The organism is Pseudomonas sp. NY11955 (assembly GCF_048068035.1).
Lineage (GTDB): Bacteria > Pseudomonadota > Gammaproteobacteria > Pseudomonadales > Pseudomonadaceae > Aquipseudomonas.
On record NZ_JBLUPS010000001.1, the window covers coordinates 115,344 to 171,263 of the forward strand.

The following is a 55,920-nucleotide window of genomic DNA, read 5'->3' on the forward strand; positions in this document are numbered from 1 at the left end:
AGGTTTGCAGGCCACGCCCCGCCGAGTCGCGGTTGGCGAAGGTCTGGCGCATGGCATTGAGCACGCGCTGGTAGTGGCCGATTGGCTGGCCGAGCACCAGGCTGCGGGCGTCCTCCAGGGTCTGGCGAATCTTCTCGCCGCCGGGCACTTCGCCCAGGCCGGTGTTGCCGGCGCTGTCGCGCAGCACCACCACGTTGCGGGTGAAATACGGGCCATGGGCGCCGCTGAGGTTGAGCAGCATGCTGTCATGGCCGGCGACGGGGATCACGCGCAGGTCGGTGACCACCGGGGTGGTGGTGTGAACGGCGGGGTTGGTCTGCATGTTCATGATTATTGTCTCGCAGTCATCAGTGGATCTGGCCCAGGGCCGAAGGGGCCTTTAGGTCATCGGAAGGGGCGCCCTTGGGGCGAGTGCGTACGAAGAAGATGGCGATGGCCGCCAGCACCGAGGTCACCGCCAGGCCGTACAGCCCGCCCTGGATCGAGCCGGTCTGCTGTTCCAGCAGGCCGAAGGTGGTGGGGGCGACGAAGCCGCCGAGGTTGCCGACCGAGTTGATCAGCGCAATCACGGCCGCCGCGATACGGGCATCCAGGTAGCCCTGCGGGATTGGCCAGAACAGTGACGACGCCGACTTGAAGCCGATCGCGGCGAAGCACACCGCAACGAAGGCGAACACCGGCCCCCCGGTGGTGGACATGAACATGCCGATGGCGGCGACCAGCAGGGCACCCGCCACCCAGGCCTGCTGGAACTTCCAGCGTGCGGAACCGGCGGCGAAGGCGTACATGGCCAGGATCGAGATCAGCCACGGGATCGAGTTGAAGAACCCGACCTGCATGTCACTGAGGTCGCCCATGCGCTTGATGATGCTCGGCAGCCAGAAGGTAGCGGCGTAGATGGTCAGTTGGATGCAGAAGTAGATCAGGCAGAACAGCACGATCTGGCGGTCTTTGAGCAGGCTCCAGGCTGACGGCTTGACCGCGCCGATGGCCTCGCGCGCTTGCTGCTCGCGTTCGATGGTGGCGACCAACGCATCCTGCTCGGCCTGGCTCAGCCACTTGGCGTCCTGCGGCTTGGAGTCGAGCCAGAAGAACACGAAGAAGCACAGGGCTACCGAGGCCATGCCTTCGATGAACAGCATCCATTGCCAGCCGTGCATACCCAAGCCCTGGATCTGCATCAGCGCCCCGGCCAGCGGCCCGGAGATCAGCGAGGCCAGCGCCGAACCGCTGAGGAAGATGGCAATGGCCTTGCCGCGCTCGGCCGCCGGCAACCAGCGGGTGAAGTAGTAGATCACCCCGGGGAAGAACCCCGCTTCGGCAACACCCAGCAAAAAGCGCAGCACATAGAACTGGGTTTCGTTCTGCACGAAGGCCATGGCCGTGGCCACCAGCCCCCAGGTGAACATGATGCGGGTCAGCCACAGACGTGCCCCTACCTTCTGCAGCAGCATGTTGGAGGGTACTTCGAACAGCGCGTAGCCAATGAAGAACAAGCCGGCGCCAAAGCCGAAGGCCGCAGCGCTGATGCCCAGGTCACTTTCCAGGTGCGGGCGGACGAAGCCGATGTTGACGCGGTCGAGGTAGTTGACGATGAACATGATGACGAACAGCGGCAGTACGTGGCGCTTGACCTTGGCCACGGCACTGGCCAACGCGTCGCCTTCATGCCGGGCAGACGGAGCGAGGGTGTCGTTCACTTGCGGATCTCCCACTAATTGTTTTTGTGCGGGTCGAGGTTGTCTGACATGACAGTGGGGCTGAGCATATGCGCCACACAGTTGTACGACAAGATCGTCAACGTCGGGAAAATCGCAAAGTACAAGCTGTCACAATGGAATCTTGCTGAGATCATGCAAAAACAGCTCAGCTATGCGCTGACTTAACCACAAGAAAAACCGGCAAAAAATATTTCTATCGATTAACTTGTCGTACAAGCACGACAAGAAGCGGATCGCACATGGAACCCGAACACGCCCGCAAACGCGGCCACAGCCGAGCCCATGACCTGGTGTCCAGCCTGACCCAGCACATTTTGCTGGGCACCTTCAAACCGGGCGACAAGCTGCCCTCGGAAAACACCTTGGTGCGTGAGCACGGGGTCAGCCGCACCGTGGTCCGCGAAGCCTTGTCGAAGTTGCAGGCCTCGGGGTTGGTGGAGCCGCGCCACGGTATCGGTACCTTCGTGATGGAGCGCCAGGCCCAGGCTGGGCTGCGCGTTGCGGCGGAAAACGCGGCGAATGTGCGCGATCTGCTGGAACTGCGTATTGGCCTGGAGGGCCAGGCCGCAGCGCTGGCCGCGCTACGTCGTGATGAAGGGCAACTGGCACGCATGCGCCAGGCGCTGGATGACTATCAGGACCTGGCCGCTGCTGGCGACAGTTGCATCGAAGCCGACCGGCGCTTTCACCTGCTGATTGCCGAGGCCACCGGCAACCTGTATTTCACCGAGATGCTGCTGCAGCTGGGCAACGGCTTGATCCCGCGTAACCGCATGGCCCTGGCCGAACGCTCCGGGGCCAAGCTGGCGCGGCAAGCCTACCTGGCCAACCTGGAGCACGAGGCGATCCTCAATGCCATCCGCCGGCAAGACCCGGATGCGGCACGGGCGGCGGTGTGCCTGCACCTGTCCAACAGCCGCGACCGGTTGTTACCAGACTAAGAGCGCGGTCGATTTCAAGGCAAACACAAGCCCTGTAGGAGCAGCCTTGTGCTGCGAAGAGGCCAGTAAGGCTAGCGATTAGCCTCGGCTGCAATGGCCTCTTCGCAGCACAAGGCTGCTCCTACAGAGTGATGCGGTAGCCTGAGTGATGATGCAAGACCGTTGCGCGTCGACGTGAAAGTCAAGCCAACGCCCGGTCCACCAGCACCTGCAGGCGCCCCTGCGAACAGCGCTCCACCCGCGCCTCCACGCCATACACTTCAGCCAACAGCCCCGGCTGCAGCACATCCCCCGGCGCCCCGCAGGCCACCACCCGGCCCTCACGCAACACCACCAGCCAATCTGCGTGGCTGGCCGCCAGGTTGATGTCATGCAGCACGGCCACCGCCAGCAATCGATGCGCCTGCACCCGCTCGCGCACGGCATCCATCACCCGCAACTGGTAATGCAGGTCCAGTGCGCTGGTCGGCTCGTCCAGCAACAGCACCTGCGGGTTGCGCGCCAGCAACTGGGCCAATGCCACCAGTTGCCGTTGCCCGCCTGACAAACTGTCCAGCGAGCGCTCGGCCAACCCCTCAATGCCCAACTGGCGCAACGCATCGAAGGCGCTGCCCAGCAGGTCGCTGCAAGCGCTTACGCGCAAGGCCGCCACAATGCTTTCCAGTACGCCCAGGGCGATTCCCGGCGGCAATTGCTGGGGCATGTAGGCCAGGCGACGCGAACGCTCGGCAAACCCCAGACGCGTCATGTCCTGCCCATCCAGGCTCAAACCACCGCGCATCCGCTCCAGCCCTGCCAGGGCGCGCAGCAACGTAGACTTGCCCGCGCCATTGGGCCCGACCAGCGCCACCAGGCTGCCGGTCGGCAACGCCGGCAGGCTCACCCCATGCAGGATCTGCCGCGCGCCGTAAGCCACCGAAACACCCTCGATCAACAGGCTCACAACCTCCTCCCCCGGCGAAACACCAGCACCACGAATACCGGCACGCCCACCAACGCAGTAACAATGCCCACCGGCACGATCACCCCCGGCAAAATCGCCTTGCTGACAAGCGACGACAGCGACAGCATCAAGGCCCCCACCAGCGCACTGGCAGGCAGCAGGAAGCGTTGGTCTTCACCGACCAGCAGCCGGGCGATGTGCGGCCCGACCAGGCCGACAAAACCGATGGTGCCGACGAACGCCACCGCCGTGGCCGACAACAGGCTGATGCGCAGCAGCGAGGCAAAACGCAGGCGCCGCATATCCACACCAAAACTGCGCGCACGGTCTTCGCCCATGCGCAACAAAGTCATGGCCGGTGCAGCTCGCAGCGAAAACGGCAACAGCAACGCCAACACCAGGGCCAAAATGCCAAGCTTCTGCCAATCGGCCCGGGCCAGGCTGCCCAGGGTCCAGAACACCAGTTGCTGCAGCACGTCCTCGGTGGCCAGCAACTGCAGCAACGAGACCAGCGCGTTGCAGCTGAACACCAGGGCGATGCCGAACAGCACCAGGCTCTGCACCCCGGCGCCACGCAAGCGCGACATAGCCTGCAACAGCACCACCGACAGGCAGGCGAAGAGGAACGCCATCGCCGTCACCTGGGCGCTCGGCGCCAGCCAGGCGATGCCCAGCGGGTAGGCGATCGCCAGCGAGGCACCGAGCGCCGCCGATGACGACACACCCAAGGTAAAGGGGCTGGCCAGCGGGTTGTCGAGGATCGCCTGCATTTCGGCACCGGCAAGCGCCAGGGCCGCCCCCACCAGTACCGCCATCAGCGAGTACGGAAGGCGCACGTTCCAGATGATCACCCGCTCGGTGGCGCTCAACGTCGCCGGGTCGAGCATGCCATGCAGCAATTGCCCAAGGCCCATGCCCGAGGCACCGCTGGCCAGGTCGCCGAGCACCGACAGCAGCAGCAACACTGCCAGCGCGGACACCAGCAAGGCCCGCCGCCACAGCAGGCGGCGGTAGTGCCAGGCCGCGAGCGCCGCACCGTCGTGAGCCAGCGCGGTCACTGGGCGTCGACCCAGTACTGGCCGTCCAGGCCGACCCTGAGCAAGCGGTTGATTTCACCCATGGTGGCCTGCGGGTCGATGTCCTTGAAGCGCTCCGGGTGCACCCAACGGGCCATGGCCTCGACCGCGAGAATATTGAACGGTGAGTTGTAGAAGTCATGCCACAAGCCATGCGCCTGGCCGGCCCGGATCGGCCGCAGCGGCGCGAACTCGGGGCGTTCGGTGATCTTCGCCAGGCTTTGCCGTGCCGTATCCACGGATACACCGGCCCCCAGCAGCACGCCCGGCGCACGATTGCCGGTAGCGATGTACACGTCCGGGTCAGCCTGCAGCACATACTCCACGCTCACATCACCCAGCGCGCCCGGCACCACGTCGGCGCCGATGTTGTGCCCACCCACAGCCTCGACCACGCTGCCCAGACCGCTCTTGCCGGTGGTGTGCCCCGGTGCCTGCCACACGCCAGCCAACAGTTCGAGGAACACCTTGGGCCGCTCGCTTTCCTTGATCCCGGCTACGCCGTCGGTCACCCGTTTCAGGTGGCGGTCATACAGGCTCAGGTAGTCCCGCGCCTGCTGTTCACGCCCCAGCAAGGCACCCAGCGCCTCCATGCTGACCCGAGTATTGCGGATCGGGTGCACGCGGAAGTCGATGAACAACACCGGCACACCGGCCTTTTCCAGCAGGTCGGCCACCGGGCTGTGCTGCGTCGGGCCTTCGCCGGCGATACTGAAAATGGCCAGGTCGGGCTTGAGGGCAAGAATCTGTTCGGCGCTGACGCTCTGCTCGGAAGCCTGGCCGATCAGCGGCAGCTTGGCGACTTGAGGGTACTGCTGCGCATACACCTGATAGGTGTGAGGGTCGAGCAGGCGCATGTCGTTCTGCCAGCCGACCACGCGTTGGAACGGGTTGTCACGGTCGAGCAGCGCCAACGCGAAGAACAGCCGGCCTTCGCCGAGCACGATGCGCGTGGGGGCATGGTCGAGCTGCACCTTGCGCCCTAGCACATCGGTCACCTGCACGGCGCTGGCGGGTTGGATGAAGCCGAGGCAAGTCGCCAACAGCAACAAGGCAGGCAGCAAGCGCTGCCAGGAAAGGGGAAACTGGCACATCGAGGCATCCTCTTGAAGAGAATCAATCGCAACAGAGCGGGGCATTCTAGCCAGCCGCCCTGTGCTGCCGATGTGCGCGAATGTATTGGCTTGTAGGGTGGCCGTTACATCTGGCCGCCCTTACCTCACCAGGTCAGGCAGATCTTGCCGAAATGCCGGTTGCTCTCCTGGTAACGGAACGCCTCGACGATCTGCTCCAACTCGAAGTGCTTGTCCACCACCGGCCGCAAGCCGTTGGCATCGATCGCCCGGACCATGGCCTGCTGCTGCGCACGGCTGCCCACCAGCACCCCTTGCAGGCGAATCTGCCGCACCAGCGCCTGCACCAGCGGCAACTGCCCGGCCACCCCGGTGAGGATGCCGATCAGCGAAACATGCCCGCCAATGCGCGCGGCAATCATCGACTGCTCCAGCGTCGCCGGGCCGCCCACTTCGATCACATGATCGACGCCGCGGTTGCCGGTCAGCTCGCGCACTTGCTCACCCCAGGCCGGGGTGCTCTTGTAGTTGATCAGGTGGTCGGCGCCCAAAGCTTTCAGGCGCTCCAACTTGGCATCGCTGGACGAAGTTGCGATCACTGTGGCGCCGGCCAGCTTGGCGAACTGCAGGGCGAAGATCGACACACCGCCAGTGCCCTGCACCAGCACCGTGTCGCCGGGCTTGAGGTGGTCATCGCTCATCAACGCGCGCCAGGCGGTAAGGCCGGCAGTGGTCAGGGTGGCAGCCTCGGCATGGCTGAAGCCCTTGGGCGCCAGGGTGAAGGCCGTGGCGCGGGCGGTGACCTGTTCACGGGCGTAGCCATCGATGCCGTCACCGGGCACCCGGGCAAAGCCCTCGACATTGGCCTGGCCATCGAGCCAGTCGGGGAAGAAGGTGCTGACCACGTTGTCGCCGACCTGGAACTCGGTAACGCCCGCCCCAACCGCGACCACTTCACCGGCGCCATCGGCCATGGGGATGCGCCGCTCGCTCGGGCCCCACATACCGCTGACCACGGCGAAATCGTGGTAGTTGAGGGAACTGGCGTGCAGGCGTACGGTGATCTCGCCGGCCTGGGGCTCGGGCGCCTCGCTGGTGCCGACCTCGACCTTGTCGTAGCCGCCACCGGGTTGTACGTAGATGGCCTTGCTGGTCATGGGTGAGTCTCCGTATCAGGGGAAAGAGTGGGGTTGAGCATAGACAGGTCTGGCCTCTTCGCGGATACAGCGCTGCTCTTGAGTTGAGCGCTGGCCCTGTAGGAGCAGCCTTGTGCTGCGAAGAGGCCAATACAAGCAACAGATAGGCATGTTGGTAATGGCCCCTTCGCAGCACAAGGCTGCTCCTACAGGTTCGGTGCTGAACCCAGGCCAGCGCTAGAATCAGCCCAGCATCACCTTCAACGCCCGGCAATCGGCCGCATGCCAATCCACCAGTTCCGGCCAAGGGTTATCCGGCAGGTTCACCAGCACCGTGCGCGCCCCCGCCGCCCGCCCACAATCCAGGTCAAAGCGGTAATCCCCCACCATCACCAGCTCGCTGGGCGCCACACCCCAGGCACTGGCAATCTTCAGTAGCCCGTCCGGGCTCGGCTTGGGCGCAGCTTCGTCACGCCCGAGAATATGTTCCACCGCAAAACAGTCCGCCAGGCCGATGGCTTCCAGCGTCACATGCGCCAGCTCACGCGCATTGCGGGTAAGAATACCCAGCCGACAACCGCGCTCGGCCAACTCGCGCACCAGTTCCACCGCCCCGGTGGCCGCCGTGGAGGCAATCGCCAGGTCCCGCTCGTGCTCCAGCAACCAGGCATGCTTGGCCGCCGCCTCATCGGCCGGCAGCGCCGCCAGGTGGGTGAGAATGTCGTGTTCGGCCGGGATGTCCAGTGCCACGCGGATGGCGGCAAAGTCGTGCACGGCCACGGTCAGGGTGCCGTCCATATCGAACACCCAGTTGCGCACTTCGCCCAGGTTCATGCCCAATCCTTGCGATGGCGAATCAGGCCTTCTTGGCTCGACGATGCCACCAGTTGCCCGGCCTGGTTGAAGATGCTGCCACGGCAGAAACCACGGGAGTTACCGGCCCATGGGCTGTCGGTGGCGTACAGCAGCCATTCGTCGGCACGCAGGTTGCCGTGGAACCACAGCGAGTGATCGAGGCTGGCGATCTGCATGTCGCGCTGCCACACCGACTTGCCATGGGGCAGCAACGCGGTGGTCAACAGGCCGAAGTCCGAGGCGTAGGCCAGCATGTACTTGTGCAGGGCAGGCACGTCAGGCAGGTTGCCGTCGGCGCGGAACCAGGCGTACTTCACCGGGTCGCCGGGCTTGGGGTTGAACGGGTCACGCTCGGTGACCGGGCGAATCTCGATCGGTTTGGCACACAGCACTTTGTCGCGAATGCGTTCAGGCAACTGGTCGGCCATGGCCCGGGCCAGTTCGACTTCGGTGGGCAGGTTTTCCGGGCCGACCACCTCAGGCATCTGCGCCTGGTGCTCGAACCCTTCCTCGTCGTACTGGAACGACGCGCTGCAGGTGAAGATGGTCTGGCCTTTCTGGATCGCCGTCACCCGCCGAGTGCTGAAACTGCCGCCATCGCGCACGCGGTCCACCGAGTACACCACCGGCAGGCTGGCATCGCCCGGGCGCAGGAAGTAGCCGTGCAACGAATGCACATGGCGCGCGTCCTCGACCGTCTGGCTGGCTGCCGACAACGACTGCCCCAGCACTTGCCCACCGTACAGTTGGCGGAAGCCCAGGTCCTGGCTGCGCCCACGGAACAGGTTCTCCTCGATGGCTTCGAGGCTCAACAGGTCGACCAGGTCGTCCAACACATGACTCATCGGGGGTTCTCCGTAGGAGCGAGCTTGCTCGCGATGCGCCGCCCAAGCGGCGCTCGATCTCACAGGCGCTGAACGTGCAACAGGCAGCGCCTTCCAAGGTGGGCAAATAATACAGTGTTTGTCATTCGCGCCGGGCATGGCCGTGCATTCAGGCGCGCAGGGTGCGCTCCCAGTGGGCGCGGTCGATGCGGTACAGCACATGCGGGCGCAGCGGGTGGCCCTCAGGCAGGCGGGGGTGCTCGAAGCTGCCATCTGCGTCCTGCTGCATGCCGATGGCTTGCATCACCTTCTGCGACGGCAGGTTGCTCTGGCTAGTGAACGACACCACTTCCTCCAGGCGCAATTGGGCGAAAGCACAACGCAGACAGGTCCAAGCCGCCTCGCTGGCAAAGCCCAGGCCCCAGTGGCGGCGGGCCAGGCGCCAGCCAATCTCCACCGCGGGGGTGAAATCGGCGTCGAAGCCCACGTGCAGCAAACCGGTCATGCCGATGAACGCGCCGCTGTCCTTGCGCTCAAGGGCCCACAGACCAAAGCCATATTCATTGAAGTGCCCGCGTACCCGGCCGATCAACGCCGCGGCCTCAAGGCGCGTCAGTGGTGCCGGGAAGTAGCGCATCACCTGCGGGTCGGCGCACAGCGCGGCGAACTCGCGCAAATCGTCGTCGTGCCATTGGCGCAGCACCAGCCGTGCGCTTTCCAGTTCAAGGATGGGGGTCATCGGGCCTGCTCCGGTTTTGCCGTCTTGCAGTTTACAGCGTAGGCGCGGGCGCGGGTTTCACCCAATCGCTAGCCGCCGAATGCAATTTTCACACGCCCTTCACCGCCCCCCGACAGGCCCCTCAGCAAAATCCCGCCATCTCTGCCGTGCCAGACGCGGCCATGCCAACGGAGCCATGCATGCAATCGAGCAATACCCTGGGGCACTCTGCCATTCACGCCCGACGCAAGCGGCGCCTGACCCGCAAAGCCCTCGGTGCCACCCTTGGCCTGTGCATGGTCGTGGCGGCGTTGACCACCTGGCTGGCGACGAGGACGCATATCGTGGACCTTGGCAATGAGCAACAACTGAGTGACAGCGGTTTGCTGCAAGACTGGGCCGACGGGGCGGTGATCGTCATGATCCGCCACGCCGAACGCTGCGACAGCGCACCCGGCCCCTGCCTGGACGACCCCACCGGCATCACCGTGAGCGGTAGCCAGGCCGCTGCCCGTGTTGGCCAGGGGCTGGGCCAGCTGGGCCTGAACAATGCCGACCTGCTTACCAGCCCGAAACTGCGCACCCGGCAAACCGCGCATTTCATCCTCGGTCAGGCGGTGGCCAGCGAAGGCTGGCTGGAAACCTGCGACAGCCAGTTCGCCAGCGAGGCGCTGGCGCGCAAGCGTGCGGGGCATAACCTGGTGCTGGTGACCCACAACGGCTGCATCGACCATTTCGCTCGCCAGCAGAACGTTGCCGGCGGCGAGCGTCAAAGCAGCTACGCCAGTGCTCTGTTCGTGTCGGTAGATAGCACGGGCAAGGCGCGCATCCTCGGGCGCTTGAACGAGCCGGACTGGCAACGCGTATTGGCCAGCGCAGGACGATAACTGGCAAGATCAGCACTGGCCCCGATTGTGAACACCCCATGCCGCTGCCGCTGATCTACCACGAAGACTACAGCCCGGAGTTCCCCGCCGAACACCGCTTCCCGATGGACAAGTTCCGCCTGCTGCACGACCACCTGATCGACAGCGGGCTGACCACCGACCAGGCCCTGCTGCGCCCGGACATCTGCCCCAACGATATTCTCGCCCTGGCCCACGACCGCAGCTACATCGAGCGCTACATGAACGGCGAGCTGTCGCGCGAGGACCAGCGCCGCCTCGGCCTGCCCTGGAGCGAAGCCCTGGCCCGGCGCACGGTACGCGCAGTCGGTGGCTCGCTGCTGACGGCCGAGATGGCGCTGCAGCATGGCATTGCCTGCCACCTGGCCGGTGGCACCCACCATGCCCATTACGACCACCCGGCCGGCTTCTGTATCTTCAACGACCTGGCAGTGATCAGCCGCTACCTGCTGGCGGCTGGCCGGGTACACCGGGTACTGATTTTCGACTGCGACGTGCATCAGGGCGACGGCACCGCGCGCATCCTGCACGACACGCCAGAGGCCATCACCGTGTCGCTGCACTGCGAGCAGAACTTCCCGGCGCGCAAGGCACAAAGCGACTGGGACATTCCCCTGCCCCGAGGTATGGGCGACACCGCCTACCTGAAGGTGGTGGACGATGCCCTCAACTACCTGCTGCCGCTGTATCAGCCCGACCTGGTGCTGTATGACGCCGGTGTCGATGTGCACAAGGACGACGCCCTGGGCTACCTGCAGCTGACCGACGCTGGCGTTGCCGCCCGTGACGAAGCCGTGCTACGTCACTGCCTGGGCCGCGATATCCCGGTGGTGGGCGTGATCGGCGGCGGTTACAGCAAGGACCGCGCAGCCCTGGCCAAGCGCCACGGCATCCTTCACCACAGCGCGGCACGCGTCATCGGTTGTTCACAATGACTGTGGAACCGCTTGTGGATAACCTGCGGGAAAGGCGCTGCAGCCCTTAGCCAGTAAGGCCTGCAGAACACTGACTATTTTTTGACCAGTGCTTGCAGGGCCAGTGCTGCGCTAGAATGCGGCTCTTTTCCACAGTCTGCTGCCCACCATGCCCGATCTGAGCCCCACCTCCCCTCCCCTCGCTGTCGTCATCGGTGGCGGCCCTGCCGGCCTGATGGCCGCCGAAGCCATGGCCCAGGCGGGCCTGGCGGTCGAGGTGTTCGATGCCATGCCTTCGGTTGGGCGCAAGTTCCTGCTGGCGGGCGTCGGCGGCATGAACATCACCCATTCCGAGCCCTATCCGGCGTTCGTGGCCCGCTATGCCGAACGCCAGGGCCAGATCGATGGCCTGCTGCGCGACTTCGACGCCGACGCGTTGCGCCAGTGGATTCACGGGCTGGGCATCGAAACCTTCGTCGGCACCTCTGGCCGGGTGTTCCCTACCGACATGAAAGCCGCGCCGTTGCTACGTGCCTGGCTCAAGCGCCTGCGCGACAGCGGGGTAGTTATCCACACCCGCCATCGCTGGCTGGGTTGGCACACAGATGGCGCCTTGCGGATTGCTTATCCACAGGGCGAACGGCAGGTAAAAGCCGCCGTCGTGGTACTGGCGCTGGGGGGTGCCAGCTGGGCGCGATTGGGCTCCGACGGCAGCTGGCAAGCGCTGCTGGCCGAACGGTCTGTGGATATCTCGCCCTTGCAGCCGAGCAACTGCGGTTTTGAAGTGCAAGGCTGGAGCCCCTTGCTCAAGGACAAGTTCGCCGGTGCTCCGCTGAAGAACATTGCCCTCAGCATTCCGGGCAGCGCGCCGCGCAAGGGCGAGTTCATTCTCACCGCGCAAGGCGTGGAAGGCAGCCTGGTGTATGCCTGGTCAGCACCCGTGCGCGAGGCCATCAACCGTGAAGGGCGTGGGTTGTTGCTGCTCGACCTGCTGCCGGACAAGCCTGTGGACAAAATTGCCCAGGCACTGGCCAAGCCACGGGGCTCACGCTCGATGGCCAAGCACCTGCACAGCCAGCTGGGGATTGACGGGGTCAAGGCCGCGCTGCTGCGCGAGCTGACCGATCAGGCGACCTTTGCCGACCCACAGGCGCTGGCCCGGGCGATCAAGGCCTCGCCGATCACGCTGGTGCGTACGCGACCGCTGGATGAAGCGATCAGCAGCGCCGGTGGGGTGCGTTTCGAGGGGCTGGATGAGGGGTTGATGGTCAAGGGCATGCCGGGGGTGTTCTGTGCCGGCGAGATGCTGGACTGGGAGGCGCCGACCGGGGGGTATTTGCTGACAGCGTGCTTCGCCAGTGGATTGCGCGCCGGACGGGCGGCGGCGGCTTGGCTGAAATCCTGACGGCTATACGGTTCTCTGTGGAAGCGGGCTTGCCCGCGAACACGGGCGAAGCCCGTACCATGCACCGCGGCGTCTGCTTCGCGGGCAAGCCCGCTCCCACAGTGGTCAGCGTTTTCTCCAGCACTACGGCTTGCGCTTGCGCGGCCCACCATTGAAACTCGGCACCTTGCGCACCGCCTTCACCGTCGGCTCTGCACTGCCCGACTCGGTGCTGTCCATCCAGCGCCCCAGCCCGCGCTTGGCGCTGTTTTCTTTCGGCTTCTTGGGCTTCTTCGGCTTCTTGACAACCTGCCCACTGGCATCGGTCATCGGCACCCGGTGATCGGGGATGAAATCAGGTTCTTCATGCCGCGGCAGGGTCTGCCGGGTCAGCACCTCGATAGCCGCCAGCAGTTGCACCTCATCCGCGCACACCAACGAAATCGCCTCGCCCTTGTTGCCCGCCCGCCCGGTACGGCCGATGCGGTGCACGTAGTCCTCGGCCACAATCGGCAGGTCGAGGTTGACCACCAACGGCAGGTCGTCGATATCCAGGCCACGGGCCGCCACGTCGGTCGCCACCAGCACCTGGATCTCGCGGGCTTTGAAGCTGTCCAGCGCGCGCTGGCGGGTGGCCTGCGGGCGGTCGCCGTGGATGCCGTCGGCGTTCACACCTTCGGCCAGCAAGCGCTCCACCAATTGGTCGACACCGTTACGCGTCTTGGCGAACACCAGCACCTGCTTCCAGCGCTGTTTGCGCAGCAGGTGGCAGAACAGGTCGACCTTGCGCTTTTTATCCACAGGCACCAGCCATTGCTTGACGCTGGCGGCCGTGGCATTGCGTGGGCTGACTTCGATGCTTAGCGGATCATTCAGCGCCAGCCCCGCCAGCATGCGGATCTGATCGGAGAACGTCGCGGAGAACAGCAGCGTCTGCCGCTTGCGTGGCAGCGCCGCGTAAACCGATTGCAGCTCTTCGGCAAAACCCAGGTCGAGCATGCGGTCGGCTTCGTCCAGCACCAAGGTTTGCACCTGGTTGAACTTCACGGCGTTCTGCCGGAACAGGTCGAGCAAACGGCCCGGGGTGGCCACCAGCAGGTCGACACCCCGGCGCAGGCGCATCATCTGTGGGTTGATGCTGACGCCGCCATACACCGCGTAGGTGCTCAACGGCAGGTTCTCGGCGTATTCACGCACGTTGGCGTGCACCTGCTCGGCCAGCTCGCGGGTAGGTACCAGCACCAGTGCGCGGATCGAGTTGCTGGCCACCTTCTCGCCTTCCAGCGCCAGGCGCTGCAGCACGGGCAAGGCAAAACCTGCGGTCTTGCCGGTGCCGGTCTGGGCTGCGGCCATCAGGTCGCGGCCGGCCAGCACGGCGGGGATGGCCTTGGCCTGCACCGGGGTCGGGGTGGTGTAGTCCAGTTGCTGCAGGGTGCGCAGCAGCGGTTCGATCAGGCCGAGTTTGGCGAAATTCATGGCAATACCGTCAGGGGGTTCAGCGAAGGCGGCAAGTTTACCGCATCGCTCCTGGCTACTTGCAGATTTCGCCTTGCACCGGCTGCGCGGGCGCCTTGCGCCATTGCGGCAGGCCAATCAGCACCACCGCGCCGATGATCACCGCCATGGCCACGCACTCTTCGGCGCCAATCTGTTCACCGGCAAAGACGATGCCCAGCAGCACGGCCACTGCCGGGTTGACGTAGGCATAGCTGGTGGCGGCTGCCGGGCGCACATGCTTGAGCAGGTACATGTAGGCACTGAACGCCAGGATCGAGCCGAAGAACACCAGGTAGGCCAGCGCCCCCCAGCCTGCGGCGGTGGGCATCTGCGTCATGCGCTCGCCCGACAGCACGCTGCCCAGCAACAGCACCGCACCACCGACCAGCATTTCCGCAGCGCTGGCCATCGGCCCCTGGGGCAGCGGCAAGGTCTTGCTCCACACCGAGCCAAACGCCCAGGATGCCGCCGCGAAAATGATGAGCGCCGCGCCAATCGGGCTTGCCTGCAGGTTGGAGCCCAGGTTCAACAGGCCGATGCCCACCAACCCAAGTGCGATGCCTGCCCACTCCAGCTTCGAATTGCGGTGCCCGAACAACAGGCCGAACAGCAAGGTGAACAGTGGCACCGTTGCCACGGCCAGCGCCGCCACGCCCGACGCCACGCCAGCATGCTCGGCCACAGTTACGCCGCCGTTGCCACAGCTGAGCAGCAGAAAGCCGATCGCCCCTGCCGCCCGCCACTGCGGCCAGGTCGGCGCCGGCACACCGCGCCAGCGCAGAAAACCGTACAGCAGGCCACCGGCAATCAGAAAGCGCACCCCGGCCATGAGCATCGGTGGCCAGCTTTCCACGCCGATGCGAATGAACAGATACGTGGAGCCCCAGACCAAATACAGAGCCAGGAAGGCGCCAATCAGCAACAGCGGGAAACGACGGGAGGCAGGCATGGGGAAAACTCGAAATCCGTTTACGGGTGAGTCAGTTTAACGGGCTGCCTGGGTGCATATACGTTACAGAATGGGATCAAATGAGCGGCACAATTTTGGTGCGTCCGGTTTGGGTCATGGGTTGCCTGGGAGATCGAGCGCCGCCCGCGCGGCGCATCGCGAGCAAGCTCGCTCCTACATTTGTTTCGGGCCAATTATGCCTGTGGGATTTGCGCGCGAACGCCTTGGCGCATGGCGCGATATCGCGTCGTACGAACAGGGCGGTCGCGCGCGTTGGCGCAGGCGTTACTGGCCCGAAACAAATGTAGGAGCGAGCTTGCTCGCGATGCGCCGCGCGGGCGGCGCTCGATCTCACAGGCGACTCAATGTTTAAGCAACAGCGCACCCTCGATGGGCACATAGCGGCTGGCAGCTCGAATCAGTGACAGTGCGGTCAGCCCCGGCACGCCATACACCACGGCTTCGGTGCCATGGCGCTGGATCACCCGCTCCAGCAGCAGGTCGAAATCACCGTCGCCGGAGGCCAGCACCACCTGGTCGACCCGGCTGGCCGCGTCGATCACATCCAGGGTGATGCCCACATCCCAGTCACCTTTGGCCGAGCCATCGCTGCGCTGAATGAAGGGTTTCAGGCGCACATCGAAACCCAGGTTGCGCAGAATCTGCTGGAACTGCTGTTGCTTGGTGTCGCCACGGTCGATGGCATAAGCCACGGCTTCGACGATCTGGCCCTGCCGGCTGACGTCGGCCCACAAGGCGGTGTAGTTGAAATGGCAGCCGTGGGCCTGGCGCACGGTGTAATAGAGGTTCTGCACATCGGCGAACAGCGCGATCTTTTTCACCTGGCAACCTCATGTCTGGCTCGGAATGCTGTGGGAGCGGGCGTGCCCGCGAAGGGCTGCGCAGCAGCCCCCATGAATGCCAGCAGTATGCCAGACCTGTCAGACGTACGAATCGTCGTCCGAGAAGAACCCGCCGTCATCGCTGCCATAATCGTTGTCGGCGTAACCCCCCTGGTCACTGCCCCAACCCCCGTTGTCAGCCACTTGCTGCTGCCCGCCCTGGTCGTTCCAGCCGCCGCTGTCACTGGCCGGGGTTGGTTCTTCCTTGATCACCTCGACCACCTCTTGCGGCTGCGAGTTGTGGTTGAACAGGCTGCTGATACCCTGCGCCAGCAACACACCACCGGCTACCCCGGCGGCGGTCTGCATGGCGCCGCCGAGGAAACTGCTGGCACCACTGCGCGCCGGCGCGGCGCCGAAGCCGGGCTGCGGTGCCTGGGGCTGGGGCTGGGCAAAGCCCGGTGCCGACGGCTCGCGCCAGCCACCACCCGATGCCACCGGGGCAGCAGCGGGGCGCTGCGGCTGTACCGCCGGGGCCGCGTTACGCCCACCCGAGCCAAAGAGGCTGGACAGGAACCCTCCACCGCCATTGCTCGGCGCGCTGCTGGCGGCTTGTGCGGCCTGGGCCTGGGCACGGGCCTGCTGCAGCTCGGCTTCCAGCTGCTTGTTCTGTTCGTCGAGGCGCTTGATCGCGGCCTCCTGCACCAATATTGCCTGGGCCATGTAGTAAGGCGCCGCCGGCTGCTGACGCAGATGTTGCTCGATGCATGCCTGGGCCTGGGCGTCACGCGGCTGGCTCGGGTCTTCGGCTTGCTTGATGCGGCCGAACAGGCCGTCGATCAGGGTTTGTTCTTCAGTGTTCATGGGGCGACCTCATGGGGTAGCGGGACAACGGACAGCGTCAAAGATGGGGCGTACGGGTGCGGGATTCAATCACCGGCGCGGTGAAACTTTTTTCAGCAAGTGACAGCCCCAGGCCTGCTTTGGGCTAAAGTTAGGCCCCTGTTTTTACTGCCATGCGATGTTGACTGATGAATCCGCTGAGCGTTCTGCGCGACTCCCTGTACTTCTTCCGCCGCCACCTGCCGAACATTGTCCAGCTGTGCCTGCCGCTGGTGGTGCTGGAAGCCCTGCTCACTCAGTTGCTGTACCGGCAGATGGGCGACCAGGCATCACCGGCCTACGGCATGCTGGTCAGCCTGCTGTTCTACCCGCTGTACAGCGCCGCGCTGATTCTCTACCTCGATACCCGCAGCAAAGGCCAGGAAATCGCCAAGCGCGACCTGTTCGCCCGCGCCCTGCAACTGTGGCCACAACTGGCGTTGCTGATCCTGATCAGCTCACTGCTGATCATGGCTGGCCTTGCGCTGTTCATCTTCCCGGGCGTGTGGATCATGATCAACCTGGTGTTCGCCGAGTACCTGCTGGTACTGCGCGGCCGCCCGGTGATGCTGGCGATGCGCGAAAGCGCCAGCATGACCACCGGGCACTTCATGCGCATCATGATCTGCGTGGTCGCCGTATTGGCGCCGATCTGGCTGATCGACGGGCTGCTGCTGATGGCCTTTCCCGAGCCATCGCCGGGCATGGAACTGGCCATGGACAGCCTCAGCGGCTTCCTGCAGCTGTTCAGCACCGTGGTGCTGTACCGCCTGTTCATGCTGCTGGAAGGCGAAGCCGACGCCTGAGGCAACCAGGGAAAGCCTTCGATCTGCCTGGGCACCGCGCCTGGGCATTAGGGTGTAAAGCCTTCAATGCCTATCGAGGAAAGCACCATGGACGAATACATTCAGGCGGAATTTGCCAAGTCGTTTCGCGGCAAGCTGTACGTGCTCGACGCTGACCAGTATATCCCGCTGCGCCTGAGCCGCAGCAGCGACAAGTTTTCCTGGGGCATCACCCCCGAGGATGACTGGTTGCAGGCTGGAGGACGGCAAGACTCGCCGGTGATGGACTTTCATTACCACTCGCAGACCGACAATCGCCTGCAGTACCACATCAGCATGCCTGGGCAACCACAATCCAAGAAACTGGGCATCAGCCGTAATGGCTACCTGGGCTTCTACTGGTATGCCGACGTCACCGACTACTGGAAGATCGAGCCATTGGAGCTGACCGGGGTAGGCCTGGTCTGCCATCTGCGCGACCACCGAGGCCACAGGGTTGGCGCCATCGAGGATTCGCCACACAAAAGCAGAGACTGGGTGGCCTTGCTCAATGTCGAGGAAGGTGAAGTGCTCACCTTCATGCTCGTACCGCTCGACTGACAGCTGACCCGGCCAGGCTCAAGTCCCCCGAGGCTTGGCCCGCGCCGTAGCCTCGGCCACCAAGGGGTCGTCAGGCCAGTAGTGCTTCGGGTACCGCCCCTTCAAATCCTTCTTCACCTCGGCATAGGTGGTGCGCCAGAAGTTGGCCAGGTCTTGGGTCACCTGCACCGGCCGGCGTGCCGGTGACAGCAGGTGCAGCTTGACCTGCTGGCGGCCATTGGCGATGCGTGGGGTGTCAGCAAGGCCGAACAGCTCCTGCAAACACACGGCGAGCACCGGCGGGCTCTCGCTGTAGTCCAGACGAATGTTCGAGCCGGACGGCACCGCCAGGTGCGCGGGGGCCTGCTCTTCCAGGCGCTGTGGCAGCGGCCAGGGCAACAGGTTGCGCAGCAGCGACGGCAGGTCCAGCGCGGCAAAGTGGCTGAGGCGCGACACCTTGCCCAGGTAGGGCTGCAGCCAGTCCTCCAGGCTGGCGAGCAAGGCCTCGTCGCCCAGGTCGGGCCATTCGCTGTGGCCATCCTTTTCCAGGTCCAGCTGGCGCAGCAGCGCCACTCGTGCCTGCCACTGACGCAGCTCTGGCGTCCAGGTCAGCAGGTTCAGGCCCTTGCGTCGGACCAGGCCTAGCAGCGCCTGGGCCTTGGCATCGTCATCCAGGCCGGGTAGCGGCTCACGGCTGAGGACCAGCTCGCCAACCTTGACCTGCCGCTCGGCGCGCAACACCTGCTCGCGCTCGTCCCAATCAAGGATATCGACACGCTCGACCTGCTCGGCCAACACGCCATCGAGCAAGGCCGGGTCGAATTCGGCGGCCAGGTAGATGCGCTCCTCACGCTGCCCTTGGCGGCTGCCCAGGTCGGCGATCACCAACCAGGGGCACTTCATCAATGCGTCAACTTCGGCAAACAGCGCCGCACGGCCGTTAGCCAACCGATATTCCGCCCCGCCTTCGCGGCGCTGCAGGGCGACGCGGTCGGGGTAGGCCAGCGCCAGAAGCGCGCCCAGCCAGCGCGAGTGGTCCGGGTCGGCAACCGGCGCTCCGGCCCTGCCTCGTAACAGGCCACGGTACTGGCGGGCCAGCTGACGAGCACGCTGCACACCACCTTGGCCGCCACGCGCAGCCTTGCTCTCGCCGCTGACCAGCGCCAGCCGGCTGTGCAAGTCGGCACCACCACCGCGCTGGATATCCCGCTCCCCCAGCAGTGCGGCCACATCGCAGGCCATCTGGGCCAGGCCCAGGTCCTGGCCACGCAGTAGCAAATGCGCGATGCGTGGGTGCGCCGGCAGTTCGGCCATGGCCTGGCCGTGTTCGCTGAGATTGTCACGGTTGCCAGGCTTGAAGGCATTGAGCCGCGCCAGCAGGTCCTGGGCTTGGGCAAACGCGGCAGGCGGCGGCTGGTCGAGCCAGCGCAACTGCTCGGGGGTAACGCCCCAGCGCGCCAGTTGCAGGGCCAGCCCGGCCAGGTCGGCCTGGAGAATTTCGGCGCTGCCATGGGCGGCCAGTTGGTCATGCTGGGCCTCGGACCACAGGCGGTAGCACACGCCGGGCTCCAGGCGGCCGGCCCGGCCGGCGCGCTGGGTGGCGCTGGCGCGGGAGATGCGCTGGGTGTCCAGGCGCGTCATGCCGCTGCCAGGGTCGAAGCGTGGCACCCGGGCCAGGCCGGCATCGATCACCACCCGCACGCCATCGATGGTCAGGCTGGTTTCGGCAATGTTGGTGGCCAGCACCACCTTGCGCAGGCCCTTGGCCGGCGGGTCGATGGCGGCGCGCTGGGCATTGAGATCGAGTTCGCCATGCAGTGGGCAGAGCAGAATGTCGGGCCGATCGCCCAAGGCCTCCTGCAGGCTCTGGTGCACTCGACGGATCTCGGCCTGGCCGGGCAGAAATACCAGCACGCTGCCGGTTTGGTCGGCCAGCGCCTGCAGCACGCTGTCCACCACCCGTGGTTCGATGAACTCGCCGGGCTGGAACGGTCGCCCCCAACGGATATCCACCGGATGCATGCGGCCTTCGCTGCTGACCACCGGCGCATCGTCCAGCAACCGCGACAGGCGCTCGCCTTCCAGGGTGGCGGACATCAGCAGAATCTTCAGCGGCGGGTCGTCACGCAGCAACTCGCGGCCATTGAGGCTCAACGCCAGGGCCAGGTCGGCATCCAGGCTGCGCTCGTGAAATTCGTCGAAGATCAGCAGGCCTACACCTTCCAGCGCCGGGTCGGCCTGCAGGCGGCGGGTGAGGATGCCCTCGGTCACCACTTCGATACGGGTTTTCGGCCCGACCTTGCTGTCCAGGCGGATACGGTAGCCCACCGTTTCCCCCACCTGCTCGCCCAGTTCGCTGGCCAGCCGTTCGGCAGCCGCTCGCGCCGCCAGGCGCCGCGGTTCGAGCATGAGGATGCTCTGCCCGGCCAGCCACGGCTCGTTCAGCAGCGCCAGCGGCACGCGGGTGGTCTTGCCGGCGCCGGGCGGCGCCTCAAGCACCGCTTCGTCACGGTTTGCCAGGGCCTGGCGCAAGGCGGGCAAGGCAGCATCAATGGGTAATGAAATCATGGTGGTCCTCGAACAGTCTGGCGAGTATAACGGCGAACCCAGCCTGCTCTATCATGGTCTTAACATCAGGCGCAGGCGCTTCGCTTGCCCTGCTGAACACCTTCTCGGAGATTTACATGCGCATCTCGACCCGCGTCATCGGCGGCGCCCTCATTGCTACCCTGCTGACCCAACTGACGGCCTGCGGCACCATTTTCTACCCGGACCGTCGCGGCCAGATCGGCGGCAAGATCGACCCTGTGGTGGCCGCAATGGACGCCATCGGCATTCTGTTCTACGTGATCCCGGGGCTGATCGCCTTCGGCATCGACTTCGCCACGGGCGCCATCTACTACCCAGGTGGCCGCACCGCCCAAGTCGACCCGGCCAAGCTGCAAGAAGCTGTCAGCCCTGACGGCAAAATCGACAACCTGAAATTGCAGGCCATTCTCGAAAGCGAACTGGGCCAGCGCCTGCCGCTGAACGACCCACGGCTGATCCAGCACCGCGGCAGCGTCGAGCAACTGGCCAGCCTGGGCCTGGTGCCGGCCGCCTGAGCCACAAGGACACCGACCACGGATGATCACCACCCCGGCTGAACACCAGCGCCTGCTGCGCCTGGCCACCCGCGCGTCACTGGCGGTGGCCAGCATCCTGGTGCTGAGCAAGTCGCTGGCCTGGTGGCTGAGCGGCTCGGTGAGCCTGCTGGCCGGGCTGACCGATTCGGCACTGGACGCCGTAGCCTCGTTCCTCAACCTGCTGGCGGTGCACTATGCCCTGCGCCCGGCAGACGATGATCACCGGTTCGGCCATGGCAAGGCCGAGGCCCTGGCCGGCATGGCGCAGGCGCTGTTCATCGGGGTCAGTGCGGTACTCATTGGCGTGCAGGCGTTCGAGCGCCTGCACACGCCGCAACCCTTGGGCGATACCGGTGTGGGTATTGCAGTGATGCTGCTGTCACTGGTGCTGACCCTTGCCTTGCTGGCACTTCAGCGCAAGGTCATTCGCCTGACCGGCTCCACCGCGGTGCGGGCCGACTCCCTGCATTACCGCTCGGACCTGCTGCTGAACAGCAGCATTCTGCTGGCCCTGTTACTGGCACGCTTTGGCTGGCCACAGCTGGATGCGCTGTTCGGCCTGGGCATTGCTTGCTACATACTCTGGAGCGCCCTGCAGATTGCCCGCGAAAGCACGGCGATCCTGATGGACAAGGAACTGCCTGGCGATGTGGGCGAAGACATGGCCACGCTGGTGCTGGCCATTCCAGGCGTGAAAGGCGTGCACGACCTGCGTACGCGGGTGTCGGGCAGCCAGTGGTTCGTGCAATTGCACCTGGAGCTGCCAGGGCAGCTACCGCTGCATGATGCACACGGCTTGTGCGTGGAGGCCTCGCGGGTGATCCGCCAGCGTTATCCACAGGCGGATGTGATGGTGCACGCCGACCCGGTGTAAATCTATTCCGGCCCTATCGCCGGCAAACAGACGGCATACCGGGCGTCAGTTGATGCTGTATCCCCGGCCGCTGAAGCAGGCCCCCAGCGCCCGCCGGTAGTTATCGAGCACATTGGCCGGCGGCGCGTACGTCGCCGTGGCCGGGTCGAAGCCCGACTGGCTCACCGCCCAGCGGTGGCACTGGTAGCGGTCCTGCTCCTGCTGTTCCTGCCCCTGGCCATACATTGGGTAAGCCACCACGTCATATCCACCGTTTGCCGGTGCCACCGCGACGGGCGCCGGCACGCCGACCGGTGGGTTCACCACCACATACTCCTGGCTGCTCGCCAAGTACTGGTAATAGGTATCGGCCACCAGGAAGAACAGCGCACCACCCAACCACACTTCCCGCGCATAAGGCGGCAGGTAGCTGACCCGCACACCGTAAGGCGGGGTCACCACGATGTAGCTGCCACCATGGGGGCGGTACCAGTAGCCGCCGGAGTAGAAGTAGTCAGCGCCACGGTACGGCACTTTCCAGTAGCGGTCGGAAAAATGATCGACGGTGTGCCCCGGGCGATACTGCGGCCCAGGCCCCCAGCCATTGCCATGGCCATCCGGGCGCCCTTGCCAGTCACCGCCGGGCCGTTGCCCCGGGCCACCGGCTTGCCAATGGTGGTCATCACCGTGGCGGCGGGGAATGTCCTGGTAATAACCCTGGCGCGGGGGTTGGGTCTGGCGCACTTCGTCGCGCGAGTTGAGCGAGCGGCCCGGCCCGCCCTCACCCTGCACCTGCTGGCCGCGCTCGCCATGCCCCTCGCCCGGCCCTTCGGCCATGGCCCCGAGGCTGATGCTCAAACCCAGCAAACCAACACCTGCCAACTGCCAGATGCGCGACTTCATGGTATTCCTCTCGGTAGAAAAACTGCGCCCGCAACCAGTCTACCGTGCCCGTCACGCAGGCCAATTAAATTTCCGGACAGAAAAAAGGGAGGCCACAGGGCCTCCCTTCAGGAATTGTCGTCCGTGCTCGGCACTTGTGGCGCCGGCTCACCTCACACCGTCTTCTGGAGGGTGTGTAGCCCGGGGGCCAGCAGATCCTGTTGGATGGCTGGCCGCGACCGCCCGCCTAGGGCGCGTCGCCGTGGACTGATGTCCGGGCAGTGATTCTGGTGATAAAGATACCGGACGGGTTGCGACAGCGGATTGCGAAGATTGCTCAGATAAATAGCACTTGCGCAATTTTTCACCCTGGATTGATAATTCGCCGCAATACGAACAGAAAAGGCAAATGCCATGAGCAAACTTGACCGCTATGACCTGAGCATCCTCGCCGAATTGCAGCGCGATGCGCGCATTTCCAACCAGGAACTGGCCGAACGCATCGGCCTGTCGCCTTCGCCATGCTCGCGTCGGGTCAAGCAACTGGAGGACGACGGCTACATCTCGCGACAGGTCGCCCTGCTCGACCGCAAGAAGCTGGGCCTGAGCCTGACGGCCTATGTGCTGATCGGCATGGACCGCCACACCCCGGAACGCTTCGAAACCTTCGAGGCCGCCATCCGCAACCTGCCACAGGTGCTCGAATGCAGCCTGGTCACCGGCATGGATGCCGACTACCAGCTCAAAGTGGTGGTGCCCGACATGGACCACTACCAGAAACTGCTTCTAGGCAGCCTGACCCGTATCGAAGGCGTCACCAGCGTGCGTTCGAGCTTTGTGCTCAACCAGGTGCTGGCCAGCACTGAGCTGCCATTGACCCACCTGCGCTAAACGCTCACGCCAGCCGGCGTATAATCGAACGCTCAACCTGCCTGGAGAACCCCGATGGATCCCGCCGTATTCGAAGAATGGATGATGATCGTCCTGGTCACCGTGCTGATCGGTTTCATGGGCTTCATCGTCTGGGACCTGGCGAAAAAGTCCAAGGCAGGCAAATTCGGGACTCTGATCCTGTTCTTCGTGCTGGGGCTGGGTGTGTTGGCCTTCATCATCAAGAGCGTAGTGGTGGGGTTTCTCGAAGGGGTGTAATCAAGCCGTCCCCGCGTCCCCCCTGTAGGAGCAGCCTTGTGCTGCGAAGAGGCCATCAAGTTCACCCCCTGCTCAGGCCCTTTCGCAGCACAAGGCTGCTCCTACAGAATGCCTGCTACCGGTGAAGCTTCGCTGCCACTTCACGCCAGCACCCCTGCTCCAGCCCATCCAGCGCCCAATCCCCAATCCGCACCCGCACCAGGCGCAAGGTCGGCAGCCCCACCGCCGCCGTCATCCGACGCACCTGGCGGTTACGCCCCTCGCGGATCACCAACTCCAGCCAGCTGGTCGGCACGCTCTTGCGAAACCGCACTGGCGGGTTGCGCGGCCATAGCTCAGGCTCTTCCAGGCGCCGCACCTCTGCCGGCAAGGTCGGCCCGTCGTTCAACTCGACGCCATCACGCAAACGCTGCAACTGCTCGTCGCTTGGCTCGCCTTCCACCTGCACCCAGTAGGTCTTGGCCAGCTTGTGCTTCGGGTCGGCAATCCGCGCCTGCAGCCCACCATCGTTGGTCAGCAACAGCAGGCCTTCGCTGTCACGGTCCAACCGACCGGCCGGGTAAACGCCCGGGATGTCGATGAAGTCCTTGAGCGTCGCGCGCCCTTCGCCGTCGCTGAACTGGGTCAGCACGTCGAACGGTTTGTTGAACAGGATCAGGCGCGGCTCGGCCGGTGGCGCCTTGGCCTGGCGACGCGGGCCGGCGGCAGGCCGCGCCTGGGGGCGGCGCGGCTTGTTACGGGGTGGCAGTGACATGGATCCTCAGCGGAACGGCGGCTCATCGAAGCTGCGCAGTTTACGCGAGTGCAGCGAGTTGAGCTCGGTGCGCAACAGGTCGAGGGCAGCAATGCCGATCTTCAGGTGCTGGCTGACCGCCCGGTTGTAGAAGGCGTTGGCCGAACCCGGCAGCTTGATCTCGCTGTGCAGCGGTTTGTCGGACACACACAGCAAGGTGCCGTACGGCACCCGCAGACGATAGCCCTGGGCAGCGATGGTGCCGCTTTCCATGTCCACCGCCACCGCACGCGACAGGTTGATCAGCGGGCGCTCCTGAGCCCAGCGCAGCTCCCAGTTGCGGTCATCGTAGGTGAGCACGGTGCCGGTGCGCAGGCGCTTCTTCAGCTGTTCGCCACGCTCGCCAGTGACCTGCGCGGCAGCTTCCTGCAAAGCCAGTTGCACCTCGGCCAAGGCCGGGATCGGAATATTAGGCGGCACAACCCGGTCGAGAATGCCGTCGCGGCGCATGTAGGCGTGGGCCAATACATAGTCGCCAATGGTTTGCGACTGCCGCAGGCCACCACAGTGGCCGATCATCAGCCAGCAGTGCGGGCGCAGTACCGCCAGGTGGTCGGTGATGTTCTTGGCATTGGACGGGCCGACCCCGATGTTGACCAGGGTTATGCCGTCGCCGTCGGCGGCGATCAGGTGGTAGGCCGGCATCTGGTAGCGGTGCCAGACCACGCTGGCTACCAGGGCCTGGGTTTCGCCGTGGTCCATGCCCTTCTCGATCACCACGTTGCCCGGCAGCACCATGCGCACGAAGCGCGGGTCGTCACGCAGCTGTTCCAGGCCATGGCTGATGAACTGGTCGACATAACGGTGGTAGTTGGTCAGCAGGATCCATGGCTGCACATGACGCCAGTCGCTGCCGGTGTAGTGCACCAGGCGGCGCAATGAGAAATCGACGCGCGCGGCATCGAACAGCGCCAGCGGCAGAACCTCGGCACGGTCCCAGTCGTAAAGGCCATCGGCGATACTGTCGGTGGCGGCCGACAGGTCGGTACTGGGGAACACTCGCGCAAGCTGCGCGGCGGTAATACCGCTGCCGGCCAGTTCGTCGCCCTGATCGACCACATAGGGGTACGGGATGTTCTGTTCGCTGACGCCGACTTCCACGGTGACGGTGTAGTCGTGCATCAGCGGGCGCAGTTGCTCCAGCAGGTAGCCTCGGAACGCGGCTGGCTGGGTGACGGTAACGCTGTAGGTGCCAGCCACCTGGACCTTGGCGTAGGCACGCGTGGTGGCGGCGACCTCACCGTGGCTGAAGTAGGTCAGGCGCAGCGCTGGGTAGCGGAACAGGTCGCGCTCTTCGGCGTTCGGCTCGGTACGGTCCTTCAGGTAACGCTTGAGGGCCTGGCTAAGGGCCCCGGTGGCCTGTTCATGCAGGGCCGCCAGACGGTCGACGGCCTGTTCGGGGGTATCAACGACTACAAAAGCGTGGCTCACACTGTGCTTCCTGTCTGGACATGCATGTGAACCATCTTGCCTGCCTTCTGGGTTAAATACACCCCCAATGATCGGTGTCGGGTGCATTCGCGGGCAAGCCCGCGCCTACAACGGCCAGGCAGGTGTAGCCCTGATGACCAACGCCTGCGCATCCACACCTCGTGGCAGCGCCCCATACACCCGACCACCGCCCGTCAGGCGGCTGCCGATGAAGGCATCGCTGACCACCGCATTGCCCGCCTCCAGCAGCAGCTTGGCCTGCAACGCCAGGGCTATATCCTCGGTCAACTGCCGCGCCCGGTACTGAATGTCGCCCGTGTCGGCAAACGCCCCCTTGAGGTTACCGATGTGCGCTGCCAAGCGAGGGTCACCATGCCCGTCGCCCAGTTCGGCGAACAACGCATCGAGCACGCCCGGCTCCTTGGACAACGCCCGCAGCACATCCAGGCATTGCACGTTACCCGAGCCTTCCCAGGTCGAGTTGACCGGCGCCTCGCGGTACAGCCTTGGCAGAATGCTGTCTTCCACATAGCCCGCGCCACCCAGGCATTCGGCGGCCTCGTTGATCATGGCCGGCGCACGCTTGCAGATCCAGTACTTGCCCACCGCCGTGACCAGCCGGGCGAAATGCGCCTGCTGCGGGTCGTCCGGTTGCTCCAGCGCCTGGCCCATGCGCAAGCTCAGGGCTAGCGCGGCCTCGCTTTCCAGGGCCAGGTCGGCCAGCACGTTCTGCATCAGAGGCTGCTCATTGAGCAGCCGCCCACCAACCTTGCGGTGCGCGCAGTGGTGGGCAGCCTGGGTCAATGCCTGGCGCATCAGGGCGCTGGAGCCGACCATGCAGTCGAAGCGGGTCATGGCCACCATCTCGATGATGGTCGGCACGCCCCGCCCTTCTTCGCCGATCATCCACGCCAGCGCACCACGGAACTCCACCTCGCTGGAGGCGTTGGAGCTGTTGCCCAGCTTGTTCTTCAGGCGCTGGATATAGAACTGGTTGCGGCTGTCATCCGGGCGGTGGCGCGGCAGCAGGAAGCAGCTCAGGCCTTTTTCGGTCTGGGCCAAGGTCAGGAAGGCATCGCACATGGGCGCCGAGCAGAACCACTTGTGGCCGACCAGCTCGTAGGCCTGGCCTGGGCCCGGCGCACCGACCGGGTAGGCCCGCGTGGTATTGGCGCGCACATCGGTGCCGCCCTGCTTTTCGGTCATGGCCATGCCCAGGGTGACCCCGGCCTTGTGCCGGTCGCCGACGTTGCGTGGGTCGTATTCGCAGGCCAGGATTTTCGGCAGCCAGTATTCGGCCAGTTCGGGCTGCAAGCGCAGCGCCGGCACGGCGGCGAAGGTCATGGTCAGTGGGCAACCGGTGCCAGCCTCGGCCTGGCTGTGCAGGTAGGTCATCGACGCCCGTGCCACATGGGCGCCCGCGCGGGGTTCGGCCCATGGCAACGAGGGCAGGCCGTGCTCGACGGCGGTGCGCATCAGTTCGTGATAGGCCGGGTGGAACTCGACCAGGTCGATGCGATGGCCGTAACGGTCGTGGCTGCTGAATTCGGGTTTGTGCGCGTTGGCCAGGAAACCCGCCTGCATCAGTGGGCCGCCGGCCAGGGCACCGTAGGCATCGATCCGCGACTCGGCCCAGCCTGCGCCGAAACGCCGTGACCACTCTTGCAATGGCAGGTCGAGGCGATACAGGTTGGCGCCATCGAGGGGTGGGGGCTGGTTGGTGACTTCGTGGGTTTCAGCGTACTGGTGCAGGTTCATCGGGGGCTCCTGGATCCGGGTAGGCTTGAGACACCCAGTGAAGCACTGACTGCGGGGGAGTCAAAGGGGCATTAATGACTAAACGTGGGGTGGGGGGGCGCATGTCTTTAGGGGGTGTCTGGGCTGGCAGGTGTTCGCCTCAAGATGTTCAGCGGCTGTGAGATCGAGCGCCGCCCGCGCGGCGCATCGCGAGCAAGCTCGCTCCTACATTTGTTTCGAGCCAGTTAATCCTGAGGCAGAGGCGCGCGGCCCCTTGGCGTTCACCTCGATATCGGGTCGGGCAAACAAGGCGGTCGCGCGCGTTGGCGCAGGTGTTACTGGCCCGAAACAGATGTAGGAGCGAGCTTGCTCGCGATGCGCCGCGCGGGCGGCGCTCGATCTCACAGCCGCTAAACATCTTAAGGCGAACACCTTTCAGCCCCCCCAAGGCTATGCCTTCAAAGCGAACGCCGCGCCTGCTGGATGCTCGGGCTCATCTGCACCTGCGAAATCGCCATGTTCACACTCAACTCAAACCGGCTGCCCAACCCGCGCGTCGACTCATGCGACAACCTGGCCCCCAGCAACTCCCCCATCTGCCGGCAAATCGACAAGCCAATCCCCAGCCCGCCATAACGCCGCGTCATCGAACCATCAACCTGGAAGAACCGCTGATACAGCGTCGACTGGTCCAGGTCATCGAAGCCGATGCCGCTATCGCTGACAGTGAACGCCAAGGCCAGATCCCCCGGCCCCACCCGGCGCCCGCGCACCTGGATCATCACCCCGCCCTGATGGGTAAACTTCAACCCGTTGTCCACCAGACAGCCCAGGCAGTGCGCCAGCTTCTGCCCGTCACCAAGCAACTCATCCGGCAGGTCGGCCGGAATATCCAGGCTCAGGTACAAGCCTTTGCCCAGGGCCTGCCCGGCATAACCGGCGCGCACACTCTGCAACAGCGTGCGCAGGCTGAACGGCGCCGGCTGCGCCCGCAGGCGCCCGGCCTGCAGTTCGGACAGGGTGAGGATTGCATCGACCATATCCATCATGCCCTGGGCAGACCCCACCGCCGTGCGATGGTACTGCGCCATTTCAGCCTCCATCGGCAGGGTGTGCATCAGCTCCAGCGAGCCAATCACACCATTCATCGGGGTGCGCAGTTCATGGGTCACGCTGGCCAGAAACTCGTCCTTCAGGCGGTTGCTCCTGGCCAGTTGCAGGTTCAACTGCTCCAGCGTGCGCCCGGTCTCGCGCAAGGTCTGCGCCTGCTGCTCACGCAAGCTGTTGATACGGTCGGCCAGCGCCAGCGACAGCAAGGCCACCTCCAGCGCAGAACCCAACTGGCTGGCATACATGGTGATGAACACATTGGGCAGGTAACCCAGCACCATCAACGTGTTGACCAGGCCTCCGAGCAGAAACGCCGTCCAAGCGATGATGAACCAGCGCGCCACGCGCAAACCGCGCCACCAAGCGTACAAGCCGGCGCTGAAGATGCTGACGGTAAACAGTAGTGCCAGCAGCGTGGCCATGCGCAGGGCTATGCCGTAGGGCATGCTCACCGCCAGTACCATGACCAGCGCGCCACCCAGCATCAGCCACTGCAGCAGCCGGTCGAAGCCACGGCTGATATTGCCAAGCTGAAGGAAATGCCGGGCGAACTGGCAACCGAACAGGCCGGCGGCACCAATGAACAATGGCGTGGAAGCATTCGCCCACCACGGGCTGTCCGGCCAGAAATAGGCTACACCGGCACCGTTCACCGACACCTGGTAAAAGCCGAACGAGGCAATATAGAGGATGTAGTAGAGGTAGCTGACGTCGCGCACGCTGAGGTAAATGAACAGGTTGTACACCAGCATCACCAGCAACACGCCGTAGATCATGCCTAGTACATACAAGCGCGTGGGTTGCTCTTCCAGGTAGGCTTCAGAGGACCACAGCGCCAAAGGCACTTGCACCGAACCCTGGCTGTGCAGCCGCAGGTAGGCGGTAGTTACCTTGCCGGGGGGCAATTGCAGCTCGAACAAGTAATTGTTCTGGCGGATCTGCCGGCTGTCGTAGGGCAAGGCGTCGCCGGTGCGCTGCGCCAGGCGGTACAAGCCGCCGCTGTCAGGCAAATACAGTTCGAGGTGATCCAGCGGCGGGTAGGCCAGTTCCAGCAGCCATTGCCTTGGGGCAGCATTGAATGCGCCAACGGGGCGGAGTTCGACCTTGAGCCAGAACACCGAGGTGGAGTAACCGGCGTTCAGCACGTCTTCATGATGGGAATGAAAGTGCTTGGCGAACTCGGGGGCACTGACCTGGGCGATGCTGGCACTGCCATCGAGGTCTTCATAAACCTGCATGGCCTTGCCCAGCGGAAGATGCCGGGTAGCTTGGTCGAAATCGACCGCCCCAGCCAGTACGGGCAGCAAACCCAGCAGCACAATCAGCAAATAGCGCATACAGCCCCAGCATGGCCTGTCCGGTCGCGTCGCGGTAGCCTCCCATCCGTTTGAGACGACGTGAACCTGCAGAACCCGTTTGTCGAGTTATCCGAGCACTCTAGCATAGCTTCACAACCTGGCAATCGGCCACATAAAAACACAAAGAAAAGGCTCTAACTCAATGCTTTCAGAAGAAAAACAAATACGAATCTGACCGATCGATCAGTAAATCTCCTTTGTCGGACGATCCGCCCAAACAGGTTTGGTGGTAAGCTCGCCGACCATGAATACCTACAGCTCCCGCCCCGTTGTCCTCTGTCTCTCCGGCCACGACCCAAGTGGCGGCGCCGGCTTGCAGGCAGATATCGAAGCCCTGATCGCCCAAGGTTGTCACGCCGCACCCGCGGTGACCGCCCTGACCGTTCAGGATACCGTCAACGTTTCCGACTTCCGCGTGCTCGACCGCGAGTGGGTGCTGGCCCAGGCCAACGCCGTGCTGGCCGACTCCACGGTGGCCGCCGTCAAGCTGGGCATGCTCGGCTCGATCGAGATGGTCGACACCGTCGCCGAACTGCTGGCTGCCCACCCGCACCTGCCGCTGGTCTGCGACCCGGTGCTGCGTGCCGGTGGCGGTGGCCGCCTGGGCAAGGACGAAGTGGGTTACGCCCTGCGCGAACGCCTGCTACCGCTGGCGACCATCGCCACGCCGAACCTGCCCGAAGCACGCATCCTGGCCGAACTGCCCGAAGGCACCGCCGACGAATGCGCCGCGAAACTGTTGCCGTTCTGTAGACACCTGCTGATTACCGGCGGTCACGGCGACGAAGACGAAATTCACAACCGCCTGTACACCCAGGACGGCCAGCAACACACCTGGACCTGCCAGCGCCTGCCCGGCAGCTACCACGGCTCGGGCTGCACCCTGGCCAGCGCCCTGGCCGGCCGCCTGGCCCTTGGCGAGCAGTTGGAAAGCGCCGTGCGCAGCGCCCTGGACTATACCTGGCGCACCCTGCGTGACGCCGAGCAGTTGGGCAAGGGCCAGTACGTGCCGCGCCGCCTGCCCCTGGACTTCTGCTCCTGATACGAGGCCTTCAATGAAGCTACGCGGTCTGTATGCCATCACCGACAGCCAGCTGCTCGCCGGCCGTTTCCTGTCCCATGTCGAGGCGGCTCTGGAAGGCGGCGTGTGCCTGCTGCAGTACCGCGACAAAAGTGACGACGCGGCGCGCCGCCTGCGTGAAGCCGAAGGGCTGATGAAGCTGTGCGAGCGCTACGGCACCCACCTGCTGATCAACGACGACGCCGAACTGGCCGCACGCCTGGGTGTCGGCGTGCACCTGGGCCAGACGGACGGCCCGCTGACCCCAGCCCGCACGCTGCTCGGTCGCCAGGCGATCATCGGCTCCACCTGCCACGCCAGCCTCGACCTGGCCGCCCAGGCGGCCAGCGAAGGCGCCAGCTACGTGGCCTTTGGCCGCTTCTTCAATTCCGTCACCAAGCCGGGCGCGCCCGCTGCCAACGTCGACCTGCTGGAGCAGGCCCGCGCCCAGGTGAAACTGCCGATCGCGGTGATCGGCGGTATCACCCTCGACAACGCCGCCCCGCTGGTCGCCCATGGCGCCGACCTGCTGGCGGTGATCCACGGCCTGTTCGGTGCCGAAAGCGCGCAGGAAGTCACCCGCCGCGCCCGCGCCTTCAACGCCTTGTTCGCATCCTGATTCGAGAGAACTTCCATGTCCCGTTCCGAAGCCCTGTTCGCCCAAGCCCAGAAGCACATCCCCGGTGGCGTCAACTCGCCGGTCCGCGCTTTCAAGAGCGTTGGCGGCACGCCGCTGTTCTTCAAGCATGCCGAAGGCGCCTACGTTGTTGACGAGGACGACAAGCGCTACGTCGACTACGTCGGTTCCTGGGGCCCGATGATCCTCGGCCACGGCCACCCGCAGGTGCTGGACTCGGTACGCAAGCAGCTGGAGCACGGCCTGTCCTATGGCGCGCCGACCGCCATGGAAACCGAAATGGCCGACCTGGTCTGCTCCATCGTGCCGTCGATGGAAATGGTGCGCATGGTCAGCTCGGGCACCGAAGCCACCATGAGCGCCATCCGCCTGGCCCGTGGCTACACCGGCCGCGACGCGATCATCAAGTTCGAAGGCTGCTACCACGGCCACTCCGACAGCCTGCTGGTAAAAGCCGGTTCCGGTTTGCTGACCCAGGGCGTACCTAGCTCGGCAGGCGTGCCAGCGGACTTCGCCAAGCACACCCTGACCCTGCCGTTCAACGACATCGCCGCCGTCGAGAAGACACTGGCCGAAGTCGGCCAGACCGTGGCGTGCATCATCGTCGAGCCGGTGGCCGGCAACATGAACTGCGTACCACCGGCGCCGGGCTTCCTTGAAGGCCTGCGCGAGCAGTGCGACAAGCACGGCGTCGTGCTGATCTTCGACGAAGTGATGACCGGTTTCCGCGTTTCGCTCGGCGGCGCCCAGGGCCACTACGGCATCACGCCCGACCTGTCCACCTTCGGCAAGATCGTCGGCGGCGGCATGCCGGTCGGCTGCTTCGGCGGCAAGCGCGAAATCATGGGCTGCATCGCCCCGCTCGGCCCGGTCTACCAGGCCGGCACCCTGTCGGGTAACCCGCTGGCCATGGCCGCCGGCCTGACCACGCTCAAGCTGATCAGCCGCCCAGGTTTCCACGCCGAGCTGACCGACTACACCAGCCGCATGCTCGACGGCCTGCAGCAGCGCGCCGATGCCGCTGGCGTGCCGTTCGTCACCACCCAGGCCGGTGCCATGTTCGGCCTGTACTTCAGTGGCGCTGACGACATCGTCACCTTCGAAGACGTGATGGCCAGCGATGCCGAACGCTTCAAGCGCTTCTTCCACCTGATGCTCGACGGTGGCGTATACCTGGCGCCGAGCGCGTTCGAGGCGGGCTTCACCTCCATCGCCCATGGCGACAAGGAGCTGCAGATCACCCTGGATGCAGCTGAAAAGGCGTTTGCTGCGCTGAAGTAATTGCCATGCTGTACCGGCCTCTGGACTGCACGCGAAGAGGCCGGTACAGGCAATAATTACCCGCGCAAAACCCGCTGACGCCCCCAACCCAACAGAAATTCGAGTAAAACTTTGTAAGGTTGGCGCTGCTTATCCCATAATGTGCCACCAGAGACATTGGCCGCAGCTTTGCAGAGGTAAGTCGATCCCCATGAACCGCACCGGCCGCGCCCTGACCCTGGGCTGCCTGTTGCTTCTTCAGCCCCTGCTGGCCTTGGCGGAGGGCGGTAACTCGTTGCTGATTCCGGCGACGGGCCGCTGCACCTTGAACGTTCAGCCTGAAGACCTGGCAAACGCCCTCAAGGCCTGCGAGCAGACGGCAACCGCGGGGGATGCCCAGGCGCAATTCGAACTGGGCGAGTACTACTACACGCAAACGCCAAAAAACCTCGACAAAGCCCTGGACTGGTTTCAGAAAGCCTCGCTGCAAGGTCAAGCCGACGCCCAGTATCGCCTGGGTGCCATGTTCTTCCATGGCGAAGGGGTCAAGGCCAACAACGTGCAAGCCTACATCCTGCTGAAGATGGCCGCAGTCAATGGCGCCGAAGATGCGCTGGACATGGCCGACGAAGTGACCGAGCAAATGCCCCGCGACGAACTGGAGCATGCCACCCAGGTGCTCGGCCAGATCTTCCGCAAATACTTGCTGGAACTGCAGAACGCCGAAGGGCGCACGCCGTTCTCGCCACTCCCCTGAAGGTTACTTTTCCGGCATTGGCATCGGGAACGGCATCACATTGCCGCCGCCCTTGGCTTCGCTGATCTTCGCCGTACCCAGCCGCTCCACCTCATCGATGCGCACGATCGAGTGCATCGGCACGAAACTGCGGATTACCCCCTCGAACTGGCTCTTGAGCTTCTCCTCGCTCGGGTCCACCACCAGTTGCGAGCGCTCGCCGAACACGAACTCCTCGATTTCCAGGAAGCCCCACAGGTCGCTCTGGTAGATCTGCTTGGCATACATCTCGAAGACCTGCCCCTGATTGAGGAAGATCACTTTATAGATGGCAGGTTCGCGTTTGCTCATGTTCGGCGGGATAACACATGCGTAAGAAAAGGCGGGCATGATACCTGCTCCGGCCCCTTCGCGGGCAAGCCCGCTTCCACAGGTACTGCACCCGCCTTCAAACCAGCGCACTACCCGTGGGAGCGGGCTTGCCCGCGAAGGGGCCGGAGCAGGCACTCCATGCCTTATGCCAACCCTTGATCGTTTCAGTGCTTTCGCCACTGCCATTCAAGGGTTATTCTTGAGTTCACATCCATTGCCGTCGAGCGGCTAAAAACGACCTTGAACGCACCCATAGAACCCCATCGCTTCATCCTCGAACCCTTCGAGGCCCACCGTTTCGCCAACTTGTGCGGCCAGTTCGACGAGCACCTGCGCCTGATCGAACAGCGCCTGGCCATCGAGATCCGCAACCGCGGCAATCAGTTCGAACTGATCGGCGAACCCAGGACCACCTCCGCTGCCGAACAGCTGCTGCGCCGTCTCTACCGCGAGACCAAGGCCACCGACCTGTCACCGGAAACCGTGCACCTGTACCTGCAGGAGTCGGCTGTCGAGCACATCGACAACCCGGCCGTCAACGAGGTCAGCGTGTCGCTGCGCACGCGCAAGGGCAACATCCGCCCGCGCGGGCTCAACCAGCAGCGCTATGTGAAGGAAATCCTGGCCAACGACATCAACTTCGGCATCGGCCCGGCCGGTACTGGCAAGACCTACCTGGCCGTGGCCTGCGCCGTGGACGCGCTGGAGCGCGAACAGGTACGCCGCATCCTGCTGGTGCGCCCGGCGGTAGAGGCCGGTGAAAAACTCGGCTTCCTGCCCGGCGACCTGGCCCAGAAGATCGACCCGTACCTGCGTCCGCTGTACGACGCCCTGTACGAAATGCTCGGCTTCGAACACGTAGCCAAGCTGATCGAACGCCAGGTGATCGAGATCGCCCCGCTGGCCTACATGCGTGGCCGCACCCTGAACAACAGCTTCATCATCCTCGACGAAAGCCAGAACACCACGCTGGAACAGATGAAGATGTTCCTAACCCGCATCGGCTTCGGCTCCACCGCGGTGATCACCGGCGACATCACCCAGGTCGACCTGCCACGCGGCACCAAATCGGGCCTGGCGCACGTCATCGAGGTGCTGAAGGACGTTCCGGGCATCAGCTTTACCCACTTCCAACCCAAAGATGTGGTTCGTCACCCACTGGTGCAGCGCATTGTCGAAGCCTACGACCGCTTCGAAGCCCGCCAGGCCAAGCCCGAGGCGCCCGGCAAAGATGCTTGAACTTGATATTCAACGGGCCACGGATGCTGCCGCCCCGGATGACGCCGCCTTCCGCCGCTGGTGCGAACTGGCCCTGCGCCAGCGCAGCGCCGACTCGGAAATGACCATTCGCCTGGTGGACGAGGCCGAAGGCCGCGAGCTGAACCACACCTACCGGCACAAGGACTACGCGACCAATGTGCTGTCGTTCCCGGCCGACGTGCCCGACGACCTGCTCGATATCCCGCTGCTGGGCGACCTGGTGATCTGCGTGGCGGTGGTCGAGCGCGAAGCCGCCGAACAAGGCAAATCGCTGGAAGCGCACTGGGCGCACCTGGTCATGCACGGTTGCCTGCACCTGCTCGGCTACGACCACATCGACGATGAGGAAGCCGAGGAAATGGAAAGCCTGGAACGGGAATTGCTGGCAGAACTGGGTCACCCCGACCCGTACGCCGACGATGAAACCGACACCATCACACACTGATACACGAAGGATCACGAGAACCGCCATGAGCGAAGATCGATCGAGCAACGGGCAGAAGTCCTGGCTGGGTAAACTGACCCAGGCTTTTGCCCATGAGCCGAAAAACCGCCAGGAGCTGCTTGAGCTGCTGCGCGAAGCCCATCAGAACAAGCTGCTGGACAGCGAAGCGCTGACCATCGTCGAAGGCGCCATCCAGGTCGCCGACCTGCAGGTGCGCGACATCATGGTGCCGCGCTCGCAGATGAACAGCATCAAGGCCGGCCAGTCGCCACGCGAGTTCCTGCCGGCGGTGATCGACGCCGCGCACTCGCGCTACCCGGTCATCGGTGAAAGCCACGACGACGTACTCGGGATTCTGCTGGCCAAAGACTTGCTGCCGCTGATCCTCAAAGAGAACGGCGACAGCTTCAACATCAAGGACCTGCTGCGCCCGGCCACCTTCGTGCCCGAGTCCAAACGCCTGAACGTGTTGCTGCGCGAGTTCCGCGCCAACCATAACCACATGGCCATCGTCATCGACGAATATGGCGGCGTGGCGGGCCTGGTCACCATCGAGGACGTGCTGGAGCAGATCGTCGGTGACATCGAGGACGAGCACGATGTCGAAGAAGACAGCTACATCAAACCGCTGCCCAGCGGTGATTTCCTAGTCAAGGCGCTGACCCCGATCGAGAACTTCAACGAGTTCTTCGACAGCACCTTCTCCGATGACGAGTTCGACACGGTCGGCGGCTTGGTGATGAGCGCCTTTGGCCACCTGCCCAAGCGCAACGAAACCACCGAGATAGGGTCTTACAAGTTCCGTATTCTCAACGCCGACAGCCGGCGGATACACTTGCTGCGCCTGACCCCGATCACCCGTTAAGGATAAACATGCGTTGGATCACCCGCCCCGGCTGGCCCGGTAACCTGCTGGCCCTGGCGGCCGGTGCTTCCACCCTCCTGGCCCTGGCACCGTTCGACATCTGGCCGCTGGCCGTGCTGTCGATCGCTGTGCTCTACCTTGGCCTGCGCGAGCTCAGCCCGCGCCAGGCCATGTGGCGTGGCTGGTGGTTCGGTTTTGGCCTGTATGGCGCCGGCACCTGGTGGATCTACGTCAGCATGAACACCTACGGCGGCGCCTCGCCACTGTTGGCAATTCTGCTTTTGCTGGCGTTTTTTGCCGCCCTGGCGTGGTTCTTCGCCCTGCCCACCTGGCTGTGGGCACGCTGGCTACGGCGCAACGAAGCGCCACTGGCCGACGCCCTGTGCTTCGCCGCCCTGTGGCTGCTGCAAGAAGCCTTCCGCGGCTGGTTCCTGACCGGCTTCCCCTGGCTCTACGCCGGCTACAGCCAGCTGGACGGGCCATTGGCCGGCCTGGCACCGTTGGGCGGCGTGTGGCTGATTTCCTTCACCCTGGCGCTCACCGCCGCCCTGCTGTGCAACCTGCACCGCCTGCGCGCCCGCCCCTCGTTCCTGGCCGTGGCCACCGCGCTGTTGCTGGCCCCGTGGGTGCTGGGCCTGGCGCTCAAGGGCCATGCCTGGACCAAACCGGCAGGCGACCCGCTGAAAGTGGCGGCGATCCAGGGCAACGTCGAGCAAGACCTGAAGTGGGACCCGGCGCACATCGATGCGCAACTGGCGCTGTACCGCGACCTGAGCTTCAGTTCCAAGCCGGTGGACCTGCTGGTCTGGCCAGAAACGGCGGTGCCGGTGCTCAAGGACCAGGCCCAGGGCTACATCGACGTGATGGGCCGCTTCGCCGCCGAGCGGCATTCGGCGCTGATCACCGGCGTACCGGTGCGTGAAGTGGTGCACCACCAGCGCCGCTATTACAATGGCATCACCGTGACTGGCGAAGGCGATGGCACCTACCTCAAGCAGAAGCTCGTGCCGTTTGGCGAATACGTGCCGCTGCAAGACATGCTGCGCGGCGCCATCGAGTTCTTCAACCTGCCCATGTCGGACTTCGCCCGCGGGCCGGAAGACCAGCCGCTGCTGCAGGCCAAGGGCTTTCAGATTGCGCCGTACATCTGCTACGAAGTGGTCTATCCCGAGTTCGCCGCCGGCCTGGCCGCGCGCAGCGACCTGCTGCTGACCATCAGCAACGACACCTGGTTCGGCAAGTCGATCGGCCCCTTGCAGCACCTGCAAATGGCCCAGATGCGCGCGCTGGAAGCCGGCCGCTGGATGATCCGCGCCACCAACAACGGCGTGACGGCGCTAATCGACCCGTTTGGCCGCATTACCACGCAAGTTCCGCAGTTCCAGCAGGCAGTACTGTATGGCGAAGTGGTGCCGATGCAGCAGTTGACGCCGTACCTGCAATGGCGTTCGTGGCCGCTGGCGATTGTCTGTGCATTGCTGCTGGGTTGGGCATTGCTGGCGGGGCGTATTGCCAAGACCGTCTGATGATGTTGCCTGTACCGACCTCTTCGCGAGTGATCCTGGCCAACCGGAACCTCTGTAGGAGCAGCCTTGTGCTGCGAAGAGGCCGGTAGGCCAGTTGAAGAAGTGTGGGCAGAGAAGGCCTCTTCGCAGCACAAGGCTGCTCCTACACAGATCGCGACAAGGCGGGAAGTTCAGTAGAACACCCGATACCCCAGCAACCCCACCATTTCATTAAGCAACTGCCCGCTCTGCCACATCGCCCGGCTCTCCGGCAACAAGCCTGCAAACGGCCGCGCATGATCGCGCCCGAGGAACCCCACCGGCGCCGGCACCACCTCGAACCCCGCCTGCTCGAAGCTCCAGCGCGAGCGCTGCATGTGCCAGGCCTGGGTTACCAGCACCACCCGGCGAATCCCCAACGGCTGCAGCACCTTGGCCGTCAGCTGGGCATTTTCCCAGGTCGTGCGGCTGGCCTCTTCGCGCCACTTCACCGCAACAGCGAAGTCTTCCTGCAGGCGCTCAGCCATCAGCCGTGCCTCACTGGGCGGCGTGCCGTAATGCAGCCCGCCACTGGTCAACACTGGCAAGCCCGAGGCCTTGGCCAATCGCGCAGCAAAGCGCATGCGCTCAAGTGCCGTGGCGGTGGGCTGGTCACTGCCACCCCAAGCCGGGTCGCCGCGTTCACGGCCTGCGCCCAACACCACAATGGCATCGGCCCGGCTCGCAAGGCCCGCCCAGTCGCCCACCGCCAGCGGCGGCTCGGTCTCCAGCTGCCGAGCCGTTTCCTGCACCACCAGCGGCAGGCTCATCAGCCACAAGCCACCCAGCCCCACGGCAAAGCACAGCGCCGCCAGCCGTGGCCGCCGCGCCCGCAGCCACCATGCCGCAAGCAGCAGCAGGAACAGGACACCCGGCGGCATCAGCCATTGTTTGATGAAGAATCGAATCGGCATTGGCCACACCTCCTTGGCAGGCGTGCAGCCTAGAAGGATCGACGCCGGTCAACAAGTGCGCTCCGGCGTCGATCATGAGTGATGTGATTTCAAAGAACCGGCGCGCGATGGCCTGCGCCTGGCGTCCTGAACGGCTAGCGATGTGGCAGCGTCCTGGATCTCGCCGGATTGGCGGGGCGTTTCTTGTCCTTGAGCCAGATGATCTTGGCCGATGTCGGCTCCGCTTGTGGGTAACTGCCGACAGAGGCGTTGTGGCGCTCCGGGAGGGATTCCAGGTAGGCCTTGATCACTTCGAACTCTGCGTGGCTCAGGCCACGCAACTCCAGCTCGGCTGGCATCTCGTCGCGCAATCGTACCGAGGTCCTGGCCACTTCCAGTGCCAGGCCAAGCCGGTCGATCAGGCGTTCGTAAAGCTCCGGTTTCATAGCGGGTAGCTGCGTCTCTCCCATCCGTTCACCTCATTGAAGATAAAGAATATCTCCCCCCACACCTGAGCTTAGCGGCGCTATGAAAAGCAGCCGGATGCTGCGACCAGCGGCCATTCGCAACGAAGGTTTCCCACGATGCGCGGCGCTGCTGTATGCTACGGCGTTCACTCTAAACGACACCGGAGTGCCGGAGGCAGCGAGGTTCCGCTGCCTGGAACAAGGTCTCTTCTCTCACAGCCAAAAGTAGCCATGCACGAACAATACACGCCCCGTGATATCGAAGCCGCCGCCCAGAAGTTCTGGGACGAGCAACAATCGTTCGCTGTTACCGAACAGCCAGGCAAAGACACCTACTACTGCCTATCGATGTTCCCGTACCCGAGCGGCAAGCTACACATGGGCCACGTGCGCAACTACACCATCGGTGACGTGATTGCCCGCTACCAGCGCATGCTGGGCAAGAACGTCCTGCAGCCGATGGGTTGGGACGCTTTCGGCATGCCCGCGGAAAACGCGGCGATGAAGAACAACGTCGCCCCGGCCAAGTGGACGTACGAAAACATCGACTACATGAAGACCCAGCTCAAGAGCCTGGGCCTGGCCATCGACTGGTCGCGTGAAGTCACCACCTGCAAACCCGACTACTACCGTTGGGAGCAGTGGCTGTTCACCCGCCTGTTCGAGAAAGGCATCATCTACCGCAAGAACGGTACCGTGAACTGGGACCCGGCGGACCAGACCGTACTGGCCAACGAGCAGGTCATCGACGGCCGTGGCTGGCGTTCGGGCGCGCTGATCGAGAAGCGCGAAATCCCGATGTACTACTTCCGCATCACCGACTACGCCGACGAGCTGCTGGAAAGCCTCGACGAGCTGCCAGGCTGGCCTGAACAGGTCAAGACCATGCAGCGCAACTGGATCGGCAAGTCGCGCGGCATGGAAGTACAGTTCCCGTACGACCAGGCCAGCATCGGCCATGAAGGCACTCTCAAGGTCTTCACCACCCGTCCCGACACGCTGATGGGCGCCACCTACGTCGCCGTCGCCGCCGAGCACCCGCTGGCCACCCAGGCCGCCCAGGGCAACCCGGCGCTGCAAGCGTTCATCGACGAATGCAAGAGCGGCAGCGTCGCCGAAGCCGACATGGCCACCCAGGAGAAGAAGGGCATGGCCACTTCCCTGCTGGTCGAGCACCCGCTGACGGGCGAGAAGCTGCCGGTATGGGTCGCCAACTACGTGCTGATGCATTACGGCGATGGCGCGGTAATGGCCGTGCCGGCCCACGACGAGCGCGACTTCGAGTTCGCCCACAAGTACAACCTGCCGGTCAAGGCCGTGGTGCGCACCAGCGCTGGCGATGAAGTCGGCAGCGAGTGGCAGGCCGCCTATGGCGAGCATGGCCAGCTGATCAACTCCGCCGAGTTCGACGGCCTGGACTTCGCTGGCGCCTTCGACGCCATCGAAGCCGCCCTGATCCGCAAGGAACTGGGCAAATCGCGTACCCAGTTCCGCCTGCGCGACTGGGGTATCAGCCGTCAGCGCTACTGGGGCTGCCCGATCCCGATCATCCACTGCCCGTCCTGCGGCGACGTACCGGTGCCAGAAGACCAACTGCCGGTCACTCTGCCAGAGAACGTGGTGCCGGACGGCGCCGGCTCGCCACTGGCACGCATGCCTGAGTTCTACGCATGCACCTGCCCGAAATGCGGTGCCGCGGCCAAGCGCGAAACCGACACCATGGACACCTTCGTCGAATCGTCCTGGTACTTCGCCCGCTACGCCTCGCCGAACTACGACAAGGGCCTGGTCGACCCGAAAGCCGCCAATCACTGGCTGCCAGTCGACCAGTACATCGGTGGTATCGAGCACGCGATCCTGCACCTGCTGTACGCACGCTTCTTCCACAAGCTGATGCGCGACGAAGGCCTGGTCACCTCGAACGAGCCGTTCAAGAACCTGCTGACCCAAGGCATGGTGGTCGCCGAGACCTACTACCGCGTGGCCAGCAACGGCGGCAAGGACTGGTTCAACCCGGCCGATGTCGAAATCGAGCGCGATGCCAAGGCCAAGATCATTGGCGCCCGCCTGAAGACCGACGGCCTGCCGGTGGAAATCGGCGGCACCGAGAAAATGTCGAAGTCGAAGAACAACGGCGTCGACCCGCAATCCATGATCGAAGCCTACGGCGCCGACACCTGCCGTCTGTTCATGATGTTCGCCTCGCCGCCCGACATGAGCCTGGAATGGTCCGACTCCGGCGTCGAAGGTGCCAGCCGCTTCCTGCGCCGTGTATGGCGCCTGGCTCAGGCTCACGTCAGCCAGGGCCTGCCAGCCAAGTTGGATGTTGCCACCCTGGACGACGCGCAAAAGGTCATCCGTCGTGCCATTCACGCGGCCATCAAGCAGGCCAGCACCGACGTGGGCCAGTTCCACAAGTTCAACACCGCCATCGCCCAGGTGATGACCGTGATGAACGTGCTGGAGAAGGCCCCGCAAGCCACCGAACAGGACCGTGCCCTGCTGCAGGAAGGCCTGGAAGCCGTCACCCTGCTGCTGGCGCCGATCACCCCGCACATCTCCCACGAGCTGTGGCAGCAACTGGGCCACCCAGGGTCGGTGATCGACGCCGCCTGGCCGAGCTTCGACGAACAGGCACTGGTGCAGGACACCATCACCCTGGTCGTCCAGGTCAACGGTAAACTGCGCGGCCAGGTCGAGATGCCTGCCACTGCCAGCCGCGAAGAAGTCGAAGCCGCTGCCCGCAGCAACGAGAACGTCCTGCGCTTCATCGATGGCCTGACCATCCGCAAGGTCATCGTGGTACCGGGCAAGCTGGTCAACATCGTCGCCAACTGATGAAAACGCCCACCCGCATAGGCTGCGGGTGGGCGGAACAGGCCCACAAGGGAGCAACAACATGATCAAACGCAATTTGCTGGTAATCGGCCTGGCGGTCATGCTCAGCGCCTGCGGTTTCCAGCTACGCGGCACCGGCTCCACCGAGCTGAGCGTGAAGGAAATGGACGTCAGCGCACGCAATGCCTACGGCCCGACCGTGGTCCAGCTGCGTGAAGTACTGCAACGTAGCGGCGTCAATGTGCACGCCGGCGCACCGTATCGCCTGGTGCTGACCAACGAGCAGGAGCGCGAGCGCTCGGCCACCTACAACAGTGGCAACCGTACCGCCGAGTACGAGCTGACCACCGAGCTGGACTACAGCATCCAGGGCCTGAACAACCTGGAGCTGATGAGCGACAAGCTGGAAGTGCGCAAGATCTACGTGCGTGACGGCTCGAACATCACCGGTTCCGAGCAGGAAGCCAAACGCGCCCGCGAAGAAATGCGCCGCGACCTGGTCAACGGCATGGTCGTACGTTTGCAAATGCTGACTCCGTCCCAGCTGGACGAGCTGCAGCGTAAGGCCGACGAGCGCGCCAAGGCCGAAGCTGCCGCGCTGGAGGCAGCACGCCGCCAGCAGGCCGAAACGCCTCAGCAATCGCCACTGGAAGTACCGGGCAACTAAGCCCGTGCGGGGCGCCCTCGGGTGCCCCGCCTGTTCCCCATGAAGCTCGCCCCCGCCCAACTCAACAAGCACCTGCAAGGCGCCCTGGCACCGGTCTACGTGGTCAGCGGCGACGACCCGCTGCTGTGCCAGGAAGCCGCCGACGCCATCCGTAATGCCGCGCGTCAGCAAGGTTTCGACGAACGCCAGGTCTTCAGTGCCGACGCCAACTTCGACTGGGGCACCCTGCTCCAGGCTGGCGCCAGCCTGTCGCTGTTCGCCCAGCGCCGCCTGCTGGAACTGCGCCTGCCCTCGGGCAAGCCCGGTGACAAGGGCGCCGCCGCGCTGATGGAGTACTGCGCCAACCCCGCCGAAGACACCCTGCTGCTGATCAGCCTGCCCAAGCTCGACGGCAGTGCGCAGAAAACCAAGTGGGGCAAGGCGTTGATCGAAGGCGCGCATTGCCAGTTCATCCAGATCTGGCCGGTGGATGCACAACAGCTACCGCAGTGGATCAACCAACGCCTGCAACAGGCCGGCCTGTCAGCCCAGCGTGACGCCGTCGACCTGATTGCCGCGCGGGTGGAAGGCAACCTGCTGGCTGCCGCGCAGGAAATCGAAAAGCTCAAGCTGCTGGCCGAAGGCAGCCAGATTACCGTGGAAACCGTGCAGGCCGCCGTCGCCGACAGTGCCCGTTTCGATGTCTTCGGGCTGGTCGATGCCATTCTTAACGGCGAAGCCGCGCATGCCCTGCGCATGCTCGAAGGTTTGCGTGGTGAGGGTGTGGAGCCACCAGTCATCCTCTGGGCCCTGGCCCGCGAACTGCGCCAGCTGGCCGGGCTGGCCCAGCAGTTCAGCCAGGGGGTGCCGCTGGACAAAGCCTTCAGCCAGGCCCGCCCCCCGATCTGGGACAAACGCAGGCCACTGGTCAGCAAGGCCCTGCAACGCCTCTCGGCGCAGCGCTGGGCGCAACTGCTGCAGGATGCCCAACGTATCGATGCGCAGATCAAGGGCCAGGCCGAGGGTTCGCCCTGGACGGGCCTTGCGCGGCTGTCGCTGTTGATGGCTGGCCAGCGCCTGGCGCTACCTCCCGAGTAACGGGTAGGAGCAGCCTTGTGCTGCGAAGAGGCCGGCAAGGCAATAGATCTCCTTTGGCAGATATGGCCTCTTCGCAGCACAAGGCTGCGCCTACAGCTTGGAGCGCTCGCTCGGCCATAAACACAATCAATTGGCCCCACCCCGCGCCACCCCCTACAGTGCGCCCCGAAACCACCCATCGGGAACCTGCACCATGAGCAAAAAGCCGAAAAAGCACGGCCCCAACAAGGCCAAGTCGATCATCGCCCAACCGCTGTTCCGCTGCCGCCAGGAGCAACCGAACAAGGGCAAAGGCAGCTACCGCCGCGAAGCCTTCCAATCGAGAGATTGGGAGGCTTCCTACTTTTTGGCGGCATGAAAGCATCGCAAGCGCAGGCATGGTATGGTCGTCACCTGACCTGCAATTCTGGATCTGTGCATGCTCTTCCGTCTTCTCCCCCGTTGGGAAACCCGCCAGCTGATCGCGGCCTCCAGCTTCATCCTGCTCGTGGCCTGTGCGGAAAAGCCCACCGCTGCCGACGCACTGCCGCTGGCCCCTGCCCAACCCGCTCCCGTGGTGACCGTGCCCGGCACAACGCCCGACGTCAGCACTGAAATCCAGCCCCTGCAAACCTTCGCCCAATGGCAAGCGGGCTTTCGCCAGCAAGCCCTGCAAGCCGGCATTTCACCGAACACCTTCGACCGCGCCTTCCTCGGCGTCACCCCCGACATGGACGTGATCAAGGCTGACCGCAGCCAGCCGGAGTTCACCCGCCCGGTGTGGGAATACCTCGAAGGCGCGCTGTCGCCCCTGCGCGTGCGTAACGGCAAGAAGCTGCTGGAGCAGAACGCCGAACTGTTGACCCGCCTTGAGCAACGCTATGGCGTGGACCGCCAGGTGCTGGTTGCGGTGTGGGGCATGGAAAGCAACTTCGGCCAGTTCCAGGGCAACAAGTCGGTGATCCGCTCGCTGGCCACCCTGGCCTATGAGGGCCGCCGCCCGCAGTTCGCCCAGGACCAACTGATCGCCGCGCTACAGATCATCCAGCATGGTGACATCCAGCCTGAAGCCATGCGTGGCTCGTGGGCCGGCGCCATGGGCCAGACCCAGTTCATTCCGACCACCTACAACACCCATGCCGTGGACTTTGACGGCGATGGCCGCCGTGACATCTGGAACAGCACGCCGGATGCCCTGGCCTCGACCGCCCACTACCTGCAGAGCTCGGGCTGGAAACGCGGCCAGCCATGGGGCTTCGAGGTACAGGTGCCGGCTGGTTTCGACTTCTGGCAGGCCGATGGCGCACTGCGCAAGCCGGTGAGCGAATGGCTGGCGATGGGCGTGAAACTGCCGGCAGGTACTCAGTTGCCGGCAGGTAGCAACACGCTGTCTGCCGCCCTGCTGCTGCCGGCTGGCGCGCGTGGGCCAGCCTTCCTGGTACTGGACAACTTCCGCGCAATCCTCAAGTACAACAACTCTTCGTCCTATGCCTTGGCGGTGAGCTTGTTGGGTGACCGCTTTAGCGGCTGGGGCTTCATTGCCGGTACTTGGCCGAAGGAAGACCTGCCACTCAGCCGCAGCGAGCGCATGGAGTTGCAGAACCTGCTGAACAGCCGTGGGCATGATGCGGGCAATGCCGATGGCATTATCGGCGCCAACACCCGCAAGGCCATTCGCAATGCCCAGCAAGGGCTGGGCTGGCCGGCGGATGGGTACCCGACCCATAAGCTGCTTGAGAGCTTGCGTCAGCAGTGAGGGTGCTGGGGCGCCTAGCGCCCCTTTCGCGGCACAAGGCCGCTCCTACAGGCCTGCGCTGTACCTGTAGGAGCGGCCTTGTGCCGCGATGGGCTGCAACGCAGCCCCACCACTCTCAAGCCCCGAACAGATCCTGCTCCAGCACCAATACCTGCCGATCACTGTCCAGCCTGACCCGGGCCCCAAGCGGCAAGCACACATTCGGGTCACAATGCCCACTGCGCCACCCCGCCAGCACCGGCACACCCAGCGGCGCGAAGGTGTCCTCCAGCAACGGCGCCAACGCCGCCGTGGTAATCCCGGCAAAGTCCCCCACCAGCACGCCTTTCACCCCTTCCAGCTTGCCTGCCAGACGCAACTGGGTCAGCAACCGGTCCACCCGGTACAACGGCTCGTTGACGTCCTCGATAAACAGGATGCAACCCTGGGTGTCCAACTCGGCGAGCGTCCCCATGGTCGCCCCCAGCATCGACAGGTTGCCCCCCAGCAGCGCCCCGCTGGCCACGCCCGGCAGCACACTGTGCAAGGCGAAGTCCTGCGGATGCGCAATCTGCTCACCTTCCCGTACAAGCCCAGCCAACTGCGCCAGCAGCGATGACTCGGTCGGTGCCAACTTGGCCCCCAGCAGGTCGGCATTGAGCATCCCACCATGGAAAGTGATCAGCCCGGCATGCCGGTAGATCGCCGTGTGCAGCGCGGTGATGTCGCTGTAGCCGATCAGCGGCTTGGGGTTACGCCGGATCAGCTCGAAATCGAGCCGGTCGAGCAAGCGCATGCTGCCGTAACCGCCGCGCATGCACAGGATGGCGTCAATGGCCGGGTCGGCAAAGGCATCGTGCAGGTCCTGCAGGCGCTGCTCGTCCGGCCCCGCCAGGTAACCCTGGGCCTGCAGCGCCCCCGGGTAGATGCGGCAGCTATAGCCACGGTCAACGAACCACTGGCTGACCTTGTGCGTATCCAGCCGCGCCGCACCCGCCGGGGCAACGATGGCAAAGCAGGCATTGGCCGGCAGTACGGTTGGCAGGCTGGGGTGGAACGTTTCGGCACAGTTCATTGCGGCTCCTTGCAGCGCGTGGCACACAAACAAAAATGCCGATGCCGCCTTTCGGCGCGCATCGGCATGCGTAGCTCAGAGCAGGCTCAGAGCTTGATCTTGGCTTCGTGAGCCTGCTGGTCGGCGTGGTACGAAGAGCGCACCAGCGGGCCGGAGGCCACGTTCTTGAAGCCCATCTTGTACCCTTCCTCGGCGAACCAGGCGAAGGTGTCCGGGTGAACGAAACGCTGCACCGGCAGGTGGCTGCGCGACGGCTGCAGGTATTGGCCGAGGGTGAGCATGTCGATGTCATGCTCGCGCATGCGGTGCATCACCTCGATCACTTCCTCGTCGGTCTCGCCCAGGCCAAGCATCAGGCCCGACTTGGTCGGTACGTGCGGCACCATCTGCTTGAACTTCTGCAGCAGGTCCAGCGACCAATCGTAGTCCGAACCCGGGCGCGCAGCCTTGTACAGGCGCGGTACGGTTTCGAGGTTGTGGTTGAACACATCCGGCGGCTCTTGCGCGGTGATTTCCAGGGCAACGTCCATGCGGCCACGGTAGTCCGGCACCAGGGTTTCCAACTGCACGCCCGGCGACAACGCGCGGATTTCGCGGATGCAGTCGGCAAAGTGCTGGGCGCCGCCGTCACGCAGGTCGTCGCGGTCCACCGAGGTGATCACCACGTACTTCAGGCGCAGGTCGGCAATGGCGACAGCCAGGTTTTTCGGCTCGTCCAGGTCCAGCGGTTTCGGCCGGCCGTGACCAACGTCACAGAACGGGCAGCGACGGGTGCAGATGTCACCCATGATCATGAAGGTGGCGGTACCACCGGAGAAGCACTCGCCCAGGTTCGGGCAGGAGGCTTCTTCGCACACGCTGTGCAGCTTGTGCTTGCGCAGCAGTTGCTTGATGCGGTCTACCTCGGGCGATACCGGAATACGCACGCGAATCCAGTCGGGCTTTTTCGGCAGCTCGTCGGTAGGGATGATCTTCACCGGGATGCGCGCCACCTTGTCGGCGCCACGCAGCTTGACCCCAGCTTCCACCTTCTTCGGCGCTGGGCGCGGGGTGGCATCCTGGGTGGGTATCAGGTTCGGCACGGCTTCTTGCACAGTTGTCATATTCAGTCGATTCCGCCCGTGAGGGTCGTCTGCTCAGCGTAGTCGAGGTGCTTGACCAGCTGTCCGCGCAGCCTTGTCCTGACCTCGTCGAGTTCGATCGGGCCTGCCAGATCGCGCAGCTGGGTCATGGCCAGCCCCGCATAGCCGCAGGGGTTGATTCGGCGGAATGGCGCAAGGTCCATGTCCACGTTCAGAGCAAGGCCGTGAAACGAACGGCCGTTGCGAATTCGCAGGCCGAGGGAGGCGATTTTCGCTCCATCGACATAGACGCCTGGGGCGTCAGGCTTGGCAGAAGCCTGCACGTCGTAGCTGGCAAGCAGCTCGACCAGCGTCTGCTCGATACGGCTGACCAGCTCGCGCACGCCAAAGCCCAGCCGGCGCACATCCAGCAGCAGGTAGGCCACCAACTGCCCGGGGCCATGGTAGGTCACCTGGCCGCCGCGGTCGGTCTGCACCACCGGGATGTCGCCCGGCACCAGCAGGTGCTCGGCCTTGCCGGCCTGGCCCTGGGTGAAGACCGCGGGGTGCTCGACCAGCCAGATTTCATCCTGGCTGTCCGGGCTGCGCTGCTCGGTGAAGCGACGCATGGCCTCCAGCACCGGTTCATAGGGCTGCAGGCCAAGCTCGCGAAAACCGAGGCAGGCGGACATCAGAGCACCATTTTCACGATGCCGGTAGCACGCAGGGCGCTATTGATATCGTGCAGCTGGTTCTCGCTTTCGGCAACGATGTGCAATTGCACGGTGGTGTACTTGCCTTCCTTGCTCTGGCGTTCAGCCAGGGTGGAAAGGTCGACTTTGGCGTGCTTGCTGAGAATCTCGATGACCGTGTCCTTGAAACCGACAACGGTGTCACCGATGACCTTGATCGGGTAATCGTCGCAAGGGAATTCGATCTTGTGCGACTTGACGTCTGCTTCGCTCATGGCGGAAACGGCCTCGTAAGCCGTGGCAACAACAACGCCCCCGCAAGGTACGCGGGGGCATGCAGGTCACGTATCAGTTGAACAACCCGTAGAAGAATAGACGGATGCTATCCCACATACGGCGGAAGAAACCACCTTCCTCGACGCCATCGAGGGCGATCAGGTCGGCGCTGTGAACCACTTTCTCGTCCAGTTTGACTTCCACTTTGCCGATCACGTCACCTTTGGCGATAGGCGCGGTGAGCTGCGGGTTCATGGTCATCGAAGCCTGCAGGCGCTTCAATTGGCCTTTAGGCATAGTCATGGTCAGGTCGTCGGCCAGGCCAGCCTTGATTTGGCCGGTGGCGCCCTTCCACACCGGTGCCTGGGTCAGCTCGGTGCCCTTCTGGTAGAAGGTCTGGGTTTCGAAGAAGCGGAAACCATAAGTCAGCAGCTTCTGGGTTTCGGCAGCACGCGATTGTTCGCTGTTGGTACCGAACACCACGGCGATCAGGCGCTGGCCGTCGCGAACGGCCGAAGCCACCATGCAGTAGCCGGCTTCGTCGGTGTGACCGGTTTTCAGGCCATCGACGGTCTTGTCACGCCACAGCAGCAGGTTGCGGTTAGGCTGCTTGATGTTGTTCCAGAAGAACTCTTTCTGCGAGTAGATGGCGTAGTGGGCCGGGTCGACGTTGATGATCGCACGGGCCAGGGTCGCCATGTCGTGGGCCGACGAGTAGTGCTCGGGGTTCGGCAGGCCGGTCGGGTTCATGAAGTGGCTGTTGGTCATGCCCAGGTCGGCAGCCGTCTTGTTCATCATGTCGGCAAAGGCATCTTCGCTGCCGGCGATGTGCTCGGACAGGGCGACCGAGGCGTCGTTACCGGACTGGATGATGATGCCGTGCAGCAGGTCGCTGACCGTTACCTGGCTGCCCACCTTGATGAACATGCGCGAACCGCCGGTACGCCAGGCGTTTTCGCTGACGGTCACCGGGTCGTTTTCACCGATCTGGCCACGGCGGATGTCCAGGGTGGCGATGTAGGCGGTCATCAGCTTGGTCAGGCTGGCTGGCGGCAGACGCTCGTCACCGTTGTTCTCGACCAGCACGTTGCCGCTGGACGCGTCCATGAGTACGTAGGACTTGGCTGCCAGTTGCGGTGGCGCCGGCGTCATCTGCTCCGCCGCGAAGGCGGCAGGCGTGATCATCAGCAGTACAGGCAGGCAAAGTCGTTTGGCAAGGTTGGTGATGTTCATCCGTCTCTCGAAAATCGCTAATGGTCTGAGATGTTCCCTGGGCAAGATCATGTGCCCAGCGCCAGTCAGTCTAGTTTTATGGCCGATGGCCTGGCCCGCGAAGAGGACAACACGGTCAGTCTGCTGTGACCAGCTTGGCCTGCCCCAAGTTCGCCAGGCGGATGCTGTCTTGTGCTTGCTGGATCTCGCCTTGGCTGCCAATCGGCCCCAGACGCACGCGGTGCAGGGTCTGCTGATTACGCACGATCGAGCTGATGAACACCGGCGCACTGACCATGGTGCTGAGCTTGGAGCGCAGCAATTCGGCAGCGTCCGGGTTGGCGAAGGCGCCTACCTGCAGGAAGCTGCCGCCGTTGCCGCCGTTGCCGCCGGGCACATTGTTGCCACCCACTTGCACGGGCACCACCGGCGCCGCGTGCTGCTGCGGCGGCGGAGTCCATTGCTCGACACGCCCGGTGCTGGCCGGTATTGCCTGGGTCTGCGCCACTTGTGGCTCCTTCAGCACCATCGGCGGCGTCTGGCCACGCTGGGCCCACCACTGCTGCGGGTCGATACCCTCGACGCGCACGTGCGCAGTGCCGATCTCGGCATAGCCGAGCTTTTTCGCCGCGGCATAGGACAGGTCGATGATGCGGTCGGAATAGAACGGGCCACGGTCGTTCACCCGCAAGATCACGCTGCGGCCGTTGGCCAGGTTGGTCACCCGCACATAGGCTGGCAGCGGCAAGGTCTTGTGCGCCGCGCTCATGCCGTACAGGTCGTACAGCTCGCCATTGGCGGTGTTCTGCCCGTGGAACTTGGTGCCGTACCAGGACGCCGTGCCCTCGGCGCGGTAGTTGCGCGAGTCCTGCATCGGGTAGTAGGTCTTGCCCAGCACCGTGTACGGGTTGGCCTTGTAGTTGCCGGTATGCACGGTCGGCGTGGCATCGGGGATCTTGTTCACATCCACGTCCCACCACGGCGCGCCATCCTTGTGCGCGCGGTTGATGTCCAGACCCGGCTGGCTGCGCACGACATTGCCGCTGCTTTGCTGGGTCGGGCGACTGGAGGAGCAACTGGCCAGCACCACGCCGACGGCGAGGCAGGTGAGCAGCTTCAAAGAGTTGGCAGAGATGATTGCGCGCATTACTTGACGCCCCGTACTTGAACCAGCTGTTCCGCAAGCTGATGCACCGCCATGGCATACATCACGCTGCGGTTGTAGCGAGTGATCGCGTAGAAGTTCTTCAGGCCCATCCAGTACTCGGGGCCGTTGTCGCCTTCGAGACGGAAGGCGGTAACCGGCAGATCATCGCGCAGCGAATCATGAACCGACCAGCCGAGCGCGCGCAACTCCCCTACCGTTTTCACCGGCTCGATGCCGGTGGTCAGGCCTTCGTCGGCACGCTCGCCCTCCACCCAGGCGCGGCTGACCACACCCTCGCCGGCCACCCAGCCGTGGCGTTTGAAGTAGCTGGCCACGCTGCCGATGGCGTCGTCCGGGTTGTTCCAGATATTGATATGGCCATCGCCGTCGAAGTCCACCGCATAGTTGCGGAAGCTGCTTGGCATGAACTGCGGCAGGCCCATGGCGCCGGCGTACGAGCCCTTCAGCGTCAAGGGATCGAGCTGTTCCTCGCGGGCCAGCAGCAGGAACTCGCGCAGCTCCTTGCGGAAGAATTCGGCCCGTGGCGGGTAGTCGAAGCCCAGGGTCGACAGGGCGTCGATCACCCGGTAGTTGCCGGTATTGCGACCAAAGAAGGTTTCCACGCCGATGATCGCGACAATGTACTGCGCCGGCACGCCGTATTCCTGCTCGGCACGCGCCAATACCGCCTCGTGCTGGCGCCAGAAGTCCACACCGCGGGCAATGCGCGCATCGGTGAGGAACATCGGCCGGTAGTCCTTCCACGGCTTGACCCGTTCGGCCGGGCGCGAAATGGCGTCGAGGATCGACTGCTTGCGCTGTACCTCACGGAACACGCCCATCAGTTGCTCAGGGGCAAAACCATAGTCGCGGCTCATTTCGCCAACGAACTCGGACACCTGCGGCGAGCCTTCGTAATCACCGGCATGGGCCAGCTGTACAGCGCCGAACAGGCCCACCGCGCCGATCCACGGCGCACAACGGGCAGCCCAGTTACGCACTGCTTGCATGAAATTGTTCACCTTATTCAAACCTGCGCGATCCATTTGCGGTGCGTATGGATCGACATCAGAACGCCAAACGCTGACAGCAGCGTCACCAACGATGTTCCGCCATAGCTGATGAAAGGCAGCGGCACGCCCACCACGGGCAGTAGGCCGCTGACCATTCCGATATTGACGAACACGTATACAAAGAAGGTCATGGTCAAGCTGCCCGCAAGCAGCTTGCCGAACAGGGTCTGCGCCTGGGCCGTAATCATCAGGCCACGGCCGATCAACAGCAGGTAGACGATCAGCAGCAGGCAGATACCCACCAGGCCGAATTCCTCGCCGAGCACGGCGATGATGAAGTCGGTGTGGCTTTCCGGCAGGAAGTCCAGGTGCGACTGGGTGCCGAGCAGCCAGCCCTTGCCGAATACCCCGCCCGAGCCGATCGCCGCCTTGGACTGAATGATGTTCCAGCCGGTGCCCAACGGATCGCTTTCCGGGTCGAGGAAGGTCAGCACCCGCTGCTTCTGGTAGTCGTGCATGACGAAGAACCACATCGCCACTGCCACCGGCACCGCCGCCGTCAGCACGCTGACGATCCAGCGCCAGCGCAGGCCGCCCATGAACAGAACGAAGGCACCGGAGGCGAGAATCAGCAGGGCCGTGCCCAAGTCGGGCTGGCGCACAATCAAGATGAACGGCACGCCGATCAGCACCAGGCTGATCGCCACGTGCTTCAAATGCGGCGGCAAGGTGCGCTTGGACAGGTACCAGGCGATGGTTGCCGGCATGATGATCTTCATGAATTCCGAAGGCTGGAAGCGGATCACACCGGGGATGTTGATCCACCGCGTGGCGCCCATGGCGTTGTGGCCCATCACGTCCACCACCACCAGCAACAGCACCCCGGCCAGGTATGCCAGCGGTACCCAGCGGGCCATGAAGCGCGGCTCCAGCTGGGCGATGACGAACATCGACACCAGGCCGATGCCGAACGAGGTGGCCTGCTTGAGCAGCAGGTCCCAGTTCTTGCCACTGGCCGAATAGAGGACGAACAGGCTGCCGGCCGCCAGGGTCAGCAGAATGATTAGCAAGGGGCCATCGACATGGATGCGCTGCAGAAAGCTGGCGCGCCGACGCATCACATCCTCACTGGAGAGCATGCGATCGAAATTGTTCATCACAGGGCCGATTCCTGGGTAACGGTGGCGGGCGCGAACTCGGGCTTGAGCCGGCCATTTTCGTCGAGCAGCCAGGCATCCATGATCTGGCGTACCACAGGGGCGGCGACGCCCGAGCCGGACTCACCGTTCTCGACCATGACCGAGACCACGATTTTCGGGGCTTCGGCCGGGGCAAAGGCGACGAACAGCGCGTGGTCGCGGTGGCGCTCCTGGAGCTTGTTGCGGTCGTACTTCTCGCCCTGCTTGATCGCCACCACCTGGGCGGTACCGCTCTTGCCGGCAATACGGTACTGGGCACCGGCCGCGGCCTTGCGCGCGGTACCACGGGCGTTGTGCATCACCTGCTCCATGCCATGGGTGACCTTGGCCCAGTCGGACTTGTCACGCAGCACGATGTCTTCCATCGGGTTGTCGTCCACCGGCGGCTGGCCTTCGATGGTCTTGGCCAGGTGCGGGCGGTTCCACACGCCTTTGTTGGCGATCAGCGCAGTGGCCTGGGCCAGTTGCAGCGGCGTGGCCTGCATGTAGCCCTGGCCGATGCCGAGAATCAGGGTTTCGCCGGGGAACCAGGCCTGGCGGCGGGTGGCACGCTTCCATTCGCGCGAGGGCATCAACCCCGCGGACTCCTCGAACATGTCGAGGGAAACCCGCTGACCGATACCGAACTTGTTCATGTAGCTGGACAGCCGATCGATGCCCATCTTGTGCGCAAGGTCATAGAAGTAGGTGTCGTTGGAGCGCATGATGGCGGTGTCCAGGTCGACCCAGCCATCACCGGAGCGGTTCCAGTTACGGTACTTGTGATCGTAGTTGGGCAACTGGTAGTAACCCGGGTCGAACACCCGGCTGCTCGCATTGACCACGCCACTGTCCAGGCCGGCAATGGCCACCGCCGGCTTGATGGTCGAACCCGGCGGGTACAGGCCACGCAGCACACGGTTGAACAGTGGGCGGTCGATCGAGTCGCGCAATTCGGCATAGGCCTTGAAGCTGATGCCGGTGACGAACAGGTTGGGGTCGAAGCTTGGCTGGCTGACCATCGCCAGCACCTCGCCGGTGCGTGGGTCGAGCGCCACCACCGCGCCGCGCCGGCCACCCAGGGCGGCTTCGGCGGCCTCCTGCAGCTTGATGTCCAGGCTCAGCACAATGTCCTTGCCCGGCTTCGGGTCGGTGCGCTTGAGCACCCGCAGCACGCGACCACGGGCGTTGGTCTCGACTTCCTCGTAACCCACCTGGCCGTGCAGGGCGTCTTCGTAGAAGCGCTCGATGCCCGTCTTGCCGATATGGTGGGTGCCGCTGTAGTTCACCGGGTCGAGCGTTTTCAGCTCTTTCTCGTTGATCCGCCCCACATAGCCCACCGAATGGGCGAAATGCGCACCCTGCGGGTAATGCCGCACCAGCTGGGCCACCACTTCCACGCCCGGCAGGCGGAACTGGTTCACCGCCACGCGGGCGATCTGCTCTTCGTTGAGCTCGAACAGGATCGGCACCGGCTCGAACGGCCGGCGGCCCTGGCGCATGCGCTTCTCGAACAGGGTGCGGTCGTCGGCTGTCAGCTCCAGCACTTCGACGATGGTATCCAGCACTTCCTGCCAGTTACCCGCACGTTCGCGGGTCATCGACAGGCTGAAGCTGGGCCGGTTATCGGCAACGATCACCCCGTTGCGGTCGAAGATCAGCCCGCGGGTCGGCGGGATCGGCTGCACGTGCACCCGGTTGTTCTCCGACAGCGTCGAATGGTAGTCGTACTGGATGATCTGCAGGTAGTACAGCCGCGCGATCAACACGCAGATGAGCAGCATGATCGCCACTGCGCCGACCACGACGCGGTTGCGCACCAGGCGGGCGTCTTTCTCATGGTCCTTGAGACGGATCGGCTGCGACATCGGACTGCTTACAGGCTCATTTGTGGTAAGGATGCCCGGACAACACGGTCCAGGCGCGGTAGATCTGCTCGCCGATGAGTATCCTTACCAACGGGTGCGGC

At 64.3% G+C, this 55,920-nt stretch carries 55 protein-coding genes (2 of these 55 running past the window's edge); 23 read left to right on the forward strand and 32 right to left on the reverse strand.

All coding sequences use genetic code 11. The annotated features are described in order from the left end of the window. A protein-coding gene (gudD, locus tag ACNFBR_RS00480) for a glucarate dehydratase (protein ID WP_416733234.1) crosses the window boundary here: on the reverse strand, positions 1–328 show its 5' portion. The gene continues 1,028 nt to the left of window position 1, outside the view; only the first 328 of its 1,356 coding nucleotides appear in the window; the start codon lies at positions 326–328; its stop codon lies beyond the left edge, outside the window. Between the two features lie 19 nt (positions 329–347). Continuing rightward, positions 348–1,700, reverse strand: coding sequence for an MFS transporter (locus tag ACNFBR_RS00485; protein ID WP_416733235.1), 1,353 nt, complete (start codon positions 1,698–1,700; stop codon positions 348–350). 260 nt (positions 1,701–1,960) lie between these two features. On the opposite strand from ACNFBR_RS00485, the gene ACNFBR_RS00490 reads away from it, so the two are divergent. Further along, positions 1,961–2,662 carry a FadR/GntR family transcriptional regulator gene (locus tag ACNFBR_RS00490; RefSeq protein ID WP_416733236.1) on the forward strand — a complete coding sequence of 234 codons (702 nt, stop codon included), beginning with the start codon at positions 1,961–1,963 and terminating at the stop codon, positions 2,660–2,662. 181 nt (positions 2,663–2,843) lie between these two features. Here the strand turns inward: ACNFBR_RS00490 and ACNFBR_RS00495 are convergent, their stop codons facing one another. The 7 genes from ACNFBR_RS00495 to ACNFBR_RS00525 all read right to left on the reverse strand — a co-directional run bounded on the left by ACNFBR_RS00495 (position 2,844) and on the right by ACNFBR_RS00525 (position 9,308). Further along, a complete protein-coding gene (locus ACNFBR_RS00495) occupies positions 2,844–3,605 on the reverse strand; it encodes an ABC transporter ATP-binding protein (RefSeq protein ID WP_416733237.1) in 762 nt (253 codons plus the stop codon). Continuing rightward, positions 3,602–4,663 (reverse strand): FecCD family ABC transporter permease, encoded by a 1,062-nt coding sequence (locus ACNFBR_RS00500; RefSeq protein ID WP_416733238.1) that lies wholly within the window; start codon positions 4,661–4,663, stop codon positions 3,602–3,604. The genes ACNFBR_RS00495 and ACNFBR_RS00500 overlap by 4 nt, the downstream gene beginning before the upstream one ends. Next, positions 4,660–5,775: an ABC transporter substrate-binding protein gene (locus ACNFBR_RS00505; RefSeq protein WP_416733239.1), complete on the reverse strand. Its 1,116-nt coding sequence runs from the start codon at positions 5,773–5,775 to the stop codon at positions 4,660–4,662. Before ACNFBR_RS00505 ends, ACNFBR_RS00500 begins: the two co-directional genes overlap by 4 nt. A 125-nt stretch (positions 5,776–5,900) precedes the next feature. Next, a complete protein-coding gene (locus tag ACNFBR_RS00510) occupies positions 5,901–6,911 on the reverse strand; it encodes a zinc-dependent alcohol dehydrogenase family protein (protein ID WP_416733240.1) in 1,011 nt (336 codons plus the stop codon). A gap of 222 nt (positions 6,912–7,133) precedes the next feature. Further along, a complete protein-coding gene (locus tag ACNFBR_RS00515; RefSeq protein ID WP_416733241.1) occupies positions 7,134–7,724 on the reverse strand; it encodes an HAD family hydrolase in 591 nt (196 codons plus the stop codon). Continuing rightward, positions 7,721–8,590 carry an acyl-CoA thioesterase II gene (gene tesB / locus ACNFBR_RS00520; RefSeq protein WP_416733242.1) on the reverse strand — a complete coding sequence of 290 codons (870 nt, stop codon included), beginning with the start codon at positions 8,588–8,590 and terminating at the stop codon, positions 7,721–7,723. Before tesB ends, ACNFBR_RS00515 begins: the two co-directional genes overlap by 4 nt. Before the next feature lie 148 nt (positions 8,591–8,738). Continuing rightward, entirely contained in the window at positions 8,739–9,308 is a 570-nt protein-coding gene (locus ACNFBR_RS00525) for a GNAT family N-acetyltransferase (RefSeq protein WP_416733243.1), read from the reverse strand. 179 nt (positions 9,309–9,487) lie between these two features. On the opposite strand from ACNFBR_RS00525, the gene ACNFBR_RS00530 reads away from it, so the two are divergent. From ACNFBR_RS00530 to ACNFBR_RS00540, 3 genes are all read left to right on the forward strand, one after another. After that, positions 9,488–10,174 (forward strand): histidine phosphatase family protein, encoded by a 687-nt coding sequence (locus ACNFBR_RS00530; protein ID WP_416733244.1) that lies wholly within the window; start codon positions 9,488–9,490, stop codon positions 10,172–10,174. Positions 10,175–10,212: 38 nt separating this feature from the next. After that, entirely contained in the window at positions 10,213–11,127 is a 915-nt protein-coding gene (locus ACNFBR_RS00535) for a histone deacetylase (RefSeq protein WP_416733245.1), read from the forward strand. A 148-nt stretch (positions 11,128–11,275) separates the two neighbouring features. Further along, positions 11,276–12,511, forward strand: coding sequence for a TIGR03862 family flavoprotein (locus ACNFBR_RS00540; protein ID WP_416733246.1), 1,236 nt, complete (start codon positions 11,276–11,278; stop codon positions 12,509–12,511). Between the two features lie 123 nt (positions 12,512–12,634). Here ACNFBR_RS00540 and ACNFBR_RS00545 read toward each other — a convergent pair whose 3' ends face one another. The 4 genes from ACNFBR_RS00545 to ACNFBR_RS00560 form a co-directional block, all read right to left on the reverse strand. After that, positions 12,635–13,966, reverse strand: a complete 1,332-nt coding sequence (locus ACNFBR_RS00545) for a DEAD/DEAH box helicase (protein ID WP_416733247.1) — start codon at positions 13,964–13,966, stop codon at positions 12,635–12,637. A 55-nt stretch (positions 13,967–14,021) separates the two neighbouring features. Beyond that, entirely contained in the window at positions 14,022–14,936 is a 915-nt protein-coding gene (yedA, locus tag ACNFBR_RS00550; RefSeq protein WP_416733248.1) for a drug/metabolite exporter YedA, read from the reverse strand. 362 nt (positions 14,937–15,298) lie between these two features. Then, on the reverse strand, positions 15,299–15,778 hold the full coding sequence (locus ACNFBR_RS00555) for an NYN domain-containing protein (protein WP_416733249.1): 480 nt from the start codon (positions 15,776–15,778) through the stop codon (positions 15,299–15,301). 99 nt (positions 15,779–15,877) lie between these two features. Then, positions 15,878–16,642: a DUF2076 domain-containing protein gene (locus tag ACNFBR_RS00560; RefSeq protein WP_416733250.1), complete on the reverse strand. Its 765-nt coding sequence runs from the start codon at positions 16,640–16,642 to the stop codon at positions 15,878–15,880. Positions 16,643–16,809: 167 nt separating this feature from the next. On the opposite strand from ACNFBR_RS00560, the gene ACNFBR_RS00565 reads away from it, so the two are divergent. Together ACNFBR_RS00565 and ACNFBR_RS00570 are read left to right on the forward strand one after the other, a co-directional pair. Next, the gene (locus ACNFBR_RS00565; RefSeq protein ID WP_416733251.1) at positions 16,810–17,466 is read left to right on the forward strand and encodes a YciC family protein; all 657 of its coding nucleotides are present in this window, start codon (positions 16,810–16,812) and stop codon (positions 17,464–17,466) included. 87 nt (positions 17,467–17,553) lie between these two features. Continuing rightward, a complete protein-coding gene (locus ACNFBR_RS00570; protein ID WP_416733252.1) occupies positions 17,554–18,045 on the forward strand; it encodes a hypothetical protein in 492 nt (163 codons plus the stop codon). A gap of 18 nt (positions 18,046–18,063) precedes the next feature. Here ACNFBR_RS00570 and hrpB read toward each other — a convergent pair whose 3' ends face one another. Beyond that, entirely contained in the window at positions 18,064–20,592 is a 2,529-nt protein-coding gene (gene hrpB, locus ACNFBR_RS00575) for an ATP-dependent helicase HrpB (protein ID WP_416733253.1), read from the reverse strand. A 116-nt stretch (positions 20,593–20,708) separates the two neighbouring features. On the opposite strand from hrpB, the gene ACNFBR_RS00580 reads away from it, so the two are divergent. Both ACNFBR_RS00580 and ACNFBR_RS00585 read left to right on the forward strand, forming a co-directional pair. After that, a complete protein-coding gene (locus tag ACNFBR_RS00580) occupies positions 20,709–21,128 on the forward strand; it encodes a polyribonucleotide nucleotidyltransferase (protein ID WP_416733254.1) in 420 nt (139 codons plus the stop codon). Between the two features lie 22 nt (positions 21,129–21,150). Beyond that, positions 21,151–22,023: a cation diffusion facilitator family transporter gene (locus tag ACNFBR_RS00585; RefSeq protein WP_416733255.1), complete on the forward strand. Its 873-nt coding sequence runs from the start codon at positions 21,151–21,153 to the stop codon at positions 22,021–22,023. Between the two features lie 45 nt (positions 22,024–22,068). Here ACNFBR_RS00585 and ACNFBR_RS00590 read toward each other — a convergent pair whose 3' ends face one another. Then, entirely contained in the window at positions 22,069–22,905 is an 837-nt protein-coding gene (locus ACNFBR_RS00590) for a DUF6515 family protein (RefSeq protein ID WP_416733256.1), read from the reverse strand. A gap of 393 nt (positions 22,906–23,298) precedes the next feature. Between ACNFBR_RS00590 and ACNFBR_RS00595 the strand changes: the two genes are divergently transcribed. Together ACNFBR_RS00595 and ACNFBR_RS00600 are read left to right on the forward strand one after the other, a co-directional pair. Then, positions 23,299–23,775, forward strand: a complete 477-nt coding sequence (locus tag ACNFBR_RS00595) for an Lrp/AsnC family transcriptional regulator (protein ID WP_003249795.1) — start codon at positions 23,299–23,301, stop codon at positions 23,773–23,775. Between the two features lie 54 nt (positions 23,776–23,829). Next, positions 23,830–24,033 (forward strand): DUF2788 domain-containing protein, encoded by a 204-nt coding sequence (locus ACNFBR_RS00600; RefSeq protein WP_110746051.1) that lies wholly within the window; start codon positions 23,830–23,832, stop codon positions 24,031–24,033. Positions 24,034–24,148: 115 nt separating this feature from the next. Here the strand turns inward: ACNFBR_RS00600 and ACNFBR_RS00605 are convergent, their stop codons facing one another. From ACNFBR_RS00605 to ACNFBR_RS00620, 4 genes are all read right to left on the reverse strand, one after another. After that, positions 24,149–24,787 (reverse strand): pseudouridine synthase, encoded by a 639-nt coding sequence (locus ACNFBR_RS00605; RefSeq protein ID WP_416733257.1) that lies wholly within the window; start codon positions 24,785–24,787, stop codon positions 24,149–24,151. A gap of 6 nt (positions 24,788–24,793) precedes the next feature. Beyond that, entirely contained in the window at positions 24,794–26,257 is a 1,464-nt protein-coding gene (gene amn, locus ACNFBR_RS00610) for an AMP nucleosidase (RefSeq protein ID WP_416733258.1), read from the reverse strand. A 105-nt stretch (positions 26,258–26,362) separates the two neighbouring features. Continuing rightward, positions 26,363–28,015 (reverse strand): acyl-CoA dehydrogenase family protein, encoded by a 1,653-nt coding sequence (locus tag ACNFBR_RS00615; protein WP_416733259.1) that lies wholly within the window; start codon positions 28,013–28,015, stop codon positions 26,363–26,365. Between the two features lie 437 nt (positions 28,016–28,452). Further along, complete coding sequence (locus ACNFBR_RS00620; RefSeq protein WP_416733260.1) at positions 28,453–30,441, reverse strand: 7TM diverse intracellular signaling domain-containing protein; 1,989 nt, start codon at positions 30,439–30,441, stop codon at positions 28,453–28,455. A 265-nt stretch (positions 30,442–30,706) separates the two neighbouring features. Between ACNFBR_RS00620 and ACNFBR_RS00625 the strand changes: the two genes are divergently transcribed. The 4 genes from ACNFBR_RS00625 to ACNFBR_RS00640 all read left to right on the forward strand — a co-directional run bounded on the left by ACNFBR_RS00625 (position 30,707) and on the right by ACNFBR_RS00640 (position 34,176). Next, positions 30,707–31,504 (forward strand): hydroxymethylpyrimidine/phosphomethylpyrimidine kinase, encoded by a 798-nt coding sequence (locus tag ACNFBR_RS00625; RefSeq protein ID WP_416733261.1) that lies wholly within the window; start codon positions 30,707–30,709, stop codon positions 31,502–31,504. 13 nt (positions 31,505–31,517) lie between these two features. After that, complete coding sequence (thiE, locus tag ACNFBR_RS00630) at positions 31,518–32,141, forward strand: thiamine phosphate synthase (RefSeq protein ID WP_416733262.1); 624 nt, start codon at positions 31,518–31,520, stop codon at positions 32,139–32,141. A 15-nt stretch (positions 32,142–32,156) separates the two neighbouring features. Next, entirely contained in the window at positions 32,157–33,440 is a 1,284-nt protein-coding gene (gene hemL / locus ACNFBR_RS00635) for a glutamate-1-semialdehyde 2,1-aminomutase (RefSeq protein ID WP_416733263.1), read from the forward strand. A 190-nt stretch (positions 33,441–33,630) separates the two neighbouring features. Further along, the gene (locus ACNFBR_RS00640; protein ID WP_016489345.1) at positions 33,631–34,176 is read left to right on the forward strand and encodes a tetratricopeptide repeat protein; all 546 of its coding nucleotides are present in this window, start codon (positions 33,631–33,633) and stop codon (positions 34,174–34,176) included. Positions 34,177–34,179: 3 nt separating this feature from the next. Here the strand turns inward: ACNFBR_RS00640 and ACNFBR_RS00645 are convergent, their stop codons facing one another. Beyond that, on the reverse strand, positions 34,180–34,506 hold the full coding sequence (locus tag ACNFBR_RS00645) for a DUF1820 family protein (RefSeq protein ID WP_016489346.1): 327 nt from the start codon (positions 34,504–34,506) through the stop codon (positions 34,180–34,182). A 261-nt stretch (positions 34,507–34,767) separates the two neighbouring features. On the opposite strand from ACNFBR_RS00645, the gene ACNFBR_RS00650 reads away from it, so the two are divergent. The 4 genes from ACNFBR_RS00650 to lnt are packed head-to-tail and all read left to right on the forward strand — an operon-like array spanning position 34,768 to position 38,623. Beyond that, positions 34,768–35,766, forward strand: a complete 999-nt coding sequence (locus ACNFBR_RS00650; RefSeq protein ID WP_416733264.1) for a PhoH family protein — start codon at positions 34,768–34,770, stop codon at positions 35,764–35,766. Beyond that, entirely contained in the window at positions 35,759–36,232 is a 474-nt protein-coding gene (gene ybeY, locus ACNFBR_RS00655) for an rRNA maturation RNase YbeY (RefSeq protein ID WP_416733265.1), read from the forward strand. The genes ACNFBR_RS00650 and ybeY overlap by 8 nt, the downstream gene beginning before the upstream one ends. 25 nt (positions 36,233–36,257) lie before the next feature. Then, positions 36,258–37,097, forward strand: coding sequence for an HlyC/CorC family transporter (locus tag ACNFBR_RS00660; RefSeq protein WP_416733266.1), 840 nt, complete (start codon positions 36,258–36,260; stop codon positions 37,095–37,097). An 8-nt stretch (positions 37,098–37,105) separates the two neighbouring features. Beyond that, positions 37,106–38,623: an apolipoprotein N-acyltransferase gene (gene lnt / locus ACNFBR_RS00665; protein WP_416733267.1), complete on the forward strand. Its 1,518-nt coding sequence runs from the start codon at positions 37,106–37,108 to the stop codon at positions 38,621–38,623. Between the two features lie 170 nt (positions 38,624–38,793). On the opposite strand, the gene ACNFBR_RS00670 is transcribed toward lnt, so the two are convergent. Beyond that, positions 38,794–39,555: a YdcF family protein gene (locus ACNFBR_RS00670; RefSeq protein WP_416733268.1), complete on the reverse strand. Its 762-nt coding sequence runs from the start codon at positions 39,553–39,555 to the stop codon at positions 38,794–38,796. 134 nt (positions 39,556–39,689) lie between these two features. After that, entirely contained in the window at positions 39,690–40,004 is a 315-nt protein-coding gene (locus ACNFBR_RS00675; RefSeq protein WP_198752397.1) for a hypothetical protein, read from the reverse strand. A 228-nt stretch (positions 40,005–40,232) separates the two neighbouring features. On the opposite strand from ACNFBR_RS00675, the gene leuS reads away from it, so the two are divergent. The 5 genes from leuS (at position 40,233) to ACNFBR_RS00700 (ending at position 46,318) form a co-directional block, all read left to right on the forward strand. Then, positions 40,233–42,839, forward strand: a complete 2,607-nt coding sequence (leuS, locus tag ACNFBR_RS00680) for a leucine--tRNA ligase (protein ID WP_416733269.1) — start codon at positions 40,233–40,235, stop codon at positions 42,837–42,839. A 61-nt stretch (positions 42,840–42,900) separates the two neighbouring features. Beyond that, positions 42,901–43,506: an LPS assembly lipoprotein LptE gene (gene lptE / locus ACNFBR_RS00685; RefSeq protein WP_416733270.1), complete on the forward strand. Its 606-nt coding sequence runs from the start codon at positions 42,901–42,903 to the stop codon at positions 43,504–43,506. Positions 43,507–43,545: 39 nt separating this feature from the next. Then, positions 43,546–44,583, forward strand: a complete 1,038-nt coding sequence (gene holA / locus ACNFBR_RS00690) for a DNA polymerase III subunit delta (protein ID WP_416733271.1) — start codon at positions 43,546–43,548, stop codon at positions 44,581–44,583. Positions 44,584–44,776: 193 nt separating this feature from the next. Further along, positions 44,777–44,941, forward strand: coding sequence for an alternative ribosome rescue factor ArfA (gene arfA / locus ACNFBR_RS00695; RefSeq protein WP_003257578.1), 165 nt, complete (start codon positions 44,777–44,779; stop codon positions 44,939–44,941). Between the two features lie 60 nt (positions 44,942–45,001). Next, positions 45,002–46,318, forward strand: a complete 1,317-nt coding sequence (locus ACNFBR_RS00700) for a lytic murein transglycosylase (protein WP_416733272.1) — start codon at positions 45,002–45,004, stop codon at positions 46,316–46,318. 115 nt (positions 46,319–46,433) lie between these two features. Here ACNFBR_RS00700 and ACNFBR_RS00705 read toward each other — a convergent pair whose 3' ends face one another. The 10 genes from ACNFBR_RS00705 to rlmH form a co-directional block, all read right to left on the reverse strand. Beyond that, positions 46,434–47,372, reverse strand: a complete 939-nt coding sequence (locus tag ACNFBR_RS00705; RefSeq protein ID WP_416733273.1) for a S66 peptidase family protein — start codon at positions 47,370–47,372, stop codon at positions 46,434–46,436. An 86-nt stretch (positions 47,373–47,458) separates the two neighbouring features. Further along, positions 47,459–48,475 carry a lipoyl synthase gene (gene lipA / locus ACNFBR_RS00710; protein ID WP_027592615.1) on the reverse strand — a complete coding sequence of 339 codons (1,017 nt, stop codon included), beginning with the start codon at positions 48,473–48,475 and terminating at the stop codon, positions 47,459–47,461. Positions 48,476–48,477: 2 nt separating this feature from the next. Next, positions 48,478–49,125, reverse strand: a complete 648-nt coding sequence (gene lipB, locus ACNFBR_RS00715; RefSeq protein ID WP_416733274.1) for a lipoyl(octanoyl) transferase LipB — start codon at positions 49,123–49,125, stop codon at positions 48,478–48,480. Next, on the reverse strand, positions 49,125–49,400 hold the full coding sequence (locus tag ACNFBR_RS00720; protein WP_416733275.1) for a DUF493 domain-containing protein: 276 nt from the start codon (positions 49,398–49,400) through the stop codon (positions 49,125–49,127). The genes lipB and ACNFBR_RS00720 overlap by 1 nt, the downstream gene beginning before the upstream one ends. A gap of 73 nt (positions 49,401–49,473) precedes the next feature. Beyond that, positions 49,474–50,634 carry a D-alanyl-D-alanine carboxypeptidase family protein gene (locus ACNFBR_RS00725; protein WP_416733276.1) on the reverse strand — a complete coding sequence of 387 codons (1,161 nt, stop codon included), beginning with the start codon at positions 50,632–50,634 and terminating at the stop codon, positions 49,474–49,476. A 115-nt stretch (positions 50,635–50,749) separates the two neighbouring features. Then, positions 50,750–51,760, reverse strand: a complete 1,011-nt coding sequence (locus ACNFBR_RS00730) for a septal ring lytic transglycosylase RlpA family protein (RefSeq protein WP_416733277.1) — start codon at positions 51,758–51,760, stop codon at positions 50,750–50,752. Next, positions 51,760–52,770, reverse strand: coding sequence for a lytic murein transglycosylase B (gene mltB, locus ACNFBR_RS00735; protein WP_416733278.1), 1,011 nt, complete (start codon positions 52,768–52,770; stop codon positions 51,760–51,762). The genes ACNFBR_RS00730 and mltB overlap by 1 nt, the downstream gene beginning before the upstream one ends. Positions 52,771–52,787: 17 nt before the next feature. Beyond that, a complete protein-coding gene (gene rodA, locus ACNFBR_RS00740) occupies positions 52,788–53,891 on the reverse strand; it encodes a rod shape-determining protein RodA (protein ID WP_416733602.1) in 1,104 nt (367 codons plus the stop codon). Positions 53,892–53,929: 38 nt separating this feature from the next. Then, the gene (gene mrdA, locus ACNFBR_RS00745; protein WP_416733279.1) at positions 53,930–55,819 is read right to left on the reverse strand and encodes a penicillin-binding protein 2; all 1,890 of its coding nucleotides are present in this window, start codon (positions 55,817–55,819) and stop codon (positions 53,930–53,932) included. Between the two features lie 16 nt (positions 55,820–55,835). Next, a protein-coding gene (gene rlmH, locus ACNFBR_RS00750; protein WP_003249722.1) for a 23S rRNA (pseudouridine(1915)-N(3))-methyltransferase RlmH crosses the window boundary here: on the reverse strand, positions 55,836–55,920 show its end. The gene runs 383 nt beyond the window's last position; 85 of the gene's 468 nt are visible here — the last part of the coding sequence; its start codon lies off the right edge, out of view; its stop codon occupies positions 55,836–55,838.

Excerpts from the sequence above, each read along its gene's own strand:
- leuS (WP_416733269.1), top strand. The coding sequence starts at position 40,233 with ATGCACGAACAATACACGCCCCGTGATATCGAAGCCGCCGCCCAGAAG.
- lipA (WP_027592615.1), bottom strand. The coding sequence starts at position 48,475 with ATGACAACTGTGCAAGAAGCCGTGCCGAACCTGATACCCACCCAGGAT.
- ACNFBR_RS00590 (WP_416733256.1), bottom strand. The coding sequence starts at position 22,905 with ATGAAGTCGCGCATCTGGCAGTTGGCAGGTGTTGGTTTGCTGGGTTTG.
- ACNFBR_RS00605 (WP_416733257.1), bottom strand. The coding sequence starts at position 24,787 with ATGTCACTGCCACCCCGTAACAAGCCGCGCCGCCCCCAGGCGCGGCCT.
- mltB (WP_416733278.1), bottom strand. The coding sequence starts at position 52,770 with ATGCAAGCAGTGCGTAACTGGGCTGCCCGTTGTGCGCCGTGGATCGGC.
- tesB (WP_416733242.1), bottom strand. The coding sequence starts at position 8,590 with ATGAGTCATGTGTTGGACGACCTGGTCGACCTGTTGAGCCTCGAAGCC.
- ACNFBR_RS00535 (WP_416733245.1), top strand. The coding sequence starts at position 10,213 with ATGCCGCTGCCGCTGATCTACCACGAAGACTACAGCCCGGAGTTCCCC.
- hemL (WP_416733263.1), top strand. The coding sequence starts at position 32,157 with ATGTCCCGTTCCGAAGCCCTGTTCGCCCAAGCCCAGAAGCACATCCCC.
- ACNFBR_RS00615 (WP_416733259.1), bottom strand. The coding sequence starts at position 28,015 with ATGAACCTGCACCAGTACGCTGAAACCCACGAAGTCACCAACCAGCCC.
- ACNFBR_RS00730 (WP_416733277.1), bottom strand. The coding sequence starts at position 51,760 with ATGCGCGCAATCATCTCTGCCAACTCTTTGAAGCTGCTCACCTGCCTC.
- lipB (WP_416733274.1), bottom strand. The coding sequence starts at position 49,125 with ATGTCCGCCTGCCTCGGTTTTCGCGAGCTTGGCCTGCAGCCCTATGAA.
- arfA (WP_003257578.1), top strand. The coding sequence starts at position 44,777 with ATGAGCAAAAAGCCGAAAAAGCACGGCCCCAACAAGGCCAAGTCGATC.
- ACNFBR_RS00625 (WP_416733261.1), top strand. The coding sequence starts at position 30,707 with ATGAATACCTACAGCTCCCGCCCCGTTGTCCTCTGTCTCTCCGGCCAC.
- ACNFBR_RS00660 (WP_416733266.1), top strand. The coding sequence starts at position 36,258 with ATGAGCGAAGATCGATCGAGCAACGGGCAGAAGTCCTGGCTGGGTAAA.
- lnt (WP_416733267.1), top strand. The coding sequence starts at position 37,106 with ATGCGTTGGATCACCCGCCCCGGCTGGCCCGGTAACCTGCTGGCCCTG.
- ACNFBR_RS00700 (WP_416733272.1), top strand. The coding sequence starts at position 45,002 with ATGCTCTTCCGTCTTCTCCCCCGTTGGGAAACCCGCCAGCTGATCGCG.
- ACNFBR_RS00525 (WP_416733243.1), bottom strand. The coding sequence starts at position 9,308 with ATGACCCCCATCCTTGAACTGGAAAGCGCACGGCTGGTGCTGCGCCAA.
- ACNFBR_RS00600 (WP_110746051.1), top strand. The coding sequence starts at position 23,830 with ATGGATCCCGCCGTATTCGAAGAATGGATGATGATCGTCCTGGTCACC.
- ACNFBR_RS00645 (WP_016489346.1), bottom strand. The coding sequence starts at position 34,506 with ATGAGCAAACGCGAACCTGCCATCTATAAAGTGATCTTCCTCAATCAG.
- ybeY (WP_416733265.1), top strand. The coding sequence starts at position 35,759 with ATGCTTGAACTTGATATTCAACGGGCCACGGATGCTGCCGCCCCGGAT.
- thiE (WP_416733262.1), top strand. The coding sequence starts at position 31,518 with ATGAAGCTACGCGGTCTGTATGCCATCACCGACAGCCAGCTGCTCGCC.
- ACNFBR_RS00545 (WP_416733247.1), bottom strand. The coding sequence starts at position 13,966 with ATGAATTTCGCCAAACTCGGCCTGATCGAACCGCTGCTGCGCACCCTG.
- hrpB (WP_416733253.1), bottom strand. The coding sequence starts at position 20,592 with ATGATTTCATTACCCATTGATGCTGCCTTGCCCGCCTTGCGCCAGGCC.
- ACNFBR_RS00595 (WP_003249795.1), top strand. The coding sequence starts at position 23,299 with ATGAGCAAACTTGACCGCTATGACCTGAGCATCCTCGCCGAATTGCAG.
- ACNFBR_RS00670 (WP_416733268.1), bottom strand. The coding sequence starts at position 39,555 with ATGCCGATTCGATTCTTCATCAAACAATGGCTGATGCCGCCGGGTGTC.
- ACNFBR_RS00640 (WP_016489345.1), top strand. The coding sequence starts at position 33,631 with ATGAACCGCACCGGCCGCGCCCTGACCCTGGGCTGCCTGTTGCTTCTT.
- mrdA (WP_416733279.1), bottom strand. The coding sequence starts at position 55,819 with ATGTCGCAGCCGATCCGTCTCAAGGACCATGAGAAAGACGCCCGCCTG.
- ACNFBR_RS00705 (WP_416733273.1), bottom strand. The coding sequence starts at position 47,372 with ATGAACTGTGCCGAAACGTTCCACCCCAGCCTGCCAACCGTACTGCCG.
- ACNFBR_RS00580 (WP_416733254.1), top strand. The coding sequence starts at position 20,709 with ATGCGCATCTCGACCCGCGTCATCGGCGGCGCCCTCATTGCTACCCTG.
- ACNFBR_RS00505 (WP_416733239.1), bottom strand. The coding sequence starts at position 5,775 with ATGTGCCAGTTTCCCCTTTCCTGGCAGCGCTTGCTGCCTGCCTTGTTG.
- lptE (WP_416733270.1), top strand. The coding sequence starts at position 42,901 with ATGATCAAACGCAATTTGCTGGTAATCGGCCTGGCGGTCATGCTCAGC.
- ACNFBR_RS00510 (WP_416733240.1), bottom strand. The coding sequence starts at position 6,911 with ATGACCAGCAAGGCCATCTACGTACAACCCGGTGGCGGCTACGACAAG.
- ACNFBR_RS00490 (WP_416733236.1), top strand. The coding sequence starts at position 1,961 with ATGGAACCCGAACACGCCCGCAAACGCGGCCACAGCCGAGCCCATGAC.
- ACNFBR_RS00530 (WP_416733244.1), top strand. The coding sequence starts at position 9,488 with ATGCAATCGAGCAATACCCTGGGGCACTCTGCCATTCACGCCCGACGC.
- rodA (WP_416733602.1), bottom strand. The coding sequence starts at position 53,891 with ATGCGTCGGCGCGCCAGCTTTCTGCAGCGCATCCATGTCGATGGCCCC.
- yedA (WP_416733248.1), bottom strand. The coding sequence starts at position 14,936 with ATGCCTGCCTCCCGTCGTTTCCCGCTGTTGCTGATTGGCGCCTTCCTG.
- ACNFBR_RS00515 (WP_416733241.1), bottom strand. The coding sequence starts at position 7,724 with ATGAACCTGGGCGAAGTGCGCAACTGGGTGTTCGATATGGACGGCACC.
- ACNFBR_RS00560 (WP_416733250.1), bottom strand. The coding sequence starts at position 16,642 with ATGAACACTGAAGAACAAACCCTGATCGACGGCCTGTTCGGCCGCATC.
- ACNFBR_RS00585 (WP_416733255.1), top strand. The coding sequence starts at position 21,151 with ATGATCACCACCCCGGCTGAACACCAGCGCCTGCTGCGCCTGGCCACC.
- ACNFBR_RS00620 (WP_416733260.1), bottom strand. The coding sequence starts at position 30,441 with ATGCGCTATTTGCTGATTGTGCTGCTGGGTTTGCTGCCCGTACTGGCT.
- ACNFBR_RS00675 (WP_198752397.1), bottom strand. The coding sequence starts at position 40,004 with ATGGGAGAGACGCAGCTACCCGCTATGAAACCGGAGCTTTACGAACGC.
- ACNFBR_RS00540 (WP_416733246.1), top strand. The coding sequence starts at position 11,276 with ATGCCCGATCTGAGCCCCACCTCCCCTCCCCTCGCTGTCGTCATCGGT.
- ACNFBR_RS00725 (WP_416733276.1), bottom strand. The coding sequence starts at position 50,634 with ATGAACATCACCAACCTTGCCAAACGACTTTGCCTGCCTGTACTGCTG.
- ACNFBR_RS00570 (WP_416733252.1), top strand. The coding sequence starts at position 17,554 with ATGGACGAATACATTCAGGCGGAATTTGCCAAGTCGTTTCGCGGCAAG.
- ACNFBR_RS00720 (WP_416733275.1), bottom strand. The coding sequence starts at position 49,400 with ATGAGCGAAGCAGACGTCAAGTCGCACAAGATCGAATTCCCTTGCGAC.
- ACNFBR_RS00565 (WP_416733251.1), top strand. The coding sequence starts at position 16,810 with ATGAATCCGCTGAGCGTTCTGCGCGACTCCCTGTACTTCTTCCGCCGC.
- holA (WP_416733271.1), top strand. The coding sequence starts at position 43,546 with ATGAAGCTCGCCCCCGCCCAACTCAACAAGCACCTGCAAGGCGCCCTG.